The sequence below is a fragment of the Celeribacter sp. genome (assembly GCF_048270365.1).
GTDB lineage: Bacteria > Pseudomonadota > Alphaproteobacteria > Rhodobacterales > Rhodobacteraceae > Celeribacter.
In genome coordinates, this window is the sequence record NZ_JBLWTA010000004.1 from 281,151 (window position 1) to 336,005 (window position 54,855).

Consider the following 54,855-nt stretch of genomic DNA (forward strand, 5'->3'; position numbering starts at 1 on the left):
CGCCAGCCTTTTCGGCTGCGCGCACGCCCGCGGCGCGGTCCTTGGAGACCCAAACCGGGGTGAAGGCGGCGATTAGAAGTGGCTCGTCGCCGGTGTCATCGGCGCTATGCGCGCGCTCATCGACGCGCACCGGGCCTTCGAGCTTGCCGCCATAGCCGCGCGAGACGACGTGCGGGCTGTGCCCGCGTTCGATCAACCGTTGAACCAAGGCGATGGTCGTGGGCGTCTTGCCGGTCCCACCCGCGTTGATGTTGCCGACACAGATCACTGGCACGGACGCGCGATAGCCGGGCTTTTTGAGGCGCTTGGCCGTGGCCTTCGCGTAGAGCGCGGACAGTGGCGACAAGAGCCGGGCTTGCCAACCGGGGTTTTTCGCTGGATTAGACCAGAACAGAGGCTGTTTCATGGCGCGATCCTTTCCCGAAGATCGAGGAAATCCTGCACCAAATTGGCGACACGGTCCGTGACCTCGGCGCCGGTGGAGGCCACTTCCCACGCCGCGCCAGCCATCAAAGCGGCTTGATCGGGGGACATCAAACGCCCGACCTCTTCGCCCAATTCAAACCCGTCCGTCACCACGCGCACGGCATTTCCGGCGGTGAGACGCGCATAGGCGGTGGTGAAATCCGAGACGTGGCGACCATGCAGGATCGCGGAGCCCATGGCGGCAGCTGGATAGGGATCGATGCCCCCAAAGGGCCCGAGAGAGCTTCCCATAAAACTGATAGGCGCGATCCGGTGCCACAGACCTTCCTCGCCGTGATGGGGGTCCGTCAGGAGGATGACGACCTGATCCGCTTCGGAAATTGCGCCATCGGGATCAAGGAGCGTGGCGGCCAGACCGGCGGTTTCCATCTGGGCCAAGACGCTGTCTTGCGTTGAGGGATCGGACAGGGACAGCACCAACAACAGCCGGTGCGCGCGGCGCAGGGCGCGTTTGTGGGCGCGGATCACTTCGCTGATTTCCGCGCGATTCAGCCGTGCGGCAAACCATGTGGGGCGCGTGCCGATCTCCGCCATGCGACGTGTCAGCTCATCGTCATCGACGCTGGGCGCGATGCCGCCCTCTTCGAGATAGCCCAAAATCTCGATCTGCTCCGGGCCAAGCCCGGCGCGGCGCCACGGATAAGCGGCCTCGGAACTGGCGGTGATCACGTGATCGAAGCCGCCCAGAACATGTTTGCGAAGCCCCGGCACGGGGCTGGTCAGATCGAGCGTGATCGGGCTTTGCGGGGCTTCGATGGCGAGGGTGGGAATATGGCGTTCATGGGTTTCGCGCAGCAAATTTGGACGGAATTTTCCACCGATCCAAACAAGGCTGTCGGGCGACCAATGGTCCAGAAAACGCCGCACGATGGTGCTGTCGTCTTCGGGTAAAACCGCGAAATAACCAGTGTCGAGCGCGGCGCCAACCGGGGGCTGCACATCGGGGGACAGCGTGATCAACCCGAACATATCGGGCCGGTCGTCGCTGATCCGACACATGAGTTCCATCGCCGGGCGCAGCGCAAAACCGGTCGCGGCGTGGAGCCAGAGCACCTCTCCTTTCGGGCGGTCCGGGAGATTTTGCGCAAGCCGTTGATCGCGGGCACTCTGCGAAAGCGCCCCGTTTTGCACGAGGCGATCCAACCGGTCGGCATGCTGCCGCTCGCTTTTGCGGCTCAGGCCCGAATAGAGCAGATAGGGTAAGGGTCGGGCCATCTGGCCTTATCCTCAGGCCCCAAGCTCTTCGGTGGGAGAGGCGTTTTGCGCTTCGTCGCGCAGCCGGTGCAGGTGGGCGATGAAATAGCGCATATGGGCATTGTCCACGGTACGTTGCGCTTCTGCCTTCCACGCGTTGTGTGCCGTTTCGTAATCGGGGAAAATCCCAACGATATGAATGTCATCGACATTGCGGAACACGGTTTTGGAGGGGTCGATCAATTCGCCGCCGAAGACGAGGTGCAGTCTTTGTGCCATGGAAACTCTCCGAATGTTATGGGCGCACCCTAGTCCAATCGCCGGGGGGGTCAAGCGGACTGCGGCATGCGCCTAATTCTTGGGCGGCATATTGCGGTTTTTTGATCTTTTTCGCGATGAACTGTTTTCCTTATCAGGCGCCGGGGTCATCATGAGGCTATGAAGACCGAAAAGACCGCCCCCCGCCTGATCGTATTTTCCGATCTCGACGGCACGTTGCTGGACCATGACAGCTATTCATGGGCCGCGGCGAAACCGGCGTTGCAGGAGATGAAACGTCTGGGCCTTCCTCTGATTTTGGCGAGTTCGAAAACCGCCGCTGAGATTGCGGAACTGCGCTCCGAGATGGGTTTCGATGATGCGCCCGCGATTGTCGAAAACGGGGCGGGCATTTTGGCGCCGGGTACTGGCGCTTTGTCGGACCGGACAGCGCATGATGCCATCCTCAAGGCCTTGGCCGATTTGCCGAAAGAGCTGCGCGCGCCTTATACCGGCTTTTCTGATTGGACTGTCGAAGAGGTGGCGCAGAACACCGGGCTTCCTTTGGCACAAGCCAAGCTGGCCGCGCAAAGGCAGTTCTCGGAACCCGGTCTTTGGCGTGGATCGAACGAAAATCTGTTTCGCTTTGAGGCCGCATTGAAGGACAAGGGCATCCATGCCCGACAGGGCGGGCGCTATCTGACTCTCTCGTTCGGCGCAACCAAGGCGGATCGCATGGCCGACATCATCGCGGATTACACCCCGCGTCCTGTCACGATGGCTCTGGGCGACGCGCCCAATGATGTCGAAATGATTGCGGCGGCGGATCATGGCGTTGTCGTGCGGAATTCACATGGGCCGGGTATCCCGACCCTGCCTGGAGAGGCCGAGGGGCGGATCATGCGCACTGAGGCGCCCGGTCCCGAAGGTTGGAACATTGCGGTGCTCTCACGCATCGCACAAGAATATCAAAATACCGAGAAAGGCTAAGACATGGCGGATTTTCATCAGGGCGGGCATGTCGCCACATTGCACAATCTGCGCATCAATGGCGAAGAGGACCTGAGCCGCGAACTCAATGCCTTTTCTTCGACGCGCAAAATCACGCTGATCCTGCCGTCGCTGTTTTCCGAGCTGGAAGGCGATGCGCTTACGAACATCGTCGATGAGCTGAACAAGGTTGATTTCATCCATCGCATCGTCATCGGCCTCGACCGCGCCACCGAAGAGCAATATCGCTACGCGCTTCAGTTTTTCTCGCGGCTCAAGGCCGATCATGTGGTGCTTTGGAACGATGGTCCGCGCCTGTCTGCGGTGGATGCGCGTCTCAAAGAGCTGGACCTGTCGCCTTCCGAGCCGGGCAAGGGGCGCAATGTCTGGTTTTGCATGGGCTATACGATTGCCCGCGCCGACAGTGCTGTGGTCGCCGTGCATGATTGCGATGTGGTGACCTATTCCGCCGAAATGCTCGCGCGTCTTGTCTATCCGGTTGCGAACCCGACCTTTCCCTATCAGATGTCCAAAGGTTTCTACCCCCGCATCGCAGACGGCAAACTCAATGGCCGGGTGACGCGGCTTTTGGTGACGCCGATGATCCATGCGTTGGCCAAGGTGCTGGGGCCACGCGATTACCTCGATTTTCTGGCCGATTTCCGCTATCCGCTGGCCGGTGAATTTGCCATGCGCACCTCGATCCTGCCGGATATGCGGATCCCGTCGGATTGGGGGTTGGAGATCGGTTTGCTCTCCGAGGCTTGGCGCAATCTTAGCCCGCGTGCGGTCTGTCAGGTCGAGATTTCCGACCGCTACGATCACAAACATCAGGACCTGAGCGAAGAAGACGCCGCCACAGGTTTGTCGCGGATGTCCGTCGATATCTGCAAGGCGCTTTACCGCAAGCTCGCCGCCGATGGGACGGTCTTCTCCGAAGAGATTTTCCGCTCGATCAAAGCCACCTATTATCGCGGCGCGCTTGATCTTATCGAGACCTATTTCAACGACGCGCGGATGAACGGGTTGCATGTGGACCGCCATTCCGAAGAGAAAGCGGTCGAGCTTTTCGCGAACAACATCATCCTCGCGGGCAGCGTGTTCCTCGACAATCCGATGGAGACGCCTTTCATCCCCAACTGGTCGCGGGTGCATTCGGCGGACCCGGACATCATTGCCTCGATGACGCGCGCCGTGGCAGAGGATATGGAAGAGTATAAATAGGCTTTTTCAGCCGGATTAGGGTCTATTTAAGCCGTGCGAGGATGCCATCCGCCAGATTGGGGCATCCCGCCACCAGGCCGCCCAATTGCGGTCGCGGCTGGTTGAAAACCGGTGTTTGTCCCGCAAGATCGGTGACCTGTCCCCCGGCTTCGGTCAGGATCAGCGTGCCCGCCGCCACGTCCCATTCCCAAGTGTCGCGAAAGCTGAACATCGCGTCATAGCGCCCCTGCGCCACAAGCGTCAGCCGGTAGGCGAGGGAGGGGCGGTATTTGTGAATGAATTTCGGCGCGCCGCCCTGCCAATGTTCGTCGTCCAAATGCTGGCGCGGGGCCAGAACGGTCGCGCCATCGAGATCGCAGCGTTCCGTCACGATCAGAGGCTCGTCGTTGAGATAGGCACCCTGTCCTTTGACTGCATGAAATAGCCGTTCGCGCAGCGGCAAAAACACCACAGCCGCGATCACCTCGCCCTCTTCGGCGATTGCCAAAGAATGCGCCCAATTGTGGTCGCCATGGATAAAGCTGCGGGTGCCGTCAATCGGATCGACGATGAACACGCGTTTTTTGCCGAGGCGCTCGGAGGTGGTATCGACGGTTTCCTCGGAGAGCCAGCCATACTCAGGTCGCTCGGAGAGGAGGTATTCGTGCAGCATGCGGTCGACGGCGAGATCGGCCTCCGTCACCGGACCTTGTCCGCCGCCCTTGTCCCAGACCTCCGGATCGGCGCGCCAATAGGGGCGGGCGATCTCGCCAGCGTTGCGCGCGGCCTCGATGAGAAGCTCCAGATCTTCGAAGGCACTTTCAGTCGCCGGCAAGTGTCATCCCTTCGACCAAAAGCGAGGGCACGACACGGCTCAGATGCGCGCGGGCGTCATTCGCGGGCACGATGGTTTTGAGCATATCGCGCAGGTTCCCTGCGATGGTGCATTCGTTGACCGGATAGGCAATTTCGCCGTTCTCGATCCAGAACCCGCTCGCCCCACGGGAATAATCGCCGGTGGTCGGATTGATCGACGAGCCGATCATCGAGGTGATCAAAAGCCCGGTGCCCATCTCGCGCATCAACTCTTCGCGGCTCTGGTTGCCCTGCGTTAGGGTCACATTCCCGGAGGTGGGTGACGGAGGCGAAGAGGCGCCGCGCGAGGCATTGGCGGTGCTCTCAAGCTCCAGTTTGCGGGCGGTCGCGAGGTCGAGAACCCAGGAGGTCAGCCGTCCGTTTTCCACTAGTGCACGTTTCTGAGTTGCCAACCCTTCGGCGTCGAACAGACGTGAGGCGGAGGTACGCGGGCGGTGCGGGTCTTCGATCACGGACAATCCGCTGGGCAGAACATCCTCACCCATCGCATCGCGCAGCCAGCTTGCACCACGCGCAATCGCGGAGCCGTTGATCGCGGACAGAAGATGCCCGATCAGCGACGAAGAAATTCTCTCGTCGAAGAGCATCGGATAGGCGCCGGTCTTGGGCTTGCGCGCGCCGAGACGGGCGACGGTGCGTTCGGCGGCCAGAAGGCCGATCTCTTCCGGGCTGGGCAGGTCCGCGCCGAAAATTCGGCTTTCGCCGCAATAATCGCGCTCCATCCCCGTGCCTTCGCCCGCGATGGCGACTGTCGAAATCATCCGGTCGCTGCGGGCATAGCCGCCGCTGAATCCATTGGTCGCGGAGAGGTAAATCTGGCGACGGCCGTAAGCGGCGGCGGCGCTGTCGACTTGCGACACGCCTTTGTATCCGGCCGCTGCCGCCTCGGCGCGCAGGGCGTCGTCTTTGAGCATTTCGGGCGATGGCTCGTCGGAGGGATCGAAGAGTTCCAGGGAACGTGCATCGGTCTTCCCGGTGATTTGTGTCGCATCGGCAAGGCCCGCCGTCGGGTCCTCTGGCGCCAATCGGGCCATGGTGACCGCGCGTTCGGCCATGGTGGCCAGTGTTTCGGGACGGGTGTCGGAGGCGGACACGCAGGCTTGGCGTTTGCCGATCAGAACCCGCAGCCCGATGTCCACACCTTCGGAGCGCTCCGCCTGTTCCAACCCGCCTTGCCGGACATTGATTGACAGCGAGGTGCCGTCGATGGCCATCGCATCTGCGGCCTCGGCCCCGGCACTCATAGCGGCCTCAAGAAGCGCCTCGGTCAGGTCTTTGAGGTTGCGCGTCATGGCGGGGTCTCCTGTTTCGTCTGATGTGCGTGTCAGATGCACCGCCCGCCCGCGAAGTGCAAGCAGGCGGTGCGTCTTCCCGTGTTTAGAACGGCAGCGGTTGCCCGTTGGCGATGATCTGGCCGTCTTCGGTCATTTCGATCTCGGACACCAACTCGCCTGCGGTCTCACCCGGACGGGCAAAGAGGCCCAGCATCATCTGCGCCGACATGGCCTGTTCCGGCGGCAGAATGCCAGCGGAAGACAGTTTGGTGATCAGATCGGTCACACCCACCATATTGAGCGAGAGCTTGCCCGCGAACGGCGGCATGCCACCGGGAACTGCGGCTTCCTGATCGAGGAAGTGCCCCGTGCCTTCGCCCTTGATCGTGGCGCCCGCGAGGTCGAGGAAGATCTCTGGAATATTCACCGTTTCGACTTTGAACGGCATCTCTCCATCGTTCTCTTCGAGAGCGGTCATGGCGGCGACGTCGAACAGGTCCATGCCGTTTTCCAGCGTACCATCCAGCGCAATGCGCAGGCTTGCCGGATCATGCGGCAGCTGGCCGGTCGGGTCTGCGATCATCCATGCGATCTCCGGCAGGACCAATTCTTCCATCCCGAGACGAAGCTCGAAGGGCTGGAGCTCTTCAGAGGCGGACAGCGGGAAGAGCAGAGCGGTGTTGTAGCTCTTCATCGAGACGTTCACCTGACCGCCGGGGATTTGTGCGCCAGCGGCGATGACATTGAGATCGGCGACCTTGGCGTCATAGCCAATTGCACCGTCTTCGAGCGTCATGTCCAGCGTCGAGGCCCCGGTTGCGGCGTCGATTTTCATTCCGCCACCCGGCGCGTCGCTCTCGATCACGATGGAAGAGGTGCTGCCCGCAAAGGCCATGGTGATGTCCATCGCACTCTTGCCGAGCAGGGTTTGCATGAAATTGTCAGTCTCACCTTCGTGCAGCGTGAAGGACCCGGTGACTGTCATGTCATTGGCGGCAAAGCCCATATCGACCTTTTCCCCGGTCTCCGTGTCCATCGGATCGAAATCGTAACTCAGCGCGCTTGCGGTGATGTCCATGTCGGACGTCCAACCGTTTTCGACCTGCTCAAGCGTATAGGTGCCATTGATGCCGACAATCTTGGCCGTGAGACCGGGCTGGATCACCATATCCTCGACACTAACCGGCTCGTTTTTCATTTCGAGCGCATTGTCATCGAAGGTAAACACCATGTCCTCGGGCGTGCCGGAAATGATCGTCACCCCGTCGAGCGTCATGGTTGAGCGGGTTTCAATCGTGTCGGCGTCCACAGACTCCTCGAACCCCGGTCCCACCGGCGTGACCGCGATCGAATTAAGCGGCTCGACAAAGCGCAGGGCAACGGTGCCCCCGCTCTGTTCCTGAAAGCGAATCTCAGGGGCCGTGGTGGTCGAGGTGACAGAGGTTTCACCCAGATCCATCTCCAGACCGTAGACCATGTTGCGCACGACCAGCGTGTCGCCTTCGCGCGTCACCTCGGCGGTCGGCTCCATGCCCATCTGGGCCATCTGACCACGATAAGCCTCCCAAGCCTCCTCCGGCGTGATGTCGGCAAGCGCCGGGGTGCCCATCAGGCAGACGGCGGTGAGCGCCGTGGTCGTAAACAGGGAACGCATGAAAATCTCCTTTAACATTCGCGCGTACATTTTCGTGCTTTGCGCGGAGGGTCAAGACTGGAACCCCGGACTTGCAGACCTTATGGTCGCGGAGAATTAGGAGAGAGGCCACACTATGTCAGACGTCACTGGAAAAACCGTTGTCATCACCGGGGCGAGCCGTGGCATCGGCGAGGCTGCGGCCCGTCTTTTTGCCGCATCCGGTGCGAAGGTTGCGCTTTTGGCGCGCAGTGAGGAAGCCATCACCAAGATCGCTGAGGAGATCGGTGCGAACGCCTTGGCCGTCCCTTGCGATATCTCAAGCTATACGGCGATTGATGCCGCGATGAGTGCGGTTGAAAGCCAACTTGGCCCCATCGACATCCTGATCAACAACGCCGGTGTGATCGATCCGATTGGCGATCTCAAAGCCTGTGATCCTGAGGCTTGGGGTCGTCTGATCGACATCAACGTCAAAGGCGTCTTCTACGCCATGCGGCGTGTTGTGCCGGAGATGGTTTCCCGTGGTTCTGGCACGGTTTTGACCATTTCCTCGGGCGCCGCGCATAGTCCGGTCGAGGGCTGGAGCGCCTATTGCAGTTCCAAAGCCGGGGCCGCGATGTTGACCTCCATGCTCGATCTCGAAGAACGTGCCAATGGCATCCGCGCCATGGGTCTTTCGCCGGGGACGGTTGCGACCCAAATGCAGTGTGACATCAAAGCTTCCGGCATCAATGCGGTGAGCCAGCTCGACTGGTCTGATCATATCCCGCCCGAGTGGCCCGCGCAGGCCTTGCTCTGGATGTGTGGCGCCGAGGCGGACGCGCATCTGGGCGAAGAATTGTCCCTGCGGGACGAAGGTCTGCGTCGCAAGATCGGGGTGATTTCATGATCGAACTGGCGCGGGATGGCGATCTTTGGAATGTGACCCTAAACCGGCCCGAAAAGGCAAATTCCTTGACCTCCGCTATGCTGTCTCGGCTCATTGACATTGTGGATGAAGCGTCAGGGACTGCCAAGATTTTCGTCCTGACAGGCGCGGGAAAGGTGTTTTCCGCAGGCGCCGATCTCGATGAAGCGCGGGCAGGTCTTGCAACCTCGCCTTTGTGGGAGGAGCTGTCGGGAAAAATCGTGGCTTTGCCGTGCCTGACCATCGCGGCGCTGAATGGTACTCTGGCGGGCGGCGCCTTTGGTATGGCGCTGGCCTGCGACATCCGCCTGTCCGACCCTTCGGCGAAATTCTTTTACCCGGTGATGAAGCTGGGTTTCCTGCCGCAGCCCTCCGATCCGGTGCGACTTTCGACCCTAATCGGGCCTGCGAGGGCGAAAATGATCCTGATGGCGGGGCAAAAAATCACCGCTGAGGAGGCACTGTCTTGGGGGCTGGTGGACCACTTGGTTCCGGCGGCGGATCAAAAAGAGGCTGTCGCAGAGCTGTCTCAGGCGGCGCTTGAGGCCGCGCCAGAACACATCGCCGGGATCAAGGCCCTGATCCAGCCGTGAGTGAGGCGCCTGTTCAGGTTGACGTGCTGGTCGTGGGCGCCGGTCCCGCTGGTCTCATGGCGGCGGATGTGGTGTCCAAAGCGGGCCACAGCGTGCTGATCGCCGAGGCGAAACCTTCGCCCGCGCGCAAATTCCTCATGGCTGGGAAATCGGGTCTAAACCTGACGAAAAACGAACCTCTGGAGGCGTTTTTTCGTGCCTATGCCCCGCTGCCTCCGACCCTTCGCACGGCTTTGGAAAGTTTCGGTCCGCAAGAGGCCATCGCTTGGGCGGAAGCCTTGGGGCAGGAGATGTTCACGGGCTCCACGGGCCGGGTGTTTCCCAGGGTGATGAAAGCCTCACCTTTGCTGCGGGCTTGGCTTGCGCGGCTGGAGGCACAGGGGGCCGAGCTGCGTCGCAATTGGCGGATGGACGCGCTTGGCGGAACGGTTCGCTTTGCAACGCCAGAGGGACCGCGCGAGGTTGCGGCCAAACGTGTGATCTTGGCGCTCGGAGGGGCAAGTTGGGCCAGATTAGGGTCGAATGGTGCGTGGGTAGAGATCGTTTCGCCCTATGTCGACCTTGCCCCGTTTGCTCCGTCGAATGTCGGTCTTCTGATCGACTGGAGTGCCCATATGACCCGCCATTTCGGGCATCCGGTCAAAGGCGTGACTTTGCGCGCCGGGGACTATGAGAGCCGTGGAGAATTTGTCATCTCCGCGACCGGCCTTGAAGGTGGCGGGATTTATAGCGTCACGCGGGGGCTGCGCACGGGCGCGCCTTTGGTGCTTGATCTCTTGCCGGACTGGTCAGAAGACAAACTCAAACAGACCCTAATCCAGCGGAAGTCGAAGGAAAACCTGACGAAATTCTTCAAACGCGCTTTGCGGCTCACGCCGGAGAAGATCGCTCTGGTCATGGAGTTTGCAGGGCCGAAGCCCGATGATTTGATCACCGCGCTCAAGGCGCTTGAGATTAAAAGCATAAAATTCCGTCCGATGGATGAGGCCATTTCCACCGCAGGCGGTGTGACCTTTGAGAGCCTGACGGATCATCTGGAAGCCATCGCGAAACCCGGTCTGTTTTTCGCTGGTGAGATGCTCGATTGGGACGCGCCGACAGGCGGCTATCTTTTGACCGCCTGTCTCGCCACCGGACGTCTGGCCGGGCTTGGCGCGCTTAGATATCTTTCATGACCTCGGCGGCGATCTCGAAGGAGCGCAGCCGTTTCTGATGATCATGGATATTCGCCGCAAAGATGATTTCATCCGGCTGATAACGATCGATCAGCGCCGTGATTTTGTCTTTCACCATCGGCTTCGTCCCGGTTGCCGAGACCGCGAAAATCGCGTCGAGCGAGGGGATGAACTGACGCGGCACGACCGTGGAAATATCCTCGACGGGATAGGGCAATTTGCCGGGGCGCCCCATGCGCAGATTGGCGAAGGTCTGCATCATCGACGAGCGCAGATACACGGCCTCCTCGGCGCTCTCGGCGGCAAAGACGTTTGTGGCCAGCATGAAATAGGGCTTGTCGAGATAGTCTGAGGGCTGGAACAGATCGCGATAGATCTTCACCGCCTGATCCAGCGCGGCGGGCGCGAAATGCGAGGCAAAGGCGTAGGGCAGACCCAGCACAGCCGCCAGTTCCGCGCCATAGGTCGAAGAGCCCAGCATCCACACTGGCACATGGGTGCCCGTGCCGGGAAAGGCGCGCACGGCGGCGTCCTCGGGCATGTCACCGAGATAGGCCATGACCTCCTGCACATCTTGCGGGAAGGTTTCGCCGTTGGCGTGCCCCGGCGTCAGATTGCGGCGCAGCGCGCGTGCTGTCGGCATATCCGTCCCCGGCGCGCGACCAAGGCCCAGATCGATACGGTCGCCGTACAATTCGCGCAATGTGCCGAACGCCTCCGCCACCTGCAAGGGCGCGTGGTTCGGCAACATGATCCCGCCTGCGCCGATACGGATCGTTGAGGTATGTGCCCCGATATGTCCGATCACCACGGCGGTCGCGGCGGAGGCAATCCCCGGCATGTTGTGATGTTCGGCCAGCCAGAACCGGTTGTAGCCCCAGCTTTCGGCATGCTGCGCCAGATCGACAGAGTTTTTCAACGCATCGGCGGTGGAGGTGCCTTCGGGCACGGGAGAGAGATCGAGAAGGGAATAGGGGGTCATGTGCGGCTCCTTTCCCCTACATCTGGGGCGTCTCGGAGTGCGAGCAATGGTGTTTTCCGCTCAGCGCCGTTGCGCGAGCATGGCAAGCCGGATGAGCGCACGCTCTATGACGGCCATGGTCGGCGCCTTGGACGAGGAGCGCAGCGTCAGATCGGTGTCGGTCAGAATGGAAAGCGCGGTTTCCAGTTTATACATGCCCCAGCCGGAGGCCTGTTTGGTCATCCGGTCCCGACGCGGGCCAAAGATCGGCGGACGCGCGGCGGCGATACCTGCGCCTGCGCCATTCGGATGCGAGGCGGCGGCGTGGAGGCTTCGGAAATGCCGCATGGCAAAGATCGAAAGCGCGACCGGATCGCTGCCTTGGCCCGCAAGTTTGATCATCAGGGGGCCAAGCTCATTGGCGCGCCCTTCGGCCACGGCGTTCAAGACATCGTCCACCTCGGCCTCCGTGGTGGCGGGGGCGCAGTTTTGGACGTCTTCGCTTGAGACGGGCGTGGTGTCGCCCAGTTTGTAGAGCGCGAGCTTTTCGAGTGTCTGGCGAAAATCGCCGGGGTCGATTGTGCGGGCCAGCGCCTCGATGTCGGTCATGGCGTCGCGGGAGATGTCAGAGATCCCAGCCTTGGACAGCGTGGCCTCAATCTCGGCGCGCGACGGCGGATCGGCGTAGATGGCGATGGCATAGGCGCTCGGGTGACCTTCGAAGAGCTTGCGCAGCTTCGAGGTGGCTTTGAGCTGACCCGCGGTCACAACGATCTGCGCATCCCCGTCGCGCCAGTCGAACAGCGCGTCCTTGGCGAGATCGGCGATCTGGTCGGTGGCATCCTCGACAAAGGCCACGCGCGGACCGGGGAAAAAGCCCTGGGATTTCAGCGCGTCCATCAGGAGCGTTTTATCTTTGCGCAGCTCGGCCCCCGACATGCGGGTGAGGCGCATTTCCTCTTCGCCCTCTTTGCCGATCAGCCCCTCGATCACCTCTTGGCGGCGCAGCGCTATGCGCATGGCATCGGGACCATAGAGCAGCACGCCCGCTTTCCCGGGATCGGGTTTGGCGAAGTAGGAGATCGCATCCCGAGCGGAAAGCTTCATGCCGGCAGCTCGGCAGGGAGATCAACGGTGGAGATGATCTGGCTCACCATCTGATCGGCGAGAATGACCATCAGGCGCTCGTAGGCATCGCGTGAAGCGGTCAGCGTGTCGACCGACGAGCCTGTGGCGGAATAGGCGGTAAAGCTCGAGGCCTTGCGTTTCGCCAACAGACGCCCGGTCGTGATGTCGGTGAGCGTGTATTCAACCTCACCCGCCACATGATAGCGCAGGATTTCCTGATCGCGGGTGATGCCGATCTGATTGCGACTGGTCGTAATCCTATAGGCGAGGCGATAGAGCGGTGTTTGTGTTGTGCCGAATTGATCGGTGAGCCGATTGACCAGAGTGTAGCTCTCGCGATCATCGGGCGCGAGGATATCGACCTTGCCCCGCAGGGCGCCGCCACTGCTTCCCGGCCCATAGGCAGGCGTGAACCCGCAGCCAGCGAGGGCTGCGAGCGAGATTAGGAGAGTTCTGCGATCAAACGACGACATTGACGATGCGGCCCGGGACAACGATGAGTTTCTTCGGCGATCCGCCATCGAGCGCCTTTTTCACAGCATCGTTTTCCAGCACCAGCTTTTCAACCTCTTCCTTCGGCATATCTTTGGGAACAGAGATTTCGTCACGGCGTTTGCCGTTGATCTGGATCGGAAGCGTCACCGTGTCCTCGACCAGCATCGCCTCATCCGGCGTGGGCCAGGCGGCTTTTGCGATCAGTCCCTCGCCCCCCAGCATGGACCACATGTCTTCCGCGAGGTGCGGGGTCATGGGGGACATCAGCTGCGCCAGCGTTTTGAGGGCAAAGCGTTTCGCCTCGCGCCCCGCTTTGGATTTCGCGATGGTGTTGGTAAAGCCGTAAAGCTTGGCAATCGAGGCGTTGAAGCCAAAGCTCTCAATGCCCTGCGTGACCTCGAACATCGCCTTATGCGCGGCGCGCATCAACTCGTCATCGCCTTGGCCCTGTTCCGGCGCAGTCTCAAGGTCCGCGGCCAGACGCCAGACACGGCCGAGGTGTTTGTGTGAGGCTTCGGCGCCCGAGGCGGTCCATTCCACGTCCCGTTCCGGCGGACTGTCAGACAGCACAAACCAGCGCGCGGTGTCGGCGCCGAATTGTTTGATGATCTCGACCGGGTCCACCACGTTGTTTTTCGACTTGGACATCTTGGCGGAGGGCACGATTTCGACTTCTGTGCCGTCTTTCAAGTAGCCTTTGCCATCCCGCAGGTCGACCTCTTCCGGGTAGTGATACTTCGGACGGCCGTCCGCGCCCACGGTCTTGTAGATCGCGTGGGTCACCATACCTTGCGTGAACAGTGCATCGAACGGTTCGCGGGCGCTGTCGGGCAGGTGGCCGGTCTCGTTCATCGCACGGGCGAAGAAGCGGGAATAGAGAAGGTGCAGAATCGCGTGTTCGATGCCGCCGATATATTGATCGACGTTCATCCAATACTCGGCGTCTTCCTTCACGGTCGGCGTCGTGGCATGGGGCGCGGTGAAGCGCGCGTAGTACCAAGAGCTGTCGACAAAGGTGTCCATCGTGTCGGTCTCGCGCAGGGCCGCGCCGCCGCAGTTCGGACAGGTCGTGTTGCGCCAGGACGGGTGACGGTCGAGCGGGTTGCCGGGGATCGAGAAATCAATCGCTTTGCCGTCTTCATCAAAGGGCAACTCGATCGGCAGGTTCTCTTTCTTTTCCGGCACCACGCCGCAGCTTTCACAGTGCACCACCGGGATCGGACAGCCCCAATAGCGCTGACGGGACAGACCCCAATCGCGCAGGCGGAATTTGGTCACACCATGGCCGACACCGTTGGCTTCGCAGAAATCGACGGCGCTGTTCACACCCTCGTCGCCGGTCTGAACCTCTTCGCCCGCGAAACCACGGATGTATTTCACGGTTTCAGATTTCGTCGGAACAAAGGCTTCGGCCTCGTTCAGCTCGCCCTCAACCGGGGCAAACACATAGTTGATCGGGAGGCCGTATTTCGTCGCAAAATCAAAGTCGCGCTGGTCGTGCGCCGGGCAGCCGAAAATCGCGCCGGTGCCGTAATCCATCAGGATGAAGTTGGCGATATAGACCGGCAGTTCCCACGACGTGTCGAAGGGGTGGCGCACGGTCAGCCCGGTGTTGAGGCCCAGCTTCTCGGCCTTTTCAATCGCTTCTTCCGTCGTGCCACCTTTGCGGCATTCCTCACAGAAAGCGGCAATCTCCGGGTTCTCGGCGGTCAGTTCTTTGGCCAGCGGGTGATCGGCGGAGATGCCCACGAAAGACGCGCCCATCAACGTGTCGGGACGGGTGGTGTAAACTTCGATCCGGTCGTGATGCGCGGGGGCGTCGACGATAGAAAACGCAAACTGAAGACCGCGCGATTTGCCGATCCAGTTCTTCTGCATCGTTTTGACCTTGTCCGGCCAATTGTCGAGGTGGTCGATGGCTTCCAAAAGGTCTTCGGAATAGTCGGAGATCTTAAAGAACCATTGCGTCAGTTCCTTACGCTCCACCGGCGCACCAGAACGCCAGCCGCAGCCGTCGATCACCTGTTCATTCGCCAGAACCGTCATATCGACCGGGTCCCAGTTCACGGTGGCGTTCTTGCGATAGACCAGACCCTTTTCCAGCATGTCGAGGAACATCGCCTGTTGCTGGCCGTAATAGTCGGTGTCGCAGGTCGCGAACATCCGGGTCCAGTCAATCGAAAGCCCCAGGGGCTTCATCTGATCGACCATCGTGTCGATGTTGTTGTAGGTCCAGGTTTTGGGATGCCCGCCAGAGGCCATCGCGGCGTTCTCCGCCGGCATGCCGAACGCGTCAAAGCCCATCGGGTGCAACACGTTGAACCCGGTCGAGGATTTGTAGCGCGCCACCACATCGCCCATGGTGTAGTTGCGCACGTGACCGATGTGGATGCGGCCCGAGGGATAGGGGAACATCTCAAGCACGTAGTACTTCGGCTTGCTCTCGTCGCGCTTGGCGAGGAACACATCCGCCTCATTCCAGGCAGACTGCCATTTCGGTTCGATCTCGCTGGGCGCGTAGCGGCTCATGTTCACATCCTCAATCTCAGACAAACGCCGGGCAGATAGGCCCGGCGTGGTCATAAATCCTTGGCTCTCCGGGGTCCAGAGGCCTTGTGTCGCTCGCCTCAGTTTCCTGAACGAAGCTGGCGGGCGCGGGTCAGAATGGCGTCTTCCACGGCTTGCACCGTCGCCTGGCTCACCGCACCGCCGCGGGTGTAGAGCGAGACGTTCAGCGTGCGGGCATCCAGCGCCGGATCGGTCACGTTGATCACTGCGCGATAGGCGTTGCCGCCGCCCGGCGGGGTGCCGTAGCCGGTGATGATCACGCCGGTGAAGGGATCGGCCTCTTGCACGGGCAGGAAGGACAACACGTCAAGTGCTGCGTTCCAGATGTATTTGTTGACTTGCACAGAGTCGGAGACAGAGCCGCGACCGCCACCAAAAATGGTCCGGCGTTTCGGCTGTTCGATCACGATGGTTTCGCCGTTGGGAATTTCCACCACTTGCCCGGTGGAGCGCGTGTCCACTGTTGTGGTGCCTTCGGTCGTGACAACGGTCTCTTTCTTGCCGCCGGAGAAGGGCAGGGAGCCCATGCTGTCACCAAGAGAACTGACACTGTCAAACGCGCCACAGCCCGCAAGCGAAAGGGTCGCGATCAGGGCGGTGGTCAGAAAGGATGGGCGAAACATCTACGGCTCCCTTACAAGATATCGCGGCAACCGTATCGTTCAGGCGTGAAAGGGACAAGGCCCCAAAACGTGCGATTGAAAAAGGAGTGGCGCAAAAGGAAAGGGCCGCTCTTGACGAGCGGCCCTCAAGAATTTCAATTCCGTCAGGAATTAGAATTCGAAGGACAGAGCCAGCGTGGCGCCGTAGTTCAGCTCGTAGCCACCGAGGCTGGTGTCGATGTCGTCGAGGTCGCCCGACTTGTCGTAGCTGGTTGCGTCAGCATAGGAGGCCAAGAAGGATGCGCCGCCGCCAAGGTCGTATTCAGCAACGATGTAGGAAGCGAAGTCGTTGTCGGTGTCGTCGTCACCGTCGATGGTACCTGCGGTCACAACGAGGCCGTTGCCCATGTCGTAGGAGCCAGCAACGCCGAATTCTTCTTCGTTGTATGCATCTTCGTAGTAGGCATAGATAGAGATCGGGCCGTCGGAGTAAGCAACGTTGACACCGTATGCCATTTCTTCAGCATAGGCTTCAGCGTAGTTCACGTTTGCGCCGATGGTGACCGGGCCAACCGGGTAAGCAACGGCGAGACCGTAGCCAGCGTCGCCGTCCAGCGTACCAGCGTTGAAGGTCAGCTCAGCGCCGCCGAGGGAGGTCTTCGCGGAAAGCAGGATGGTTTCAAGCTGTTCGTAGTCGCTGTCCATCATGTAGTCTGCGTAGGTGGTGTCCTCTTCAGCATAGAAGAAGCCGAGATCAACCATGCCAAGTTCCGCACTTGCGAAGAACTGGATGCCGAAATCCTCGGCGGCAGGGCCAAAGTCGGAGGAGAGGAACGTCGACACGCCAACGGAGTAGGCACCGAAATCAGCTTCTGCCTTCAAAACAGAAACGTCGGCCAAAAAGTCTTCAGCTTCGTCAGCAACCGGCTCGTAGAAGTCGTTGACCAGATCGAACGAGGTGAAGACGGTTTCAACGTCGCCATAGGTCAGCGCGAAAACGTCGTTCGACAGGGTGAGCACGATGTCCGAGGTGGAGGTCGCGTCGAGGAAGGAGAGGCCGGTGCCCTGAGTGGTTTGGTACTCAGCGGAGGTGAAGTCGATGTCTGCAGTCACAGACGCGGTCCAGCCGTTGTTCAGCTCTTGAGACAGGCCAAGGGTGAGGCCCAGGTCGTAGTAGAAGCCGTCGTAGAGGCCGGGTTCGTCGTTGTAGCCGAGCTCTGCGTCACCGGACCAGGTCACTTCAGCGGAAGCGGCGCCAGCAAGCAGGGCGATCGCTGCGGAAGAAAGAAGGATGTTTTTCATTTTTTTCCCTCGTGGAATTTTATGAATATCAGGCATGCCGGCTAACCCGACACATGGCGAGAGAAATGCGCTGAAGTGGGCTTTGGGTCAAGCAAAGGCGCTTTTCTGAACAAAGCTCTCTGAAAAATGATGCAATGAGGTCACACACCTGTTGCAGCGCAGCGCGACTACATTCTAAGAAAACAAAGGAATGTAGGCCTATAGGGCCATAGGAGGCAGATATGGGGTTGGCGGAGATCAAAGCGCGGGTTGCAAGCGAGGCGGAGCGTGTCGGGCGGGCGCAGGAGAGCGTCACTTTGATTGCTGTCTCCAAGGTTCAGCCCAATGAGCGAGTCGCATCCGTGCTTGAAGAAGGTCACCGGGTGTTCGGGGAAAACAAGGTGCAGGAGGCGGCTGGCAAGTGGCCTGCGTTCAAGGAACAGTATGACGGTGTGGAGCTGCATCTCATCGGCCCGCTTCAGACCAACAAGGCGCGTCAGGCGATGGAATTGTTCGATGTGATTCACACGGTGGACCGCCCGAAGCTTGCCAATACCATCTCGCGGCTGCGTGAAGAGCTGGGGCATTGCCCGCGCTTGTTCATTCAGGTGAACACCGGCGAGGAACCTCAAAAGGCCGGTATTTTGCCCGCCGATGCGGATGGATTTATCAAAGAATGTCTCGATCTGGGGCTGAGCATCGAAGGGTTGATGTGCATTCCGCCCGCCGAGGAAGAGCCGTCTCTGCACTTCGCGCTGTTGAAAAAGATCGCCCATCGGAATGGTCTTTCGGGGCTGTCGATGGGGATGTCCGGCGACTTTGAAACCGCGATTGCGCAGGGTGCGACCCATGTCCGGGTCGGCTCCGCGATCTTTGGCGAGCGGGATTATTCCTGACGATTGTGCATCTCGGTGACGTGTCGGAGAGTCGTCTGGCACGTTTTATCTGTGGTGCGGCTCTCAACCGTTTGATAGGTGTGTTTCGCGCAAGCGGCCTATCAATAGAGGCGGCGCGAATTTAATGTGAGTGTTGATTTTGCTTGATCCGGGTCTTTTCCCTTTTTTGATCGCGACGGGATTGGTTGTCCTTCTGCTTTGCATCGAAGTGCTCCTTTTGATGTTCGGACTTTCGAGTGCTCTGCCCGAGGCGGATTTGGGGGATGTGCCCGATCTCGATGTTGATCTGCATGGAATGAGTGTGCCGGAGTTGGCGACAGAGCTCGACGTGCCCTTCGATCTGGCGACGGAAATCGAGATTGGACTGGCGGAAGCTGATCTGCCGGACGCATCCACCGATGCCGCGGTGTCTTCGACCTCCAGCGGGTCTTTTGATTTTCTCGGATTGCGCAAACAACCCCTCATCATTTGGCTCGCCATCTTTCTTGCGCTCTTCGCGGCAGCGGGATTGGTCTTGCAATCGGGTATGGCGGCGATCTTTGGGCAGATGCTGCCACGCTTTGTGGCCGTGCCTCTGGCGCTTATCCCATCGTTGGCGCTGACCCGGAAACTGTCCGCAGCTCTTGCGCGTTTGATCCCGCAGGATGAAACCTCTGCGATTTCGGAGCGCAGTCTTGGACGTAAACGCGGCGTGGTCACCGTGGGCATTTCCCGACGTGGCAGTCCGGCGCAGGTTCGGATCACGGACGGGTATGACAACACGCATTATGCGATGCTTGAGCCGCTGGCCGACAAAGATGAAATTCCCGAAGGTACGGAGGTGCTCGTCCTTCGTCTGCGCAATGGCGATCTGCGCCTTGTGCCCCTCGGCTGACTTGTTTTTTGGAATTCCTATAACGGAGAGGACCCTTTCTCATGAATCTCATTCTAGGCGTTGCGACGCCGATCTTCGTGATCTTTCTCGCGTTTCTTGTCGTGGTTCTGGCTTTTTCGCGGATGTACAAGCGTTCGACGCGTGAAGTGAGTCTTGTCAAAACCGGGACGGGCGGGCGCAAGGTGATCATTGATGGCGGTACGCTTGTCATTCCTGTGCTGCATGAGGTGACGCGGATCAACATGCGCACCACCCGTCTCGAAGTGCGCCGCGATGGCAATTCCGCGCTGATCACCAAGGACCGGATGCGGGTCGATGTCGGTGTGGAGTTTTACGTGACCGTGCAAGCCTCCGAAGAAGGCATTGCACGCGCCGCGCAAACGCTGGGCGACCGGACCTTTGACGATGATGCGCTGCGCGAGATGGTGGAAGGTAAGCTTGTCGATGGTTTGCGCGCTGTGGCGGCAAAAATGGACCTCGATGACTTGCATGAGAATCGTGCCAATTTCGTTCAGCAAGTACAGCAGGCGGTGTCCGAGGATTTGCGCAAGAACGGTCTGGAACTTGAGTCCGTGTCTTTGACCGCGCTGGATCAGACGCCGCTCGACGGTCTGGATGAGAACAACGTGTTCAACGCAGAAGGTCTGAAACATCAGGCTGAGCGTATCGCCGATAGCCGCAAACAACGTGCGGCGATTGAAGCCGAAGCAGAGGTTGCGGTGGCGCGGTCGCGTCAGGAAGCCGAAGTGAAGCGCTATGAGGTCGAACGTGAGCAAGAAGAGGCCCGCGTTGCTCAACGTGTGAAAATGGAAGAACTCTCCGCCCGTGAATCCGCAGAGAAGGCGCGCCAGCACGAAGAGGCCTCGACCAAAGCGGAGCAGGCGCGGATTGCGCGCGAAAAGGCCATTGAGATTGCGGAGCAAGAGCGCCGGAAATCCATCGAGATTGCGGAACAGGAACGCCAGATCGCCGTGGCCGAGAAATCAGAAGCCGAAAGTCAGGCGCGTGCCCGTGCCGACCTTGCGAAAGCAGATGCGATTAAAGCGACTGAATCGATTGAAACCGAGCGCCGTGTGGCCGAAGGGGAGCGCCAAAAGCGCTTGACCATTTTGGCCGCCGAGGAAGAGGCCGAGCGAAACGCGACCTCGATCCGTGTGGCCGCAAAGGCGGAACGCGAAGCGGCGGACGACCGGGCGGCGGCGATGCGCGAGCTTGCGCAGGCGGAGGCCGACAAGGTGACGATCCGCGCAGAGGCGGAAAAGGCCGAACAGCTTGCAATGGCCGATGGTATGCGCGCCCAGAAGCTGGCCGAAGCCGAAGGGACGCGTGCCCTTGCCGAGGCGGAGAACGGTTTGTCCACCTCGATCATCGACTTCCGTCTGGCCAAGGCCCGTCTTGAAGCGATGCCGAAGATTGTCGCAGAAATGGTCAAGCCGGCCGAGAAAATTGGCGGCATCACCATTCATAAAGTCGATGGGCTGACCGGTGGCGGAGCGTCCGGCGTCGAGGCCCCGAAATCCGGTGGTGACGGCTTGGTCAATCAGGCCTTTGATGAAATGCGCAAAATGGCATTCCAGCTTCCGGCACTCGATGCGATTGGCAAACAGGTCGGTCTCAATATGGACAAAGGCATGAGCCAGATGGTGCAGGATGTTTTTGAGGTCGAAAAGACCGTGACGCCCGCGCTGAAAGATGTTCCCGAGCCGAAAGAGGCACCCGCGCCGAAAGATGCGGTGATTTCCGATCAGGCGGACGCCTGATCTTCGGAGGCTGAGGTCTTCGGTTAAACACATGAGCGGCTGCGAACGGATCGGATCTGTTCGCAGCCATTTTTATGGGCGCGTTCGTTTACCGAATGACCAATCGTGTCGAGGGTGTGATGCGTTCCGCGATCCAACGCAGATGATCGGCACGAAAGGCCACGCAGCCTTCGGTCGGATGTCGTGGCTTGCGCCAACGATGCACGAAAATGGCGGAGCCTTTGCCGGGCGTGGCATTGGGCCAATTCCAATCAGTGATGATCACCAGATCGTATAGCCGGTCGGCGCGGCGCATGTTTTCGTGACTGGCTTCGAGTGGCGCGCGCACGAGGTGGTTGTAGGCGGGATGATCGCCCGCATCGCACCAGAGATCGCCAGCGCGAATTTTCTCGCCAGTTATCGCCGGAATGCGATCCGCCCTGTAATAGAGCGCGGGCATATGATGTGCGCCGCGCGGGCTGGCCCCATCGCCTTCGCGTTTGTCGTCACGGATGCCGCCCTTGCCGATGGAACAGGGAAACCGCCGCCCCAAAAAACGCGCGCCCCAGCGGGTCACAACGATGTCGGTGGCTTTGAACATGGGGGCGCTCATAGCAGATGCCCGGATTTGCGCGCTTTGGTGGCGAGGTAGGCCTCGTTATAGCGGTTTTCGCCCACTTTGAGCGGGACGCGTTCGGTCACCTTGATGCCTTGATCTTTCATACGCGCAATCTTGTTCGGATTGTTGGTCAAAAGCCGCACGGCGCCGAATCCCATCTCTTTCAGGATCGCCGCCCCAATGCGGAAATCGCGTTCGTCATCCTCAAAGCCCAGGCGGTGATTGGCCTCCACCGTATCAAAGCCCTGATCCTGCAAAGAGTAGGCGCGCATCTTGTTGGCGTGGCCGATGCCGCGGCCCTCTTGGTTCAGATACAGCAGAATGCCTTCGCCCTCTTCGCCCATCTGCGTCAAGGCGGCATTCAATTGCGGCCCGCAATCGCATTTCATCGAGCCGAAAATATCGCCGGTGAAACAGGCGGAATGCAGGCGGGCCAGCACGGGTTTCGCGCGATCTGGGCGACCGACTTCGACAACGTAATGCTCTTCGCCGCCATCCTCGGGGCGAAACACATGCACGCGGGATTTCTCGGCGGCCAGCAAAGGCACGCGGGCGTGGACCATATCGTGCAGCGGCGCGAGATCGGCCATCAGCGGCAGGGCGGTTTCGACCGGCAAGACGGTCAGGCCATGGCTGGCCGCGATCTCAAAGGCGTTGTCGACATCCACCATCACGGCAGAGGGCAAAAGACGCGCGGATTTCGCCAGCGCAATCGCCGCCTTGGCGCAAAGCGCATTGCCTCCGCGCAGGGATTGGAACGGGCCTTTCATCGGATGGGTCAGATCGTCCGCCGGATTGGCGACGGCTTCGATCCAATCGACATCGACGTCTTTCGGTAGGACAAGGCGGGCCAGATCGCTGTCATAGGCGCGCGCTGACAGCGTCACGGCGCGGCGTGCGGTGATCGCCAAATAGGCCTGACCCAGTTGGCGCAGGTCATTCAAGCGCGCGGAGGACAGGTCCTCGGCCGCAATCGCAAGTGCTGCCCCCGCCTCGGACCGCAGCATAACGGGCACGCCCATACGCATATCAGCGCGGGCGCGAGCGATGAGTTCTGAAAGGCTGGGCGCAAGGCTCATGGCGGTATCCGTCCTGTGATCAGGCCCACCATGTAGCGATTTTTGACATAAAGTGAAACATTTCCGCGCGATTTGACACGCTTGCGTGATGGGTTTGTTGCAAATCTTGTTTTGGCGCATGGTTCACCTCAGATCACGGACAAGGCACAAACAAAGGAGGCCCGCGTGATGGCCACTCTCAAGAAAATTCTCCTCGTGGATGACGATGACGATCTGCGCGAGGCACTGAGCGAGCAACTGGTGATGACCGAGGATTTCGACGTCTTCGAAGCTGACAGCGGCGCCACGGGCATGGAGAAAACCAAAGAGGGTCACTATGACCTGATCATGCTCGATGTGGGCCTGCCGGATACGGACGGGCGCGAGCTTTGCAAACGGATGCGCAAATCCGGGGTGAAAGCGCCGATCCTGATGCTCACCGGCCATGACACCGATGCCGATACGATCCTCGGCCTCGACAGCGGCGCCAATGATTACGTGACCAAACCGTTCAAATTTCCGGTGCTTCTGGCCCGCATCCGCGCCCAGCTTCGTACGCACGAACAGTCCGAAGCGGCTGTGTTCCAGTTGGGGCCGTATACGTTCAAACCGGCGCAGAAGATGCTTGTCACCGAAGACGACAAGAAAATCCGCCTGACGGAAAAAGAGACCAACATTCTCAAATTCCTCTATCGCGCCACCGAAGGCGTCGTGCCGCGCGATGTCTTGCTGCATGAAGTCTGGGGCTACAATGCCGGTGTGACGACCCACACGCTTGAGACCCACATCTATCGTCTGCGTCAAAAGATCGAACCCGATCCCTCGAACGCGCGCCTTTTGGTGACGGAGGCCGGTGGCTACCGCCTCGCCTCCTGATCCGAAAAACCTGAACTTACGCAGGAACCTTTTGGCGCCTGCGTGGGTTTCATACAGGAAGATCCCTCGCACATCGGGACAAAGATGTGCAGTCCCTCGTCCCCTCGACTTAACGCCCGGCCTCAGTGCCGGGCTTTTTTTGTGCCGGGCATTTTTTTGAAAGGTGGTTTGCGCGGCTTTCGGGTGGTGTCACCTGCGGGAGACGAGTAGGGTTCGGAGCAAATCTGATCCGAGGACCCGATATGCCCTTTACTCTTGCCACCTGGAACATCAACTCCGTGCGCCTGCGCGAGCCGATCGTGCTCAAACTGCTCGAAGAGGAAGCGCCCGATGTGCTGTGCCTTCAGGAGTGCAAATCGCCGGTCGAGAAAATCCCGATGGAGGGCTTTCGCGCGCTGGGCTACACCCACATGGTCGCGCGCGGGCAAAAGGGCTATAACGGTGTCGCGATCCTGGCCAAGATCCCGATGGTTGAGGCAGGGGCGGCCGATTACGCCTCTTTGGGTCACGCACGTCATATCGCGGGTAAGCTGGAAAACGGTGTGACGATCCACAATTTCTACGTTCCTGCGGGCGGCGATGTGCCGGATCGCGAGGTGAACGAGAAATTCGGCCAAAAGCTCGATTACCTGACCGAGATGCGCGATGCCTTCCACGCCGACGCGCCGGAGAAAGCCATTCTTGTGGGTGATCTCAATATCGCGCCGCGTGAGGACGATGTTTGGGATCACAAGAAACTCCTGAAGATCGTGTCGCATACGCCTATCGAGGTCGAACACCTCGCCCAGACCCAAGACGCCGGGAAGTGGGTCGACATCACCCGTCAGGATATTCCCGAGGGGCTGCTCTACAGCTGGTGGTCCTACCGCGCCAAGGATTGGGATGCCGCCGACAAAGGCCGTCGTCTCGATCACGTCTGGGCCACGCCGGATATCTCGAACGCTGGCCATGGATCGCGGGTGCTGCGGGCCGCGCGGGGTTGGGACAAGCCGTCGGATCACGCGCCGGTCTTTGCGACCTTCGATCTTTAAAATCCATGCCGAAAAGCGCATATAAGCGCCAAGCAACCAGATAGAGGAGAACCGATATGGATCTCGGACAAACCAGCGCCGCCGCCAATGCCGGACATGGCGCCTATGTGAAAGACGTCTCAGAAGCCGATTTCATGGCGGAGGTGATCGAAGCTTCGCAGGAAACCCCTGTGATCGTCGATTTTTGGGCGCCCTGGTGTGGCCCTTGCCGTCAACTTGGCCCGGCTCTTGAGGCTGAGGTCGAGGCCGCCGGTGGCGCCGTCAAGATGGCCAAGGTCAATGTCGACGAAAACCAAGGCATCGCCGGTCAGCTTCGCGTGCAATCCATTCCGACCGTCTACGCCTTTTTCAAAGGCCAGCCGGTCGACGGGTTCCAAGGCGCGTTGCCGCCCTCGCAGATCAAGGAATTCGTGGCCAAGGTCGTGGCGCTGAACGTGGACGAAAGCCTGAATGACGCTGTCGCAGCCGCCGACGAAATGTTCGAAGCGGGCGAGATCGACGATGCGGCCCAGACCTATGCCGCAATCCTCGAAGAAGACGACAAACTCGCTGGCGCCTACGCCGGTCTCGCCAAATGTCACCTCGCCAAAGGTGATGTGGATGAGGCCGAGGCCGTGATCAACGGCGCTCCTGCCGAGATCGCGACGGATGCGGCCATTGAGGGCGTCCATGCGCAGATCGCTCTGGCGCGTGAGGCCGAAAACGCCGGTCCGGTGGGTGAATTGGCTACCAAGGTCGAAGCCGACCCGACCGACATGCAAGCCCGTCTTGATCTCGCCGTGGCGCAACACGCCGCCGGTCAAATCGAGGAGTCTGTCGACACGCTTTTGGCCGCCTTCAAACAGGACCGCGAGTGGAACGATGGCGCTATCAAAGAACAGCTGTTCAAAATCTTCGACAGCCTGAAGCCCAACGATCCGATCGTCCTCACAGGTCGACGCAAATTGTCGTCGATGCTATTTGCCTGATCGCCCGCGCGATCTAGCTATAGGGTATGTTGACCGCAGCAAGCCTTCCTGAGACGATCCCCGTCTTCCCGCTGCCCGGCGCGCTCTTGCTGCCCCGGGCGCGGTTGCCGCTGCATATTTTCGAGCCTCGCTATTTGCAGATGATCGAAGATTGCATGAAAACCTCCGCGCGTCTTATCGGCATGGTGCAGCCGCGCAGTGGAGGCGTGAGCGGGGCAGGGGAGGGCAAGCTCAACCAGATCGGCTGTGCCGGACGTCTGACCGCCTTTTCCGAGACCGAAGACGGGCGCTACATGATCACGCTTTCGGGCGTGTCGCGCTTTCGCCTGATCTCAGAGGTGAACGGCTTTTGCCCCTATCGCAAATTCTCGGTCAACTGGTCCGATTTCTCACAGGATCTCGGCGCCGCCGATTCCGATCCGCGCCTGGACCGCGCAGGTTTCATGGCACTTCTCAAACGCTATTTCTGCGAAGAAGACCTGCAAACCGATTGGGACAGCCTTGGTCAGGCGGAGGACGAATTGCTGATCAATTCGCTCTCCATGCTCTGCCCCTTCGGTCCCGAAGACAAACAGGCCCTTTTGGAGGCGCCCTCTCTTTCCATTCGGCGTGAAACTCTGGTAACCCTCATGGAATTCGCCCTGCATGGCGGCTCTGATGAGGATATGATGTGATGAGCAGTGACACGACCCCGCAAGTGCAACAGGCCTTTGATCGCCGCATGTTGGAGGCGCTCGTCTGCCCGCAAACACATGGCGTTCTGACCTATGATGCCGAGGCGCAAGAGCTGATCTCGAAAACCGCTGGCCTCGCCTATCCGATCCGCAATGGCATTCCGATCATGCTGGTCTCAGAGGCGCGCAGCCTCGAGGATTAAGGTGCTGAGGCGCGGGTCAATGCCCGCGCCCTTTCCTTAGCGTTTTTTCTTTGCGTTAAGGTTAATGCCGGACGGAGCGGGCGTTTCCTTTGTGCCAAAAATACTCAAGTGGCCTCAGGCCTCAAAGCGGCACACCCCGCAACAGCTTCGGTACATCGCCATTGACGCCCGCCGCCTCGCGGATGGCCGCGCGGCGCAGACCCGTCACCGAATTAACAACGCCCATGCCAATGTCGCGCGCAATGCGCAGCAGAGGATTGTCGTTGGAAAACAGCTTGTTGAAGCTGTCGGTCATCAGCGCCATCGAGGCCACATCAAACCGCCGCCACTGCGCGTAGCGTTGCAAAACGTCCTCGCGCCCGATGTCTTCACCGCGGCGATGCGCCTCGACCAGAACTTCGGTCAGTGCGCCGACATCCTTGAGACCGGCATTCAGACCCTGACCCGAAATCGGGTGCATCCCATGCGCCGCATCCCCCACAAGCGCGATGCGCTGTGCGGTGAATTGGTTCGCCAGAGTGATGTTCAAAGGATAGGTAAAGCGTTTCCCGGCAAGGGAAATCTCCCCCAGAAAATCCCCGAACCGGGGCCGCAGCACCGCGAGGTAATCCTCATCGGACAGCGCCTGAATATCTGCCGCCATCTGGTCCTTTTCGGTCCAGACGATAGAGCTTTGATTGCCCGGCAGAGGCAAGATCGCCAAGGGACCGGAGGGTAGGAAATATTGATGCGCGGCGCCATTGTGCGGCAGCTCATGCGAAATCGCACAAACCAGCGCGGTCTGACCATAAGCCCAGCCGGTGCGCTTGATCCCTGCGCGCTCCGCCGTGCCGGATTTGCGCCCGTCACAGCCGACGATCAGCCTGCCATCGATCTCCGCGCCACTGTCCAAAGTGACCTTGGCGCCATGCAGATCGACCTCTTGTGCCACGACAAGCCCCTCGACCTGCGTGATCCGGGGCTGCGCGTCGAGCGCGTCCAGAATGGCCTGCCTCAGGAACCGATCCTCGACCATATACCCCATCGGGCTTTCGTCGATTTCCCCGTCGCGGAACTCGAGCATGAAGGGCGCGGGGCCTTCGCCGGGTTTGCCGTCCGTGACCTTCACGTCGAGGATCGGTTGCGCATGTGCGCTGACGCGATCCCAAAGGCCAATGGCTTTCAACAGCTTATGCGAGCCAAGCGAGAGCGCATATCCACGCCCGTCAAAGACGTCACTGGTTCGGGTGTCTTTCGGCAGGCTGTCGATCAAACTCACGCTCAATCCGGCATTCGCGGAGGCAAGTGCAAGCGCCGGACCGTTCAAACCGCCGCCGACAATGATGAGATCGCTTTTTGGGGGGATGTTTTGGGTCATGGCAGTCTCCTTGCCGCAAATATGACGCCTAAAGCGGGATTGTCCATGCGATGTTGCGCCGCTAGTTTGCATCGGCAACAAGAAAGGGCGCAAAATGGTCGAGTATACAAAGATGAGCATGAGCGATCTGGGGCGGGCCATTGGCAGCGGCGACATCGATCCGCGCGATCTGGCGGCGGCCTTTCTGGACATGGCGAAGGCGCATCCGTTCCGCGACCGCATCTATGCCCGTCTCATGGAAGATCGCGCCATGGCGGAGGCCGAAGCCGCCTATGCCCGTGCCAAAGACGGTGTGCGACGCGGTCTCTTGGATGGCGTGCCGGTGTCGTGGAAAGACCTCTTCGACACGGCAGGTGTCGCCACCGAAGCGGGCACCGCGTTGCTCAAAGATCGCATCCCGACGCGCGATGCCGAAGTTTTACGCCGCGCGTCGAGCGCGGGTCTGGTGGCGCTGGGCAAGACGCATATGTCGGAACTTGCGTTTTCCGGGCTTGGTCTCAATCCGGTGACGGCGACCACGCCCTGTGTGAACGATCATGACGCTGTGTCCGGCGGGTCGTCCTCGGGGGCGGCTGGCTCCGTTGCCTTCGGGCTGGCCCCCGGTGCGATTGGCTCGGACACCGGCGGATCGGTGCGTATCCCGTCGGCCTGGAACGATCTTGTGGGCCTGAAAACCACGGCGGGACGCATCCCTCTTGATGGCGTGGTGCCTCTGGCCGCCGCTTTCGACACCGTCGGTCCTCTGGTCAAAACCGTTGAAGATGCGGCGGAGTGTTTCGCCATTCTCGATGGCACGCCCGCGCCCGATCTCAAAGGCGCGACACTCAGGGGCAAGCGCCTGCTCATTCTCGACAATGTGGTCTTCGATGATATTCGTGATGCGCCTTTGGCCGCCTTCGAGGCTTCGGTCGAAAAACTGCGCGATGCGGGCGCCGAGATCACCCGCGCGCCGATTAAGGCCGTGACTGAGGCGATGGACCTCTCCGGTATCCTCTTCACGACGGAGGCCTATGCCGAATGGCGCGACTATATCGAGGCCAAACCGGAGCTGATGTATCCGCGCATTCTCGACCGTTTCCGGGCGGGTGGCGCCTTCAACGGGGCGGATTTCGTGGCGGGTTGGAAAAAACTCGCCCATCTGCGCAGGGACTATCTGCGCGAGACGGCGGGCTATGATGCGGTGATCCTGCCGACTGCGCCGATCCTGCCGCCCAATGCGGAGCGGTTGCTGAAGGACGCCGACTATTACGTGACGGAGAACCTTTTGGCGCTGCGGAACACCCGTGTCGGCAACCTCATGGGGCTGGCGGCTTTGACGCTTCCGACCGGGGTGCCGTCTTGTGGTCTGTTGATGCAAACGCCGCCGATGTCCGAGGCTGCGCTGTTGCGACTTGGGGCGGCTGCGGAAAGGGCGCTGGCCTAAAAGTCACAACTTCTGCGAGCATGCCGCTGTCAAGGACGTCTTTCTCTGGACCAAATCAGTCGTGCCGGTTATCTTGACCTCAAACACCCGGGCAAAAAGATCCGGAAAAACAGAGGCAGTAGCAGTTTCATGACGTTCCCTGAGCGGTTTTCCAACCTGCCGGAATACGCGTTTCCGCGTTTGCGCACCCTTCTCGACGCCCATGCGCCGGGGGGTGAAGTCATGCATATGACCATTGGCGAACCACGCCATGAGATGCCGCCTTTCGTGGCCGAAGTTCTGGCCGAACATGTTGCGGACTTTGCGAAATATCCCAGTAATTATGGCACAGATGTGCTGTTGTCGGAGATCTCAGGCTGGCTCAAGCGGCGGTTCAATGTGGCGGTCACGCCCGAAACCGACATCATGGCGGTGAACGGCACGCGCGAGGGGTTGATGAATGCCTGTCTTGCGCTCTGCCCCGAGACGAAGCGCGGCAAACAGCCGGTCGTTTTGACGCCCAACCCATTCTATCAGGTCTATGCAGTTTCCGCCGTCACCATCGGTGCCGAGCCGGTGTTTGTGCCCGCCACGCGCGACAACGGGTTTTTGCCGGATTACAGCAGCCTGTCGCCCGAAATTCTCGAACGCACGGCCATCGCCTATGTCTGTTCGCCCTCCAATCCGCAGGGCGCGATCGCGCCGCGCGCCTATCTGCGCGACTTGATTGCCTTGGCGGAAAAATACGATTTCAAAGTGTTCTCTGACGAATGCTATTCCGAGATTTACCGCGGCGAGCCGCCTGTTAGCGCGCTTCAAGTGGCGCAAGAGATGGGGGCGGACCCGGAGCGTGTGGTGATTTTCCATTCGCTGTCGAAACGCTCGAACCTTCCGGGGTTGCGCTCTGGCTTTGTGGCCTCTGGTCCCAAAAGCATGGGCTATATTCGTCAGCTGCGTGCCTATGGTGGCGCGCCTCTGCCCAATCCGATCCAAGCGGTGTCAGCGCGGGTCTGGGCCGACGAGGACCACGTCATTGCCTCGCGCAAGCTCTATGTCGAGAAATTCGAGATCGCCGATGAGGTGTTTTCCGGCATTCAAGGCGCTGAGGCCCCCGACGCCGGATTTTTCCTCTGGTTGCCGGTGAATGACAGCGAAGAGGCCGCGATGAAACTTTGGACAGAAACCGGCGTGCGGGTTCTGCCCGGCGCGTATTTGTCGCGGGACGTGAACGGGGACAACCCCGGCAAGAATTACATCCGGGTCGCACTCGTGGCCCCAAAAGAAGAGACACAGCGCGGGCTTATCCGGCTTCGCGACTGTTTGTACGGTTAAGGTAAGAGGCAGTCATGGCATCCTATCAGGCGCGCGGTCGCGACCCGCTTTTCGACAGAAACACCCAAGCACTTTTGGAGCGTCGGGGGCGAGAACTCATTGGTCTCGGGCTTTTGGCCGTTGGGTTCCTGATCGCGCTGATGCTGGGGTCTTATGTGCCTGAGGACCCGAGCTGGTTGTCCGCGACCGAAGCGCCTGTGCATAACATTCTGGGCCGTCTCGGCGCCTCCGTGGCCTCGCCCTTGATGATCATCGTCGGTGTGGCTTCCTGGGGCTTTGTGCTGGGGTTTGCGGCTTGGGGTCTGCGTTTCGTGCTGCACCGCGGGGCGGAGCGCGCCCTGTCGCGTGCCGTGTTCGTGCCGATCGCCATTGCCGTGGCCGCGATCTATGCCTCGACGCATGCCTCCACCGCACCGCAAAGCTTTGGCGGTCTGTTCGGCGACACTGTGCTGGCCGCCTTGATCCAGATTTTGCCCTTTGGCGCTGCCTTTAGCCTCAAGGTTCTGGCGTTTTTGTCCTTCTTCGGTGCGCTGGCCTTGGGTCTCTTCGCGCTTGGTGTGACCGTGGCTGAGCTGAAACTGGCTTGGCGTTTCCTGCTGGTCGGGTTGGTCTCGCTTTATGCGCTGGCGCTGCATCTTTTGGGCCGTGGCGCGCGCGGCTCTGTCGTCATGGGTCAACAGATGGCCCGCACGGCTGCGACCCGTCGCGAAGAACGCCGTGCCGAGCGTCAGATGCTGGCCGAGCAACAGGCCGCGTTCGAGGCGCAGATGGCACAGGCCGAGCCGCGTGTCGGTGGCCGTGTGATCCGTGCGGAACAGCCGGCGATCGAGACCCCGCCGATGGAAGTCGACCAAAAACCGTCGCTTCTGTCCAAGATGCCGGGTCTGTTGAAACGCACGGCGCCCGAAGATCTGGAGCCCGAGTTGATCGAACCCGATCTGGCGCCCGATGTGGACTTGGGGCCGGGGCAGGATGATCGCATCCGCTCGAAAATTTCGTCGGCCATCAGTGCGCGCGCCCGTTCCGTGCCGCGTGGATCGATGACGGGCAACAGCCGCGTCGAGCCGCCTTTGACCGCGGTGCAAAAGGCAGCGCAAAAATATCGCAAAGGTCCGGCGCCGATCGTCTTTGATCAGAACGTTGTGGCAGCCCCGGTTGCCACACCCGCCGCGCATGAGGCCGCCGCGCAGGAAGCCTATGCCGAGCCCTATGGCTATGAAGAGGTTCCCGAGGTTGCCTATCACGCAGAGTATGACGCGGGATATGCCGATGCGGGCTATGCGGATGAGGGGTATTCTGACGCGGACTATGCCGCTTCCTATGAGGACGAGGCCTTCGTCGAGGATGCCTTGGAAACGCCGGAGTATGTCGATCCGCAGCCCGCGCGGTATGAGCCTGCCGCGCCTTCCGTGCCGGACCCAAAACGTGTGGTGCAGCACCCGGTGCGCAAACCGGTCGCACCCTCGAAACAGGCACAGGCGGAGGCGCAGCCTTCGTTGAAATTCGATCCCAGAGAGGCCGAATACGAAACCCCGCCGCTGTCTCTTTTGGAAAACCCGACCAACATTGTGCGTCACACGCTGTCCGATGAGGCCTTGGAAGAAAACGCGCGGATGCTGGAAAGCGTGCTGGATGATTATGGCGTCAAGGGCGAGATCGTTTCCGTGCGTCCGGGGCCTGTCGTGACCATGTACGAGTTGGAACCCGCGCCGGGTCTCAAGGCTTCGCGGGTGATCGGCCTGGCCGATGACATCGCGCGGTCGATGTCGGCTCTGTCCGCGCGTGTCTCGACTGTGCCGGGGCGCTCCGTGATCGGGATCGAATTGCCGAATGACCACCGCGAAATGGTGTCCTTCCGCGAGATCCTTTCGACCCGTGATTATGGTGACGGCAAGCTGTCGCTGCCACTGGCGCTGGGCAAGGACATCGGTGGCGATCCGGTCGTGACCAACCTTGCGAAGATGCCGCACTTGTTGATCGCGGGGACCACCGGTTCCGGTAAATCCGTGGCGATCAACACGATGATCCTGTCGCTCCTTTACCGTCTGACTCCGGAAGATTGCCGCCTGATCATGATCGACCCGAAGATGCTGGAACTTTCCGTCTATGACGGCATTCCGCATCTGTTGAGCCCGGTTGTGACCGACCCGAAAAAGGCCGTTGTGGCGCTGAAATGGGTCGTGGCCGAGATGGAAGATCGGTATCGCAAAATGTCCAAAATGGGCGTGCGCAACATCGACGGCTACAACGGTCGCGTCAAAGAGGCGCTGTCCAAGGGCGAGATGTTCTCCCGCACCGTGCAGACCGGGTTTGACGACGAGACCGGCGATCCGATTTTCGAGACCGAAGAATTCCAGCCGGAAAAACTGCCCTTCATCGTGGTGATCGTCGACGAGATGGCCGACCTGATGATGGTGGCCGGCAAGGAGATCGAGGCCTGTATCCAGCGTCTGGCGCAGATGGCGCGGGCCTCGGGCATTCACCTGATCATGGCGACGCAGCGGCCCTCCGTGGACGTCATCACCGGCACGATCAAGGCCAACTTCCCGACCCGGATTTCCTTCCAGGTGACCTCGAAAATCGACAGCCGCACCATTCTGGGTGAACAGGGCGCCGAACAGCTCCTGGGCATGGGTGACATGCTCTACATGGCGGGCGGTGGGAAAATCCAACGCTGCCACGCGCCTTTCGTGTCCGATGAAGAGGTCGAGAAAATCGTGTCTTATCTCAAGGCCTACGGTCCGCCCGATTATGTCGGCGGCGTGGTCGAAGGGCCGGAATCCGACAAGGAAGCGGATATCGACGCGGTTCTGGGCCTGGCGACCGGTGGCAACACCAATGGCGAAGATGCGCTCTACGATCAGGCCGTGGCCATCGTGATCAAGGATCGCAAATGTTCGACCTCCTACATCCAGCGCAAACTGGCGATCGGCTATAACAAGGCCGCGCGTCTGGTGGAGCAGATGGAGGACGAGGGTGTCGTGTCCGCCGCGAACCACGTTGGCAAACGCGAAATTCTGGTGCCGGAACAGTAAGTTCGGCAGCTGCGATGGGCGTTCACACGCCTGTCGCTCTCTTGTGAGCAGAAGACATGTGGCAGCCCGCGAAATCTGGCATATATCTACGCCATGAAACGATTTCTCACCGCGCTTGCGCCCGCCGCCCTGATTGCTTTGTCGACCGTCGCTCCTGCGGCGGCTGAAAAGCTGTCCCTCTCCACACTCTCCAATTATCTGAACAGCCTCGGCACGGTTCAGGCGGATTTTGTCCAGACCAATGACGATGGTTCACGTTCCAATGGCCAGGTGACGATCAAACGCCCCGGCCGGATGCGTCTCGACTACGGCTCCGGGAATGATGCGCTTGTGCTGGTGTCTGGCGGGCAGGTCGGGGTGTTCGATCCGGGTTCGAATGAGCCGCCGCAGCGGTTCCCGCTGTCGCAGACCCCGCTGTCGGTGATTCTCAAGCGCAATGTCGATTTGAATGCCGCCAAAATGGTGGTGTCGCATCGCGAGGAAAACGGTGACACGATCGTGCGGGCGCAGGACCCGGATCATCCGGATTACGGCTATATCGACCTGATTTTTAGCGCCACGCCTGTGCTCAAGGCCTGGGTCATTCACGATGAGGCCGGTGGGTCGACCACGGTTCAACTGACCAAGATGTCGTTGGGTGGCTCGGTGTCGGATCGTGAATTCAACATCCGTAGCGAAGCCGACCGGCGCGGGACGCCGCTCGACTAAAGCGTTTTTCAGAGTTTGCCGCAGGCCAAAAGCTGACCCCGATAGGTGTCAGAGCGTGCGGCAACCTGAGAGGAGACGCGCAACAGCCACGGTTTGGCATTATAGGAGCCGCGCGCATAGCCCGTGCGTCCCTCGTGATAGGCGAGGTATTGCGCGCGGGCGTCGGCCTTGGAGATGCCCAAAGATTCGGTGGTTTTATCCATATACCAGCCCATGAAATCGGTGGCGTCCTCGATCCGGTCACGTTTCGCGCCACGCCGTCCTTCTTCGTCGCGGTATTCGTCCCACGTGGCGTCGAGCGCCTGGGCGTAGCCGTAAGCCGAGCTTTGGCGACCCATCGGGATCACATCCAAAACAAAGCGGTAAGGCGTGCGCGCGTCACCGATGAATTTGCTTTCCTGATAGAATGTCGCCATCTGAACATAGACCGGCACGCCCCATTTGCGTTCGGTTTGCTTCATGGCCCGATGATATCTCGGGCGTTCGGATACGATTGCGCATGCATTGTCGAGGTCGCGTGGCGCGGAATAATTACCGCCACAGGCCGCGACCAAAAGACAAAACCCCAATGCGCGAAGACTTCTGCTCATACCTGCCTCTCGCTCTTTACTTTTGCGAGATCATAACGAATTTCACCGGGCTGTGAAATGGCATTCCTGTGAACAGCTTGGGGGTCAGATCACCATGGCCAAGATCAGCGGCAGATAGAGGACGGACAAAAGCGTCGAGGAGACCACAAGGGCGGCGACGGAGTCTGAATCCGCGCCATATTTTTCCGCCAGCATGTAGGAGGTGACGGCCACAGGCGTGGCGATTTGCACCACGAGTACGGCGAAGGGCACGGGGGCGAGGTTGAAATACATCCCGGCCAGCGCGGCGATGCCTGCGCAGAGCACGACTTTTCCCAGTGAAATCAACGTTGCGCGACCGAGACCACGCGGATGCAGGCGCGCCACCGCGACGCCCAATGTGATGAGCATGAGCGGAATGGCGATCTGGCCCAACATCTCAAGCGTGTTCATCGCAACGCGGGGCAGGGTCCAGCCCTGCCACAGGAACAGGGCGCCGAGAGCCGTGGCCCAGACCAGAGGTTCCTTGAAGGCCTTGCCAAGCGAGCCGCGCCCGGCCGTGACATAGATGCCGAAGGTGAAGGACCAAAGCGCCATGGCCGCAAACACGACGACCGCATAGCTCAACCCCGCTTCGCCGAAGGCAAAGAGCGCAAGCGGCAGGCCGAGGTTGCCGGTGTTGCCGAAAATCAGCGGTGCCAGATAGGTACGCGTGTCGAGTTTCAAAGATTTGACGGTGATCCACGCCGCGATGGTGACGCCGCCATAGGCCGCGACGGAGGCCATCGACAGGGCGGTCAGGGCGGCCGGATCTATGTCGGCCTTGATCAGGGCCGTGAAGATCAGCGCGGGCACGGAGAGCGTCATGGTCAGTTTGGTGACGAACTCCAAACGGTACTCGTGGCCGGTCTTGACCCAGGTGAATCCGATGAGCGCCAAAAGGAAAACCGGGGTGACGATTTCCAAGACTGTTAAAATGAGGTTCACAGACTGTTTCCCATTTCTTTGGCCGTCCCCCGTGGACAGGCGCCGTTTTTAGGGTCTACTAACCAAGTATAGGGGTTGCAATGTTATGATGAAATCACGGGCGAAATATCATCTGGGGCAAGTCGTGCGCCACAGAAAGCACAGCTTTCGCGGTGTTGTCTTCGATGTGGATGCGATTTTTTCCAACACAGACGAATGGTACGCCGCCATTCCCGAGGATGTGCGCCCCGACAAGGATCAGCCATTTTATCATCTGCTCGCGGAAAATGACCAAAGCTACTACGTGGCTTATGTGTCAGAGCAAAATCTCGTCGCAGATTACTCAGGCGTGCCGGTGGATCACCCCGATCTATCGGATTTGTTCGGTCCGTTTTGCGATGGATCTTACCCGCTGCACTTTCAGCTCAACTAAGCCGTTGGCCCAGAGTTTGCCCCGAAAGGGCAGAGCGGCTTTCATGCTGCGTAGTCATTAAAGTCCGGGCCGCAACCTCGCGTCAGGTGCCTAGCGTTTCTGGCCGATGGCCATCCGAAAGCTCAGTTTGTTTTCCCCGTCGATATGGGCGTATTGCAACTCATGCGCCAATTCGCGGATCAGGAACCAGCCAAATCCCCCCTCAGGCAGATCGGCGATGTCGCAATTCAGGTTGGCCTGCAACCCAAGCGGGGGCTCGCCGCCGGGCATCATATTGCCTTTGTCTGAGATCAGGCAATGCAATCCATCGTCGGCTTGCGAGAGACGTATGTCGATCAGACCCTCGGGATCGTCGGCATAGGCATGTTCGACAATGTTGTTGAGGATTTCGGCCAAGACAATTTCAAGGCTCGCAGCCTCGTCGGCGGCCAGACCGTTCGGTTCAAGCCCGTGCTTGATGGTTTGAAGTCCGCGTCGAACCGCGGCATCCGTCGCTGGCAGGATGAGTCTCAATTCATGTTCTTTCGGTTGGGGGCAAACCTCCCAGGAGTTCTGGTAGGCGAGATTTCCCTCAGGACGCATTCGCAATCCCCTCGACAGCTGTTGCCACGCTGGTGTGGATGGTGAACACGGTATCCATGCGGGTCAGATGAAAGACGCGTTGGACGGTGGGATGCAGCGCGGCGAGTTCCAGACGCTGACCATGCCGCACGGCTTTCAATGCCGCGACGACAGCGCCAAGTCCGGAACTGTCGAGAAATTCCACATTTTGCAGATCGAGAAGAATGCGCGCAGGACCGCTGTCGCTCAGCGCGCGCATTTCGTCTTTGAACTGGATGGCACAGGCGGCGTCAATTCGGTTTTCACCGACGCAAACCACGCGCACGTCATCAAAGTCCTGATGTGTCAGTTTCATATGCCGTACCTTTTTCCTGCGAAACGCCTGTACCTGAACCTTCGACGGACTCTCCGGAAAGCAGAAAAGACGCTGTATTGGGCTTGATCCTAGGGGGGAAATCTTACCAATGGGTTTGCGCCAACAGGAAAATGGAGAAAAATATGACCGACTATGCGGGGTTGTCTGCGCGCCTTGAGGCGCTTTGTGCGGGAGAAGCCGATGAGGTGGCGTTAATGGCAACCGTGGCCTGCGAGGTGCACCAGTTTGATGATCGGTTCCATTGGACGGGTTTTTATCGTGTTGTCGAAGAAAACCTCTTGAAAATAGGGCCTTACCAAGGTGGCCATGGCTGTCTCGTGATCCCGTTCTCACGCGGTGTTTGCGGCGCCTGTGCGCGGACGCGCGCGGTGCAACTGGTGCCGGATGTTGAGGCCTTTGAGGGGCATATCGCCTGTGCCTCCTCGACGCGGTCGGAATTGGTCCTGCCTGTGCAAAATGCGAATGGTGTGCTGTTGGGGGTTTTTGACCTCGACAGCGATCTCCCGGCGGCCTTCACCCAGGAAGATGCCGAGCAATTGACCCTTATTCTCAATCGGGTTTTTGCCAAGGTGAGCCGGGCATGATAGGCGCCTGTCATGAGTGACGATTACAATCCCCCGCAAGACCCTCTGGATGTGCTCCATATGGATCATGAGATCCTTGTGGTGAACAAACCCTCGGGGCTTTTGTCTGTGCCGGGCAAGGGCGAGCATCTGGCCGATTGCCTGATGTCGCGCATTCAGGCGGCTTTCCCGGAGGCTTTGCTGATTCACAGGCTGGATCGGGATACCTCTGGCGTGATGGTCTTTGCTCTGACGCCCCATGCACAGCGCCACATCGGGCTTCAGTTCGAAAAACGGCAGACCAAGAAAACCTATGTCGCCTGGGTTCATGGGCATATTGCGGAAAAGACCGGCACGGTGGACCTGCCGCTGATCGTCGATTGGCCGAACCGTCCGAAACAGATGGTCTGTCACGAGACCGGCAAACCCGCCGTCACCGATTGGCGGGTGGTGCGCTATCAGGACAATCAAACGCGGGTGCGGTTGATGCCAAAGACAGGCCGTTCGCATCAGCTTCGCGTGCATATGCTGGCGCTTGGGCATCCGATCATGGGCGATCCGTTTTATGCGACGGGGGAGGCGCGGGACGCTCCGCGCTTGATGTTGCACGCAGAACAGCTACGGTTCCGTCACCCGGATGGCGGCGCGGGGCTGTCTTTCACAGCGAAATGTCCGTTTTGACTAATCCCGAGTAAATGTGTCGCGGTTTCCATATCCGGGGTGGAAATTACAAATTTAGAACGTATCTGATTTTGTAAACCACGCACCTATAGAGGAGATGACCATGGGTCTTCGTATCAACGACATCGTTCCGAATTTTACCGCCATGACCGATCAGGGTGAGATCACCTTTCACGACTGGATTGGCGACAGCTGGGCGATCTTGTTCTCCCACCCGAAAGATTTCACGCCGGTCTGCACCACCGAATTCGGTGCTGTTGCGCAACTGGCCGATGAATGGGAAAAGCGCGGCACGAAGGTGATCGGCGTCTCTGTGGATGGCGTCGAAGAGCACAAGAGCTGGAAAGGCGATATCGAGAGCTTTGCCGGCACCTCTGCGGGGTTTCCGATCATTGCCGATACGGATCTCGCGGTGTCCAAAGCCTTTGACATGTTGCCGTCAGAGGCCTACCTGCCCGATGGTCGCACGCCCGCTCACACCGCGACGGTGCGGTCGGTGTTTATCATTTCCCCGGACAAAAAACTGCAACTCACGATGACCTACCCGATGTCGGTGGGCCGGAACTTTGCCGAGGTGCTGCGCGCGCTTGATGGTCTGCAAAAAACCTACGGCGTGCCGCTCGCGACACCTGCGAACTGGACCGTTGGCCAGGATGTGATCGCAGCTCTGTCTCTGACGGATGAACAGGCCGCCGAGAAATTCGGTGGTGTGGACATCAAGCTGCCGTACCTGCGTTTCGTGAAAGCGTAAACGTTTCGGTCAAAAGCCGTTGAAATCGCCCCTGTTCGCCTGTGCCGATCTTTCCTATGGTACTCGCGAACAGGGGTTTTTTATGTTTTCAGCACTGCGCCGCACCAAATCCATCTCTCGAATTGCGCTTGATCCGCCAAAGGCTTTGCCCGACCGCGAAGGTCTCGCGATTGTCCTGATCGTGCGCGATGAAGAGGCCCATATCGGTGAATGGGCGCGCTTTCACCAAAAGGCCGGGGTGCGCCATTTCTACGTTTACGACAACGGGTCGGTGGATGGCACGCTGGTGCAGATCGTGGCCGCCGTTGGGGTCCAAAACGTGACCGTGATCCCATGGACCCAAAAGCTGTGCGACGGGAATTCGGGTGCGGAAATCCACAATCAAGTGCTGGCCTACGCCCATGCAGTGGCGAATTTCGGCGATCAGGTCCGCTGGATGGCCTTTATCGACGTCGATGAATTTCTGGTGCCGAAATCGGGTGAGACGTTGATGGATTGTCTGGCGCATCTGGAGGGCGAGGTGAACATTTCACTGCCTTGGCATATGTTCGGACGCAACGGGTTCGAGGACGCGCCGGAGGGCGGCATCGTCGCCAATTACACCCGCCGTCACCCGGACCCGATGAGTCCTTTGAAGGGGATGTGCAATTTCAAGATGATCGTCGATCCCTGCCATGTCACCGCGATGAAAGTGCATTCCATCGAGACGGATGGGTCTGCAGTGAGCGTGAACGACCGAGGCGACAAAGCCTCTGCCTCGGATCGCAAAAAGCCGGGTTTCTATTCCGCCGATCACATCCAGCTCAACCACTATTACACCCGCTCGAACGCGGAGTTGATGGCTAAGATCACCCGTGGGTCCAACATGACCCAAGATGCAAACGACCACCTCCGCCGCGTGATGCGCAAGGTCGATCAGATCGAAGCGGAAAGCGTCGAGGATCCGGCGGCGAAACGGTGGTTTGGAGCGAACTATCCCTCACAAGCTTAGTGCCCAGTGGTCTTAGCGTAATGCTTGTACCGCACTCCGACGGCTGAATTCAGTTTTCCCCAAAAGCCGCCCGCCATCCGCGCAAATCGCAACGGCGCGGTTTTATGCGCGAAGGGGATGCTGAGGAAAAGAAAGACAAGCTGAATCAGTTTGCCGGGAATCCGCAGGAATATCGTGTAACGGCGGCTCGGTTTCTTCGACATGTTGCGATGAAAGCTGGTGTTGGCTTGGTCGCGCGCGCGGCGGAATTGGTAGCTCAGGCTAAGGCGATCTGCTGGAATGGTCTCATAGACATAGGCGTCTTTGACCCAGCCGACCGTAAAGCCGCGATCCATGACATCGACGAGAAACTGTGTGTCCTCTCCGCCGGAAAACCGCAGTGCTTCGTCGAACCAAATGTTCTCTTCACGGAACAATCTGGTTTGCGCGACCCAATTGTTGGTGGCGATGACGCTTCGGCCCCGACTGTTCAGCGTCGCGGTCTCCGCTGCGCTAAGGTCCCTTCTGTGATAGACTTCCACCATGTTTTTCAGGGCCACTGATTGCAGATATGTCAGCGGCTCGTTTTGCGGCGCAACCAAAACAGGTGCCCCCAAAAGTACAGCCTCGCTTTGACGGTAGCCATCAATCAGCTTCACAAGCCAGTCTGGCGCAACGGTTTCGTCGTCATCGACAAAAATCAAAAGATCAGCATCTTGATCTAGCGCTTCTTTCGCCGCGCGGTTCCGGGCGCAGGAAATGCCCGCCTCGGTTTCCAGTGCATAGTCTAACGGTATGCCATTTGGCAAAACGGACTGAGACGTCACCAGCGGCTGCGTGTTCGGTTGCTCATCGTTTTCCACGATCAGACAGCGGATGTCACACAGGGCAGGCAGATCCATCTGGCCCCAGGATGCAATCAAGGCCCGCACCATATGAGGGCGTCGGCGTGTGAGCGCAGCGACGGTGAGGCGAAGATGTTGAGTTCGGCGATTGTGAGGCATCGGTGTCTTTTAAAACTCGGTAGGGGCTTAGATGCTCTAGCCTGTTTTTCGCCGGAGACAAAAGCGACCTCACGTCAACAGGGGCTCTTTCGGCGGGTTTCCCCCGTTTCCTTTGCTGCCACAAATACTCAAAAAGCCCCGCCAATGGCGGGGCTTTTCCATGTTTCGAAAAGAGGAGGCGATTACTCGGCCTCTTCCTCTTTCTTGACCTCTTCGCCGGTCTCCTGATCGACCATTTTCATGCCAAGGCGCACCTTGCCACGGTCGTCGAAGCCCAGAAGTTTGACGTAAACTTCCTGACCTTCTTTCAGAACATCCGACGGGTGATTCAGGCGACGGTTCTCGATCTGAGACACGTGCACGAGGCCATCACGCTTGCCAAAGAAGTTCACGAAAGCGCCGAAATCGACCAGTTTCACGACCTTGCCCTTGTAGACCATGCCTTCTTCCGGCTCGGCCACGATGGAGTGGATCATGTCATAGGCTTTCTGGATCGCTTCACCATTGGCGGAGGCGATTTTGATGATGCCTTCGTCGTTGATGTCGACTTTCGCGCCGGAGGTCTCGACGATCTCGCGGATCACTTTACCGCCGGAGCCGATCACTTCACGGATCTTGTCGGTCGGGATCTGCATGGTCTCGATGCGCGGAGCATGGGCGGAGAATTCGCCAGCGCCGGAGAGCGCTTTGTTCATCTCGCCGAGGATGTGCATGCGGCCCTCTTTGGCCTGAGCCAGAGCTTGCTTCATGATCTCGGGCGTGATGCCTGCGACCTTGATGTCCATTTGCAGGGACGTGATGCCGTTCTCGGTGCCTGCGACTTTAAAGTCCATGTCGCCGAGGTGATCCTCGTCGCCAAGAATGTCGGTCAGGATCGCGAATTCGCCATCGTCTTCGAGCACCAGACCCATGGCCACACCCGCAACAGCGGATTTGAGCGGCACACCGGCGTCCATCATCGACAGGGAGCCACCGCAAACGGAAGCCATCGAGGAGGAGCCGTTCGATTCGGTGATCTCGGAGACCACGCGGATCGTGTAGGGGAAATCGGTGGCGGCGGGCAGAACGGCCTGAAGGGCGCGCCATGCCAGTTTGCCGTGACCGATTTCACGACGACCCGGGGAGCCGACACGACCGACTTCACCGACCGAGTACGGCGGGAAGTTGTAGTGCAGCAGGAAGTTGGAGCGGAAGTTGCCATGCAGCGCGTCGATGATCTGCTCATCGTCGCCGGTGCCGAGCGTGGTCACGACGAGGCCCTGCGTTTCACCACGGGTGAACAGAGCGGAGCCGTGGGTCCGCGGCAGAAGACCGGTTTCGCACACAATCGGACGCACCTGATCGAGGGCACGGCCGTCGATGCGCTTGCCTTCTTTCACGACGGTCGAGCGCAGCACGTTGGATTCGAGTTTCTTGAGGGCGGACCCGAGGTTCTCGTCTTCAAGCTGCTCTTCGGTGAGACCGGCTTTGATCGCGTCCTTGGCGGCAGCAACGGCGGCCACGCGCTCTTGCTTGTCGAGGATCGAATAGGCCTCTTTCATCGAGGCTTCGCCAGCGGCTTTCACCACGTTGTAGAGCTCGGAGTAATCCGGCGCGGAGAAGTCGAAGGGCTCTTTTGCGGACTCTTCGGCCAGATCGATGATCAGGTCGATGACCGGCTGGATTTGCTCATGAGCAAAGGTCACAGCGCCGAGCATTTCGTCCTCGGAGAGCTCGTAAGCCTCGGATTCCACCATCATAACGGCGTCTTTGGTGCCGGCGACAACGAGGTCCAGACGCTGGTCCGGGTTGTTGCGCAGCTGGTCCATGTCGTCCACGGTCGGGTTCAGGATGTATTCGCCATCCTCGAAACCCACGCGGGCGCCAGCGATCGGACCCATGAAGGGCGCGCCGGAAATGGTCAGAGCGGCAGAAGCCGCGATCATCGCGACGATGTCCGGGTCGTTGACCAGATCGTGCGACAGAACAGTACACATCACCAGAACTTCGTTTTTGAAGCCAGGGACGAAGAGCGGGCGGATCGGACGGTCGATCAGACGCGCGGTGAGCGTCTCTTTTTCCGTCGGACGAGCCTCGCGTTTGAAGAAGCCACCCGGGATTTTACCGGCGGCGTAGTATTTCTCTTGGTAGTGCACGGTCAGCGGAAAGAAATCCTGCCCCGGCTTTTGTTGCTTGGCGAAGGTGACGTTGGCCATCACGGAGGTTTCACCAAGGGTGGCGATGACGGTGCCATCGGCCTGACGGGCAACCTTGCCCGTTTCCAGAGTGAGGGTTTCTTCGCCCCACTGGATCGATTTTTTCACTTCGTTGAACATTCAGCGTATCCTGTTTGGGAGCCCTCGCGAGCCCTCTCGCGTCTCCCGTTTTGCGTGGCGGCCCCATTGCCGCCGACCCCATATCTTACTTTCACAACGCCGGGGTCTTTTGCGTTACGTCTCAGATGGGGCCCGCATACAGGAAAATGCGCTCTGCGCCAAGTCGCGAGTTTTGGGGGGATGGAAATGAAACGGGCGACCCGAAGGCCGCCCGCATGGTGTGTTCTCGGTGTGCCGGGATCACTCCGCAGGCGTTTCGATCGCCCGGAATTCGCCTTTGTCTTTCGTCAGGAGGCTGACGACGACAATCGCGATGGCGGAGGCGACAAAACCGGGGATGATCTCATAGAGACCTTGGCCCATGAAGCTTTTGTTCAGCCCTGTGGAAATCCACAGCGCCACGGTGCCAGCCCCCACAACGAGACCCGCCACGGCGCCTGCGCCGGTCATGCGTTTCCACGTCAGGGAAAAGATCATCAAAGGCCCAAAGGCGGCGCCGAACCCGGCCCAGGCGTTGGACACGAGGCCAAGCACGGAGCTGTCTTGATTGGAGGCGATGAGGATCGCGACGATGCCGACGAGTGCCACGCTGATCCGGCCCACATTGACCAGTTCCTGATCCGAAGCTTCGCGACGGAAGAAGACCTTGTAGAAGTCTTCGGTCAGCGAGGACGACGACACCAGAAGCTGCGAGGACACGGTGGACATGATCGCGGCCAGAAGGGCGGCGAAGAGGAAGCCGGTGACCAGCGGGTGGAACAGCAATTCGGAGAGCACGATGAAGATCGTTTCCGGGTCTTCAAGCGTCAGACCATTGCGCTCCATATAGGTGCGACCGAAGACGCCGACGCCGATGGCGCCCACCAGCGAGATCGCCATCCAGAGCATCGCGATATTGCGGGCCACGGGCACTTCTTTGACCGAGCGCACGGCCATAAACCGCACGATGATATGTGGCTGGCCGAAATAGCCCAGACCCCAGGCGACCGTAGACAGGAAGGTCAATAGCGTCAGCCCGTGGGTCATCGACAGGTAGTTCGGATCCACCTCGGTCGCGAGACGTTCGGCGGCCTGTTCGACGCCGTTGCCCTGACCCGTGGTGAGGATCACGATCGGCATGATGATCAAAGCGAACATCATGATGCAGCCCTGCACGAAGTCGGTGAGCGACACGGCCAAAAAGCCGCCAAACACCGTGTAGACCAGAACCACCCCCAGAGTGAGGATCACGCCGGTCATGTAGGCACCATCAAAGGCCGAAGCGAAAAGCTTGCCGCCGCCGACGAGGCCCGAAGCGGTGTAGACCGCGAAGAAAAGCACGATGATCACAGCCGAAACGACACGCAGCGTGGTGGCGGCGGTCGGAAAGCGGTTCGAGAGGAATTCCGGGATGGTCAGACTGTTGTCATAGCGTTTGGTCTGTTCACGCAGACGCGGGGCGACGATGATCCAGTTGATAAATGCCCCGACAAACAGGCCGATGCCGATCCAGGCCTCGATCAGGCCGGAAGCATAAAGCGCGCCGGGCAGGCCGAGCAAAAGCCAACCGCTCATGTCGGAGGCGCCGGCGGACAGGGCCGCGACGGCCGGATGAAGATTGCGCCCGCCGAGGACATAGCCTTCGGCCGTATCTGTGGACTTGCGCCATGCGTAAAAGCCGATGGCAAGCATCAGCACGAAATAGAGGATCAGACTGATCCAAACTCCCAATTCCATAACTCTTCCCCTTGTTGGAATTCTCAGGGGAAACATGCAGATGTCTAATGTCGAAACAAGAAAAGACTAGCAATTCAAAGAAATAAGGACGTTCGATCATTTTTTGGTCATTTTTATGCGCGATGATCGCATACGAAGGAAGAACATTGGGACATTTGATCATGCCGCATTCGGTTATGTTTTCGGTTTTCATCTTGCGGAGGCTTGTGGCAGAGTGCCGGGACGTCTGGGTGGGCCGACGAATCTTTGTGATGCCAAGGGCAGAATGCGCCATCCATGTTCTATGACCGACTGAGACGTTCCCCGACCGTAAATCCGATCCTTGCCTTTGTGGCGTGCCTTGTTCTGCTGATCTCAGTGGGCCTGTCTGCTGATGCCGCTGGCAATGAAATTGCCGCCAGAGCCGCGCCGCAAAGCCAACCGGCGCCACTGCGCAGCGCGCGGATTTTGGCGCTTGGGGATTCGATGATCGCCTGGCATTCCGTGTCTCAGAACTCCATTGCCGATACGCTCTCCGAAAGCCTTGGCGAACCGGTCGAAAACCGCGCCATTGGCGGCGCGCGTGTCATCTATGGTCTGCCGGTCACCGGCGCGATGGGGATGAAAATCTCCAAACAATATCGCGGCGACGATGTGGATTGGGTGGTGATCAACGGTGGTGGCAACGATCTCTGGCTGGGCTGTGGCTGTGGCGCCTGTGACCGCAAGATGGCGCGGATGATTTCGCTGGGCGGCAAAACGGGGGAAATCCCCAAGCTGGTGCAAAGCATTCGCAAAACTGGCGCGCGGATTATCTATCTCGGCTATTTGCGCTCGCCGGGGGTGGACTCTGTGATTGACGCCTGTAGTGCGCTGGGCGATGAATTCGAAATGCGGTTGTCACGCATGGCGACGGAGTTCGAGGGGGTGTATTTCCTCGATGTCTCGGATCTCGTGCCCTCTGGGGATCGGTCGTTTCACGGGGTGGATATGATCCACCCCTCGCGCAAGGCTTCCCGGATCATCGGGCAAAAATTGGCACATATCATTCAGGCTTACGACTGATCTTTTGGGATTTGGTTCAGAAACAGCTTGAGCGCGCCGATCTCTTGCGGCCAGCTCAGCGTTTCAAAGGGCGGCATGGCCTGGGTCGGGCTTGCGCCCCAGATCACGATGCGTGCGCCGCGTTGTTCGAGCCTGTGTCCCAATGAACCTGCGTTGACCTCTGTGGCGGGCAGGGCAAGGAATGCGGCTGTCACCTCGGCCAGCTTGGTGATCTCCTTGAGCGCCTCGCCGGGCGTTGTCGCCCAGAGGATCAGGGCCTCAGGCATGACGCTCAGGAGCGCCAGCCGCAAGCTTTCCCCCAGGTTCCATTCGTCGCAAAGGATCAAAAAAACCGCACTGGGCGGCGAGGGAGGGGCATTTTTGCCGAACATGTCAGAAAGGTCCGTATCAGGAAATTATTCCCCAGAATGAACCAAATGGCGTCTTCGCGAATTAAACTATGACATAGTGGAGTGCGAAGAATGACGACGAGTTGTAAAAATTGCCCGCTGCGCAAGAAGGAGTGTTTTATGCCTTTCTCGGCGCAGGAATTGTCCTTCATGGAAACGTTCAAAAGCGGTGAGTTGAGTGTCGATGCAAAAACGACGATTCAGATCGAAGGGGCAAAGACACCACATCTTTACACGGTCTTGAGCGGTATGGGCCTGCGTTACAAGACACTCGAAAACGGCCGTCGGCAGGTGATCAATTTCCTCATGCCCGGGGATTTCATCGGTCTTCAGGCGGGCGTCATGGGCGAGGCCGGGCATTCGGTCGAGACCGCGACGCCGATGGTGCTCTGTACCTTTCAGCGCCAGGATCTGTGGCGTTTGTTCCAATCTCATCCGTCGCGCGCCTATGACCTTGTGTGGCTGGCGGCCTCCGAGGAGGCGTTTCTGGGGCAAAGCCTTGCCACCGTCGGCCAGCGCACCGGGGTCGAACGCGTGGCTTGGGCGCTATTGAAACTCTATGAGCGTTTGAATCACCGTGGTTTGACGAAAGGCAACAGTGTCGCCTTGCCCTTCCGCCAACAGGACCTCGCGGATGCTCTGGGACTGTCTCTGGTGCATACCAACAAAACGCTGAGCCAGCTGCGGTCGCGCGGGGTGGCGGATTGGTCCAACGGGGCGCTCACCATTCTCGATCGCGAGAAATTGCAAAACAGCGCTATGATGGATGTCGAAGAGATGGAACAGAGGCCGCTGATATAAAAAAAGACCCTCCGAAGAGGGCCTTTTCCTGTTCCGATCCGTTTCCCCGCCGCAACAGTCGCCGCGGCCGGGGCTTCGGAGGTACTTTCGTCTTAGCGACGGATACCGAGACGCTTGATCAGGTCGAGGTAACGGGCTTCGTCTTTACCTTTGAGGTAGTCGAGAAGCTTACGACGCTGAGCCACCATCATCAAAAGGCCACGGCGACCGTGGTTGTCTTTTTTGTGGGTTTTGAAGTGCTCGGTGAGCGTGGAAATGCGCGAGGTCAGAATTGCGACCTGAACTTCGGGGGAACCGGTGTCACCTTCTTTGGTGGCGAATTCCTTGATCAGGCGGCTTTTCTCTTCAGCAGTGATCGACATCGGGGTCTCCTTTCGAAAACAAAGGGTTATGGCACAAGCCGGGATGTCGTCCAGCAGGGCCCTTGGAGAAAATCCCGGTTTCTTTCATCCGAGAATGCGCGCGTTTAGCCGGATTCTCTGTGAAAAGAAAGCATTTTCGTCGTACAAACCTGCCCCGTTCCACTTATTGCCCCGTCTCCACGCGCTGGGTTTCGCTCATGATCTCTCCGGCCAATTGTTTCGCCCAGTCCCCGATGATCGGCACGACCTCCATCTGGTTGAGCATAAAGCCGACAATCGACACGACAATCGACGCGCCCACGACCGAACCGAAGCCAAAAGCCAGCCCTCTGAGGAACTGAAACCACATCATGCGCAAATTGGAATTGTGAATGCGAATAAAGCGGTGATTGTTCAGCCGCTCCAGCTCAACTCTCAGCTCTTTGATATCCTGAGATAAAATCTCTTTTTCGTCTGACATGTCCTGGCCTTTATTACGATCGCTTTGCCTAGGTTTACCCGAAATCTTCGCAAAATGAAAATTAACCTTTGTTAACAGCTGTTTAGATTAACTTTTTTGTTTATTTTTCTTTCATTTGCAAAGCAAAGGTCTATGCTTTGTGCGGGGTTTGTTCTGTGTAGGGGTGTGAGCAAATGTTATGGGCTTTGGCTTTGCTGGGATTGGTTCCGGCTGCGTTCGCAATAACGGATTTGGAAGAAGAAGGCACGCAAGGAAGTGCCGAAGACACTGACGCGGGTGTGGATGAGACCGGCGCAGAAGATACGCCGTCCGGCGAAGGTGATCTTTTGGACTTCACCGACCCTCTGCCTGAGGGCGATCCTGTTGAGGGAAATCCCGTCGATGAAGATCCGATTGCCGAAGAGGATGCCGCCGCGACTGACGAAAGCGATGACGGCCTCGGCGATGATTATGCCGTGGCGCTGGGCTCTGGTGAGACGCTTTTTGCGGATTTCGTCGCCGAAGAAGATCATGTGACTCTGACGCTCGATGATGGCGACACAGGTGAGTTCGTCGTTGAACCGCTGCTTGATGAGAATGGCGATGAGATCGGCACAAGCCTGTCCTATGTGACGGATGAGGATGAGACGATTCTGTCTTTCCTCGGCTACGATTCCTTGCCCGTTGGCGATATTTCCGTTGAAATCGTTGACCCTGAAAGCGGAGAGACAACGCTCTACGCTCTGGATGAATTGGGTGATTTCGGTGCGATTGATCCGAATGATCCGGACATTCCGGATGAGGCGGGCCCTGACGGCAGCGCGGATGATGATGTGCTTAGCGTGAACGATCCGGACATTCCCGATGAGCCCGGCCCAGACGGCAACGCAGATGACACTGTGTTGAGTCCGGAAGAGGAGGACGTCGCGTCGACCGGTGCGCTGACCGGGGAGACCGTGGAATATACCCTGTCTGACGAGGGCGAGACCTTTGTCCTGCCGGACGATCCGATGCAGGGCGGTACGGATACGGTGCTCACGCTGGATGAAAACGGTCAGCTGACAATTGAGACCGAAGGCACGCTGAATATTGTCACAGGCGGTGCGGGTGATGATACGATTGCCACGGGCGACGATGCTGCGATTGTCAATGCGGGCGCTGGCGACGACACGATTTACGGTGGCGATGGCACTGCGATCCTGTCGGGCGGCGAGGGCAATGATACGATCTATGCGGGCAATGACACCGGTTCTTCCTACGTGCTGTCTGGCGATGCGGGGGCCGATACGCTCTATGGTGGCGATGGTGACGACTCGCTTCTGATGGATGCCGAAGACACGGCTTCGGGCGGTGCGGGCGCGGATGAATTCTGGCTCTATTACGACGCCAATGCCGATGTTGGCCATGCGGAGATCACCGACTTTGCCGAGGGCGAGGACATGCTGCGCGTGACCCTCGATCCGAACGACAGCTTTGACGGCACACTTGATGTCGATGTGAGCCAGACCGCCGATGGTCTGTCCAGCCAGGTGATCGTCAATGGAGATATTGTGGCGGTGCTCTACGGATCGCCGGATGTCACGCTGGATGACATCTTGGTCGAGGTCAGCCCCACCGCACTGTCTGGCTGATCACGTTTCGGCGGATCAGGTCCACAGCTCCGGCTGCTGGGTATAGGCGATGTAAAGCGGGTGCTTGGGATGCCCTGCCTTTGACAGGCCAAGGTGATACAGGTCCCGCCCCGTGGCTCGCAAAAGCCGCTCGACCTCTGCGCCGCGATCCAGATGCGCGCCATGGGTCCCCCAGGCACAGATGATTTGATCCGCCCATTGGGCCCAGTCGCGAATGGCTTGGTCGTTTTCCGGCCCGACCGGATCGGCGGCTGCCCGCATTTTCTTCGGGTCTGTGTCGCGCCAGGCGAAAATATTCGTCACGCAAAACGACCCGAATCCAAGCGCGCGGGCGCGCCGCTCACAGCGTTCCACAGTGGGATCGTTCTGCACTTCGGTGGCGGTCGAGGGGTTCAGCATCACGAAAAACGCCTTGCGCCCTTCCGGGTCCCAAGTCCGCACCAGAGAATAACGGTAGCGTTCGCAATCGGAGTAGACCGCGGTCGAGGGCGCGTCGCCCTTGGTGTGGGTGCGTGTGATCATGCGGAGTGAATGGCGGCTCGCGGCGCGCAAGGCAAGGGGTTAGAGATTGAACACCCGAGAAGGGTGCAATTCGCCGCCTTTATATTGGCCCACAGCCACAGGTTTGCCCTCGAACGACGCCCAAACCTCATCGCCATATTCGACGCCATCCGCCGGATAGACCATGCCGGGATTGCCGTTTCTGAGACGCGTCGCGCCTTCTGGGGTACAGGTGACCTCATCGAGATCGGCCAGCCCCTCTTCGACAGGGCGCAGGAATTGGTCGATCTCTTCGCTCTTGGCGAATTCTTCGATCTTGGCGAGCGATACGCCCTCTTCGACATCCCACGGCCCGGACCATTCACGGCGCAGCCACTCGACATGGCCATAACACCCAAGCGCCGCGCCCAGATCGCGCGCGATGGCGCGCACGTAACCGCCCTTGCCACAGACCATTTCCAAAATCGCGTGATCCTCATCAACCCGCTCATGGAATTTCAATTCATCCACATAAAGCGGACGTGCGGCGATCTCGAACTCTTCGTCGTCGCGCGCCAATTTATAGGCGCGTTGCCCGTCGATTTTCACGGCGGAGAATTTCGGCGGCACCTGCATGATGTCGCCTTCGAACTGGGCCAGCGCATCAAGGATTTGCGCATCCGTCGGGCGGGCATCACTTTCGGCGATCACTTCGCCCTCGGCATCATCGGTGTTCGTCGCCTGCCCGAAGCGCACGGAGAAACGGTAACATTTCAAGGCTTCGGTGATGAAAGGCACGGTCTTTGTCGCCTCGCCCAAAGCTACGGCCAAAACGCCTGTCGCATCGGGATCAAGCGTACCGGCATGGCCGGCCTTTTGTGCGTCAAACGCCCAGCGTACCTTGTTGACGACAGAGGTCGAAGTCATGCCAGCGGGCTTGTCCACAACCAACCAGCCGTGAACTGCGCGCCCCTTCTTGCGTCGGGCCATTACTCTTCCTCGTCGCTGTCTGTGTCGTCTTTGTGCAGATCGCGTTGCACGCGCTCGTCGGCAAACAAGCGCCGCGTCGCGTCCATCCGGTCAAAAGTGTCATCCAGCGCGAACCGCATTTCAGGCGTGTGCTTGATGCCAAGCGCCTTGCCCATCTGATGACGGATCTCGCCCTTGTTGCGTCGGAGCGCCTCAAGCGCCTCCTCGGCGCCCTTGCCGCCCAGCGGCAGGATGAATGCCGTCGCCACCCGCAAATCCGGGCTCACGCGCACCTCGCCCACGGTGATCGACATCGCAGTCAGATCGGGGTCGTGAATTTCGCCACGGGTGAGAATCTCCGACAGACGACGCCGAATGGCCTCGCCGACGCGAAGGGTGCGATGGGACCCGCCGGGGCCGCTGGAATGAGAACGTTTTGCCATAAAGGCCAGATAAGCCCGAACCGCGCGCCATGCAAGCGGGCTTTGCCAAAACCCCTGCGACACGCTAAAGCTCGCGCGAGAAAATTTCAGGAGATGAAAACCATGAGCGAGCTTCCCGGCATTGTCATCACCGGCGCCTCTGGCCGGATGGGCCAGATGTTGATCAAAACCGTTGTGGCCTCCGACAAGTGCAAACTCGTGGGCGCCGTCGAGCGTACAGGCAGCGAATGGATCGGCCGCGATGTGGGCGAGGCCATGGGGGGCACGGCTCTGGGCATCACGGTCACGGATGACGCGCTTGAGGCTTTCTCACATGCGCAAGCGGTGGTCGATTTTACCGCTCCCGAAGCGACTGTCGAATTCGCCGCGCTGGCCGCACAGGCCCGCTGCGTCCATGTCATCGGCACCACCGGCATGTGCCCCGAGGAGCTTAAAAAGATCGAAGCGGCCTCCCGCCACGCCACGATCATTCGCGCGGGCAACATGTCCCTTGGCGTCAACCTTTTGACCAAGCTTACGAAAATGGTCGCTGCCGCTTTGGATGCCGATTACGACATCGAGATCATCGAGGCGCATCACAACCGCAAGGTCGACGCGCCTTCGGGCACTGCGCTCATGTTGGGCGAAGCCGCCGCCGAGGGCCGTGGTGTCAAACTCGATGAGGTCCGCGATTCGGGCCGCGATGGCATCACCGGCGCGCGCAACAAAGGCGACATCGGCTTTACCGCCATTCGGGGCGGCGACATCATCGGCGAGCATGACGTGATGTTCGCGGGTGAAGGAGAGCGCATCATCCTGCGTCACGTGGCTTCGGATCGCTCACTGTTTGCGAAAGGTGCCGTGAAAGCTGCGCTTTGGGGGCAGGGCCAGAAACCGGGCGAATACGATATGCTCGATGTGCTGGGTCTCTAAACGCCTCTGATTTTTTCTTGGCAAAAATACTCAAAACAAAACCCGCAGGTGACTGCGGGTTTTTCTTTTAGAAATCGATGGCGAGGCCTTTTTTCTCCCAGTCGCCATAACGCACGGGTTCCGGTCCATCGCGTCCGCCCAATTCGGTGGGCATGGCTTTGACCGCCTCTTCACGGGCTTTGCGGCGTTCTTCCGCCTCGGCCAGCGCGCGCTGGGCGGCGGGGGGAAGGTGCGACATATCGTGTTGTTCGGGTTGCTCACTCATGAGGAGCTCCTTTCGGATGATCTTGTCCGGCTTGCCCTTGTGATATACGGGGTTGGACCATGAAAACAAGATCAACAGATGTCGCCGGGCTCGCTGCCCGCCGGGCCGCTCTGGCCCTTCTGGATGCCGTGCTCGTTGAGAAGCGGCTCCTCTCTGAGGTGCTGTTGCAGCGCACCAAGGACCTCACGCCCGAAGATCGCGCCCGCGCGCAGCGTCTGGTGACCGAGGCGTTGCGGGTCACAGATCGCTGCGACCGGATGCTTGGGCCGCATCTCTCCAAACGCCCCGCGCCGCATGTGATGAACGCGCTGCGCCTTGGGGTGTTCGAGATTTGCGCGATGAATGAGGCCGCGCATGGCGTGGTGAACGCCTATGTGACACTGATGCAGGAACGCCCAAAGTCGAGCCATTTCAAAGGGCTGGTCAATGCGGTGCTGCGCAAGATCGACAGCGAGAAGGCAAAATGGGACACACTGCCCGCGCCGATGCTGCCGAAATGGCTGCGCAAGCCGCTGATTGCGGATTTTGGCAAAGCCACGGTCAGCGCGATGGAAGCAGCACAGGCCAAGGGCGCGCCGCTCGATCTGACGGTGAAGGGGGACGCTTCGGGGTGGGCCGAACAGCTTGGCGGTGAAGTGCTTCCGACCGGTTCCGTGCGCTTGGATGGCTCCGTGCAGGTCACGAAACTTGAAGGGTTCAAAGAGGGCGAGTGGTGGGTGCAAGACGGCGCCGCGAGCCTGCCCGCCCGCATTCTGGCCCCCGAAAAAGGCGCCCGCGTGCTCGACATGTGTGCCGCGCCCGGTGGTAAAACGATGCAGCTCGCCGCGATGGGTGTCGAGGTCACCGCGCTCGATATTTCCGAATCGCGCATGGCCCGCGTGCAGGAAAACCTCGCGCGCTGCGGTCTTTCGGCGGAAATTTGCGTCGGCGATGCGTTGGAATATGAGGGCGGGCCGTTCGATGCGATCCTTTTGGATGCGCCCTGTACCGCCACTGGCACGATCCGTCGACACCCTGACCTGCCGCATGTCAAAGACGGGTCGGATTTTCCGGGTCTCTTCGAGTTGCAGGAACATCTGATCGACCGGGCTTTGGGCATGCTCAAACCCGGCGGAAAGCTGGTCTATTGCACCTGTTCCTTGTTGATCGACGAAGGCGAGGAACAGGTGCGCGATGCCATCGCCCGGCACCCGGATCTGCGTGTCGATCTGGACGCGCTGAACATCCCCGGCATCGAGCCCGACTGGATCGGAGAGGAAGGTCTGCGCACACGTCCTGACTATTGGGTAGAGCGCGGTGGGATGGATGGTTTCTTTATCACGGTCTTGCGACGGGGATAACGGATCGGCATTTCCCGATGACATCCGGGGGCGCGCCCGCTATCTTCGGCGCAATTGAGAATGACCCGGTTAACAGGGTGGGGCAGGCCCGAAATGTCGCAAAGCGAGGATTGGCGCGCGAAGAACGTCCGCCGCATGAACAAGTATCATGCGTGGCGCGCTGCGCGTGCGACGCCCGCTTTGGGATTCGTGTCGCAGCCTGAGCCCAAATCCATCGGGTCTTTTGCACGTGGCCGCCAGTTGATCGGTGGAAATTTCCTCTTTGCGGGCTTTCTGGTCGAGGCGCCGAATGCCTCGATCTGGGATATCGAGGCCCCCGCGTCAGGATTTGTCGAAGAAATTCATGGCTTTGCCTGGCTCGATGATTTGGCTGCCGTGGGCGATTACAACGCGCGCCACCGGGCGCAGGACTGGATCAAGGATTGGGTTGAACGTTTTTCAGGTGGTAAAGGACCGGGCTGGACGCCGGATCTCAC

Annotated in this window: 57 protein-coding genes (2 of these 57 running past the window's edge); 28 read left to right on the top strand and 29 right to left on the bottom strand. The window is 59.6% G+C overall.

From position 1 onward, the window contains the following. The 3 genes in view from lpxK to ACN0X0_RS07925 are tightly spaced (at most 12 nt apart) and all read right to left on the bottom strand, a layout consistent with a single transcriptional unit that may run on beyond the window. A protein-coding gene (gene lpxK / locus ACN0X0_RS07915; protein ID WP_417278699.1) for a tetraacyldisaccharide 4'-kinase crosses the window boundary here: on the bottom strand, window positions 1-406 show its start. The gene continues 587 nt to the left of window position 1, outside the view; 406 of the gene's 993 nt are visible here — the first part of the coding sequence; the start codon lies at window positions 404-406; its stop codon lies off the left edge, out of view. Further along, window positions 403-1,701 (bottom strand): 3-deoxy-D-manno-octulosonic acid transferase, encoded by a 1,299-nt coding sequence (locus ACN0X0_RS07920; RefSeq protein WP_417278700.1) that lies wholly within the window; start codon window positions 1,699-1,701, stop codon window positions 403-405. The genes lpxK and ACN0X0_RS07920 overlap by 4 nt, the downstream gene beginning before the upstream one ends. A 12-nt stretch (window positions 1,702-1,713) precedes the next feature. Continuing rightward, window positions 1,714-1,959, bottom strand: a complete 246-nt coding sequence (locus ACN0X0_RS07925; RefSeq protein ID WP_167601300.1) for a DUF4170 domain-containing protein — start codon at window positions 1,957-1,959, stop codon at window positions 1,714-1,716. Window positions 1,960-2,118: 159 nt separating this feature from the next. On the opposite strand from ACN0X0_RS07925, the gene ACN0X0_RS07930 reads away from it, so the two are divergent. Beyond that, on the top strand, window positions 2,119-2,928 hold the full coding sequence (locus ACN0X0_RS07930) for an HAD-IIB family hydrolase (RefSeq protein WP_417278701.1): 810 nt from the start codon (window positions 2,119-2,121) through the stop codon (window positions 2,926-2,928). Window positions 2,929-2,931: 3 nt separating this feature from the next. After that, window positions 2,932-4,152, top strand: a complete 1,221-nt coding sequence (locus ACN0X0_RS07935; RefSeq protein ID WP_321367176.1) for a glycosyl transferase — start codon at window positions 2,932-2,934, stop codon at window positions 4,150-4,152. A gap of 22 nt (window positions 4,153-4,174) precedes the next feature. Here ACN0X0_RS07935 and ACN0X0_RS07940 read toward each other — a convergent pair whose 3' ends face one another. The 3 genes from ACN0X0_RS07940 to ACN0X0_RS07950 all read right to left on the bottom strand — a co-directional run bounded on the left by ACN0X0_RS07940 (window position 4,175) and on the right by ACN0X0_RS07950 (window position 7,935). Next, window positions 4,175-4,966 (bottom strand): 3'(2'),5'-bisphosphate nucleotidase CysQ, encoded by a 792-nt coding sequence (locus tag ACN0X0_RS07940; RefSeq protein WP_417262308.1) that lies wholly within the window; start codon window positions 4,964-4,966, stop codon window positions 4,175-4,177. Continuing rightward, window positions 4,953-6,299 carry a TldD/PmbA family protein gene (locus ACN0X0_RS07945; RefSeq protein WP_417278702.1) on the bottom strand — a complete coding sequence of 449 codons (1,347 nt, stop codon included), beginning with the start codon at window positions 6,297-6,299 and terminating at the stop codon, window positions 4,953-4,955. Before ACN0X0_RS07945 ends, ACN0X0_RS07940 begins: the two co-directional genes overlap by 14 nt. An 85-nt stretch (window positions 6,300-6,384) precedes the next feature. Further along, window positions 6,385-7,935, bottom strand: a complete 1,551-nt coding sequence (locus tag ACN0X0_RS07950) for a hypothetical protein (protein ID WP_417278703.1) — start codon at window positions 7,933-7,935, stop codon at window positions 6,385-6,387. A gap of 115 nt (window positions 7,936-8,050) precedes the next feature. Between ACN0X0_RS07950 and ACN0X0_RS07955 the strand changes: the two genes are divergently transcribed. Genes ACN0X0_RS07955 through ACN0X0_RS07965 form a run of 3 tightly spaced genes read left to right on the top strand, consistent with a single transcriptional unit; the run spans window position 8,051 to window position 10,592 of the window. Continuing rightward, the gene (locus ACN0X0_RS07955; RefSeq protein WP_417278704.1) at window positions 8,051-8,806 is read left to right on the top strand and encodes an SDR family oxidoreductase; all 756 of its coding nucleotides are present in this window, start codon (window positions 8,051-8,053) and stop codon (window positions 8,804-8,806) included. Then, the gene (locus ACN0X0_RS07960) at window positions 8,803-9,417 is read left to right on the top strand and encodes an enoyl-CoA hydratase/isomerase family protein (RefSeq protein WP_417278705.1); all 615 of its coding nucleotides are present in this window, start codon (window positions 8,803-8,805) and stop codon (window positions 9,415-9,417) included. Before ACN0X0_RS07955 ends, ACN0X0_RS07960 begins: the two co-directional genes overlap by 4 nt. Beyond that, window positions 9,414-10,592, top strand: a complete 1,179-nt coding sequence (locus tag ACN0X0_RS07965) for a TIGR03862 family flavoprotein (protein WP_417278706.1) — start codon at window positions 9,414-9,416, stop codon at window positions 10,590-10,592. Before ACN0X0_RS07960 ends, ACN0X0_RS07965 begins: the two co-directional genes overlap by 4 nt. On the opposite strand, the gene ACN0X0_RS07970 is transcribed toward ACN0X0_RS07965, so the two are convergent. The 6 genes from ACN0X0_RS07970 to ACN0X0_RS07995 form a co-directional block, all read right to left on the bottom strand. Next, window positions 10,576-11,574, bottom strand: coding sequence for an LLM class flavin-dependent oxidoreductase (locus ACN0X0_RS07970; RefSeq protein ID WP_417278707.1), 999 nt, complete (start codon window positions 11,572-11,574; stop codon window positions 10,576-10,578). The genes ACN0X0_RS07965 and ACN0X0_RS07970 overlap by 17 nt on opposite strands. Before the next feature lie 60 nt (window positions 11,575-11,634). Next, window positions 11,635-12,660 (bottom strand): DNA polymerase III subunit delta, encoded by a 1,026-nt coding sequence (holA, locus tag ACN0X0_RS07975; protein ID WP_417278708.1) that lies wholly within the window; start codon window positions 12,658-12,660, stop codon window positions 11,635-11,637. Continuing rightward, the gene (lptE, locus tag ACN0X0_RS07980) at window positions 12,657-13,154 is read right to left on the bottom strand and encodes an LPS assembly lipoprotein LptE (RefSeq protein WP_417278709.1); all 498 of its coding nucleotides are present in this window, start codon (window positions 13,152-13,154) and stop codon (window positions 12,657-12,659) included. The genes holA and lptE overlap by 4 nt, the downstream gene beginning before the upstream one ends. Next, entirely contained in the window at window positions 13,141-15,705 is a 2,565-nt protein-coding gene (gene leuS, locus ACN0X0_RS07985) for a leucine--tRNA ligase (protein WP_417278710.1), read from the bottom strand. The genes lptE and leuS overlap by 14 nt, the downstream gene beginning before the upstream one ends. A gap of 98 nt (window positions 15,706-15,803) precedes the next feature. Continuing rightward, window positions 15,804-16,367 (bottom strand): DUF3576 domain-containing protein, encoded by a 564-nt coding sequence (locus tag ACN0X0_RS07990; RefSeq protein ID WP_417278711.1) that lies wholly within the window; start codon window positions 16,365-16,367, stop codon window positions 15,804-15,806. 150 nt (window positions 16,368-16,517) lie between these two features. Then, window positions 16,518-17,684 (bottom strand): porin, encoded by a 1,167-nt coding sequence (locus ACN0X0_RS07995; RefSeq protein ID WP_417278712.1) that lies wholly within the window; start codon window positions 17,682-17,684, stop codon window positions 16,518-16,520. Window positions 17,685-17,869: 185 nt separating this feature from the next. Here ACN0X0_RS07995 and ACN0X0_RS08000 point away from each other — a divergent pair, with 185 nt between their 5' ends. The 3 genes from ACN0X0_RS08000 (at window position 17,870) to ACN0X0_RS08010 (ending at window position 21,157) form a co-directional block, all read left to right on the top strand. Continuing rightward, entirely contained in the window at window positions 17,870-18,523 is a 654-nt protein-coding gene (locus ACN0X0_RS08000; RefSeq protein ID WP_417278713.1) for a YggS family pyridoxal phosphate-dependent enzyme, read from the top strand. Window positions 18,524-18,653: 130 nt separating this feature from the next. Further along, window positions 18,654-19,397 carry an OB-fold-containig protein gene (locus ACN0X0_RS08005; RefSeq protein ID WP_417278714.1) on the top strand — a complete coding sequence of 248 codons (744 nt, stop codon included), beginning with the start codon at window positions 18,654-18,656 and terminating at the stop codon, window positions 19,395-19,397. Between the two features lie 41 nt (window positions 19,398-19,438). Further along, window positions 19,439-21,157, top strand: a complete 1,719-nt coding sequence (locus ACN0X0_RS08010) for a flotillin family protein (protein WP_417278715.1) — start codon at window positions 19,439-19,441, stop codon at window positions 21,155-21,157. Window positions 21,158-21,245: 88 nt separating this feature from the next. Here the strand turns inward: ACN0X0_RS08010 and ACN0X0_RS08015 are convergent, their stop codons facing one another. After that, window positions 21,246-21,737 carry a L,D-transpeptidase family protein gene (locus tag ACN0X0_RS08015; protein ID WP_417278716.1) on the bottom strand — a complete coding sequence of 164 codons (492 nt, stop codon included), beginning with the start codon at window positions 21,735-21,737 and terminating at the stop codon, window positions 21,246-21,248. Between the two features lie 8 nt (window positions 21,738-21,745). Continuing rightward, a complete protein-coding gene (ribA, locus tag ACN0X0_RS08020; RefSeq protein WP_417278717.1) occupies window positions 21,746-22,834 on the bottom strand; it encodes a GTP cyclohydrolase II in 1,089 nt (362 codons plus the stop codon). Window positions 22,835-23,002: 168 nt separating this feature from the next. On the opposite strand from ribA, the gene ACN0X0_RS08025 reads away from it, so the two are divergent. From ACN0X0_RS08025 to ACN0X0_RS08045, 5 genes are all read left to right on the top strand, one after another. Next, window positions 23,003-23,689 (top strand): response regulator transcription factor, encoded by a 687-nt coding sequence (locus ACN0X0_RS08025; RefSeq protein ID WP_219783216.1) that lies wholly within the window; start codon window positions 23,003-23,005, stop codon window positions 23,687-23,689. Between the two features lie 242 nt (window positions 23,690-23,931). Beyond that, on the top strand, window positions 23,932-24,720 hold the full coding sequence (locus ACN0X0_RS08030) for an exodeoxyribonuclease III (RefSeq protein WP_417278718.1): 789 nt from the start codon (window positions 23,932-23,934) through the stop codon (window positions 24,718-24,720). Window positions 24,721-24,776: 56 nt separating this feature from the next. Continuing rightward, window positions 24,777-25,688 carry a tetratricopeptide repeat protein gene (locus ACN0X0_RS08035; RefSeq protein WP_417278719.1) on the top strand — a complete coding sequence of 304 codons (912 nt, stop codon included), beginning with the start codon at window positions 24,777-24,779 and terminating at the stop codon, window positions 25,686-25,688. 26 nt (window positions 25,689-25,714) lie between these two features. Then, on the top strand, window positions 25,715-26,362 hold the full coding sequence (locus tag ACN0X0_RS08040; RefSeq protein WP_417262289.1) for an LON peptidase substrate-binding domain-containing protein: 648 nt from the start codon (window positions 25,715-25,717) through the stop codon (window positions 26,360-26,362). Then, complete coding sequence (locus tag ACN0X0_RS08045) at window positions 26,362-26,565, top strand: Trm112 family protein (protein WP_167601322.1); 204 nt, start codon at window positions 26,362-26,364, stop codon at window positions 26,563-26,565. The genes ACN0X0_RS08040 and ACN0X0_RS08045 overlap by 1 nt, the downstream gene beginning before the upstream one ends. 121 nt (window positions 26,566-26,686) lie before the next feature. On the opposite strand, the gene ACN0X0_RS08050 is transcribed toward ACN0X0_RS08045, so the two are convergent. Beyond that, the gene (locus tag ACN0X0_RS08050) at window positions 26,687-27,922 is read right to left on the bottom strand and encodes an FAD-dependent monooxygenase (protein ID WP_417278720.1); all 1,236 of its coding nucleotides are present in this window, start codon (window positions 27,920-27,922) and stop codon (window positions 26,687-26,689) included. Window positions 27,923-28,016: 94 nt separating this feature from the next. Here ACN0X0_RS08050 and ACN0X0_RS08055 point away from each other — a divergent pair, with 94 nt between their 5' ends. The 4 genes from ACN0X0_RS08055 (at window position 28,017) to ACN0X0_RS08070 (ending at window position 34,399) form a co-directional block, all read left to right on the top strand. Then, window positions 28,017-29,345: an amidase gene (locus tag ACN0X0_RS08055; protein ID WP_417278721.1), complete on the top strand. Its 1,329-nt coding sequence runs from the start codon at window positions 28,017-28,019 to the stop codon at window positions 29,343-29,345. Between the two features lie 129 nt (window positions 29,346-29,474). Next, complete coding sequence (locus tag ACN0X0_RS08060) at window positions 29,475-30,656, top strand: aminotransferase class I/II-fold pyridoxal phosphate-dependent enzyme (protein WP_417278722.1); 1,182 nt, start codon at window positions 29,475-29,477, stop codon at window positions 30,654-30,656. Between the two features lie 14 nt (window positions 30,657-30,670). Then, window positions 30,671-33,691, top strand: coding sequence for a DNA translocase FtsK (locus ACN0X0_RS08065; protein WP_417278723.1), 3,021 nt, complete (start codon window positions 30,671-30,673; stop codon window positions 33,689-33,691). Between the two features lie 93 nt (window positions 33,692-33,784). Then, a complete protein-coding gene (locus ACN0X0_RS08070) occupies window positions 33,785-34,399 on the top strand; it encodes a LolA family protein (protein WP_226552099.1) in 615 nt (204 codons plus the stop codon). An 8-nt stretch (window positions 34,400-34,407) separates the two neighbouring features. Here the strand turns inward: ACN0X0_RS08070 and ACN0X0_RS08075 are convergent, their stop codons facing one another. Beyond that, a complete protein-coding gene (locus ACN0X0_RS08075) occupies window positions 34,408-34,989 on the bottom strand; it encodes a lytic transglycosylase (protein ID WP_417262283.1) in 582 nt (193 codons plus the stop codon). Between the two features lie 84 nt (window positions 34,990-35,073). Further along, window positions 35,074-35,955 carry an AEC family transporter gene (locus ACN0X0_RS08080; RefSeq protein WP_417278724.1) on the bottom strand — a complete coding sequence of 294 codons (882 nt, stop codon included), beginning with the start codon at window positions 35,953-35,955 and terminating at the stop codon, window positions 35,074-35,076. 85 nt (window positions 35,956-36,040) lie between these two features. Here ACN0X0_RS08080 and hspQ point away from each other — a divergent pair, with 85 nt between their 5' ends. Then, window positions 36,041-36,367, top strand: a complete 327-nt coding sequence (gene hspQ, locus ACN0X0_RS08085) for a heat shock protein HspQ (protein ID WP_226552105.1) — start codon at window positions 36,041-36,043, stop codon at window positions 36,365-36,367. Between the two features lie 90 nt (window positions 36,368-36,457). On the opposite strand, the gene ACN0X0_RS08090 is transcribed toward hspQ, so the two are convergent. Then, on the bottom strand, window positions 36,458-36,880 hold the full coding sequence (locus tag ACN0X0_RS08090) for an ATP-binding protein (protein WP_417278725.1): 423 nt from the start codon (window positions 36,878-36,880) through the stop codon (window positions 36,458-36,460). A 58-nt stretch (window positions 36,881-36,938) separates the two neighbouring features. Beyond that, window positions 36,939-37,283 (bottom strand): STAS domain-containing protein, encoded by a 345-nt coding sequence (locus tag ACN0X0_RS08095; protein WP_167601331.1) that lies wholly within the window; start codon window positions 37,281-37,283, stop codon window positions 36,939-36,941. A 143-nt stretch (window positions 37,284-37,426) separates the two neighbouring features. On the opposite strand from ACN0X0_RS08095, the gene ACN0X0_RS08100 reads away from it, so the two are divergent. The 4 genes from ACN0X0_RS08100 to ACN0X0_RS08115 all read left to right on the top strand — a co-directional run bounded on the left by ACN0X0_RS08100 (window position 37,427) and on the right by ACN0X0_RS08115 (window position 40,290). Next, a complete protein-coding gene (locus tag ACN0X0_RS08100) occupies window positions 37,427-37,888 on the top strand; it encodes a GAF domain-containing protein (RefSeq protein WP_417278726.1) in 462 nt (153 codons plus the stop codon). 12 nt (window positions 37,889-37,900) lie between these two features. Beyond that, a complete protein-coding gene (locus tag ACN0X0_RS08105; RefSeq protein ID WP_417278727.1) occupies window positions 37,901-38,548 on the top strand; it encodes an RluA family pseudouridine synthase in 648 nt (215 codons plus the stop codon). A gap of 103 nt (window positions 38,549-38,651) precedes the next feature. Then, window positions 38,652-39,299, top strand: coding sequence for a peroxiredoxin (locus tag ACN0X0_RS08110; protein ID WP_417278728.1), 648 nt, complete (start codon window positions 38,652-38,654; stop codon window positions 39,297-39,299). Between the two features lie 82 nt (window positions 39,300-39,381). Continuing rightward, complete coding sequence (locus tag ACN0X0_RS08115) at window positions 39,382-40,290, top strand: glycosyltransferase family 92 protein (protein WP_417278729.1); 909 nt, start codon at window positions 39,382-39,384, stop codon at window positions 40,288-40,290. Here ACN0X0_RS08115 and ACN0X0_RS08120 read toward each other — a convergent pair. From ACN0X0_RS08120 to putP, 3 genes are all read right to left on the bottom strand, one after another. Then, a complete protein-coding gene (locus ACN0X0_RS08120) occupies window positions 40,287-41,192 on the bottom strand; it encodes a glycosyltransferase (RefSeq protein ID WP_417278730.1) in 906 nt (301 codons plus the stop codon). The genes ACN0X0_RS08115 and ACN0X0_RS08120 overlap by 4 nt on opposite strands. Before the next feature lie 263 nt (window positions 41,193-41,455). Beyond that, window positions 41,456-43,588: a polyribonucleotide nucleotidyltransferase gene (gene pnp / locus ACN0X0_RS08125; RefSeq protein WP_417278731.1), complete on the bottom strand. Its 2,133-nt coding sequence runs from the start codon at window positions 43,586-43,588 to the stop codon at window positions 41,456-41,458. A gap of 240 nt (window positions 43,589-43,828) precedes the next feature. Beyond that, complete coding sequence (gene putP, locus ACN0X0_RS08130; protein WP_417278732.1) at window positions 43,829-45,304, bottom strand: sodium/proline symporter PutP; 1,476 nt, start codon at window positions 45,302-45,304, stop codon at window positions 43,829-43,831. 276 nt (window positions 45,305-45,580) lie between these two features. Between putP and ACN0X0_RS08135 the strand changes: the two genes are divergently transcribed. Next, a complete protein-coding gene (locus tag ACN0X0_RS08135) occupies window positions 45,581-46,348 on the top strand; it encodes an SGNH/GDSL hydrolase family protein (protein WP_417278733.1) in 768 nt (255 codons plus the stop codon). On the opposite strand, the gene ACN0X0_RS08140 is transcribed toward ACN0X0_RS08135, so the two are convergent. After that, window positions 46,339-46,719 carry a hypothetical protein gene (locus ACN0X0_RS08140; RefSeq protein ID WP_417262272.1) on the bottom strand — a complete coding sequence of 127 codons (381 nt, stop codon included), beginning with the start codon at window positions 46,717-46,719 and terminating at the stop codon, window positions 46,339-46,341. The genes ACN0X0_RS08135 and ACN0X0_RS08140 overlap by 10 nt on opposite strands. Before the next feature lie 138 nt (window positions 46,720-46,857). Between ACN0X0_RS08140 and ACN0X0_RS08145 the strand changes: the two genes are divergently transcribed. Further along, a complete protein-coding gene (locus tag ACN0X0_RS08145; RefSeq protein ID WP_417278734.1) occupies window positions 46,858-47,538 on the top strand; it encodes a Crp/Fnr family transcriptional regulator in 681 nt (226 codons plus the stop codon). A gap of 92 nt (window positions 47,539-47,630) precedes the next feature. Here the strand turns inward: ACN0X0_RS08145 and rpsO are convergent, their stop codons facing one another. Together rpsO and ACN0X0_RS08155 are read right to left on the bottom strand one after the other, a co-directional pair. Beyond that, window positions 47,631-47,900, bottom strand: coding sequence for a 30S ribosomal protein S15 (gene rpsO, locus ACN0X0_RS08150; protein ID WP_167601341.1), 270 nt, complete (start codon window positions 47,898-47,900; stop codon window positions 47,631-47,633). A 163-nt stretch (window positions 47,901-48,063) separates the two neighbouring features. Continuing rightward, a complete protein-coding gene (locus ACN0X0_RS08155; protein ID WP_417262270.1) occupies window positions 48,064-48,360 on the bottom strand; it encodes a DUF5665 domain-containing protein in 297 nt (98 codons plus the stop codon). Window positions 48,361-48,533: 173 nt separating this feature from the next. Here ACN0X0_RS08155 and ACN0X0_RS08160 point away from each other — a divergent pair, with 173 nt between their 5' ends. After that, window positions 48,534-49,970 carry a calcium-binding protein gene (locus ACN0X0_RS08160; protein WP_417278735.1) on the top strand — a complete coding sequence of 479 codons (1,437 nt, stop codon included), beginning with the start codon at window positions 48,534-48,536 and terminating at the stop codon, window positions 49,968-49,970. Window positions 49,971-49,985: 15 nt separating this feature from the next. Here ACN0X0_RS08160 and ACN0X0_RS08165 read toward each other — a convergent pair whose 3' ends face one another. From ACN0X0_RS08165 to rbfA, 3 genes are read right to left on the bottom strand one after another with little or no spacing between them, the layout of a single operon-like run. Further along, the gene (locus ACN0X0_RS08165; RefSeq protein WP_417278736.1) at window positions 49,986-50,492 is read right to left on the bottom strand and encodes a DUF1643 domain-containing protein; all 507 of its coding nucleotides are present in this window, start codon (window positions 50,490-50,492) and stop codon (window positions 49,986-49,988) included. Between the two features lie 39 nt (window positions 50,493-50,531). Continuing rightward, window positions 50,532-51,440, bottom strand: coding sequence for a tRNA pseudouridine(55) synthase TruB (gene truB / locus ACN0X0_RS08170; protein WP_417278737.1), 909 nt, complete (start codon window positions 51,438-51,440; stop codon window positions 50,532-50,534). Then, a complete protein-coding gene (gene rbfA, locus ACN0X0_RS08175) occupies window positions 51,440-51,862 on the bottom strand; it encodes a 30S ribosome-binding factor RbfA (RefSeq protein ID WP_417262266.1) in 423 nt (140 codons plus the stop codon). Before rbfA ends, truB begins: the two co-directional genes overlap by 1 nt. A gap of 102 nt (window positions 51,863-51,964) precedes the next feature. Here rbfA and dapB point away from each other — a divergent pair, with 102 nt between their 5' ends. Beyond that, window positions 51,965-52,774 (top strand): 4-hydroxy-tetrahydrodipicolinate reductase, encoded by an 810-nt coding sequence (dapB, locus tag ACN0X0_RS08180; RefSeq protein ID WP_417278738.1) that lies wholly within the window; start codon window positions 51,965-51,967, stop codon window positions 52,772-52,774. Between the two features lie 67 nt (window positions 52,775-52,841). Here the strand turns inward: dapB and ACN0X0_RS08185 are convergent, their stop codons facing one another. Then, complete coding sequence (locus ACN0X0_RS08185; RefSeq protein WP_417262264.1) at window positions 52,842-53,039, bottom strand: DUF1674 domain-containing protein; 198 nt, start codon at window positions 53,037-53,039, stop codon at window positions 52,842-52,844. Between the two features lie 59 nt (window positions 53,040-53,098). On the opposite strand from ACN0X0_RS08185, the gene ACN0X0_RS08190 reads away from it, so the two are divergent. Then, entirely contained in the window at window positions 53,099-54,379 is a 1,281-nt protein-coding gene (locus tag ACN0X0_RS08190; RefSeq protein WP_417278739.1) for an RsmB/NOP family class I SAM-dependent RNA methyltransferase, read from the top strand. A 135-nt stretch (window positions 54,380-54,514) separates the two neighbouring features. Beyond that, on the top strand, window positions 54,515-54,855 hold the 5' portion of the coding sequence (locus tag ACN0X0_RS08195) for a heparinase II/III family protein (RefSeq protein ID WP_417278740.1). Its footprint extends 1,363 nt past the window's final position; 341 of the gene's 1,704 nt are visible here — the first part of the coding sequence; it begins with the start codon at window positions 54,515-54,517; the stop codon falls past the right edge of the window.

Excerpts from the sequence above, each read along its gene's own strand:
- ACN0X0_RS07920 (WP_417278700.1), bottom strand. The coding sequence starts at position 1,701 with ATGGCCCGACCCTTACCCTATCTGCTCTATTCGGGCCTGAGCCGCAAA.
- ACN0X0_RS07925 (WP_167601300.1), bottom strand. The coding sequence starts at position 1,959 with ATGGCACAAAGACTGCACCTCGTCTTCGGCGGCGAATTGATCGACCCC.
- ACN0X0_RS07930 (WP_417278701.1), top strand. The coding sequence starts at position 2,119 with ATGAAGACCGAAAAGACCGCCCCCCGCCTGATCGTATTTTCCGATCTC.
- ACN0X0_RS07935 (WP_321367176.1), top strand. The coding sequence starts at position 2,932 with ATGGCGGATTTTCATCAGGGCGGGCATGTCGCCACATTGCACAATCTG.
- ACN0X0_RS07945 (WP_417278702.1), bottom strand. The coding sequence starts at position 6,299 with ATGACGCGCAACCTCAAAGACCTGACCGAGGCGCTTCTTGAGGCCGCT.
- ACN0X0_RS07950 (WP_417278703.1), bottom strand. The coding sequence starts at position 7,935 with ATGCGTTCCCTGTTTACGACCACGGCGCTCACCGCCGTCTGCCTGATG.
- ACN0X0_RS07955 (WP_417278704.1), top strand. The coding sequence starts at position 8,051 with ATGTCAGACGTCACTGGAAAAACCGTTGTCATCACCGGGGCGAGCCGT.
- ACN0X0_RS07960 (WP_417278705.1), top strand. The coding sequence starts at position 8,803 with ATGATCGAACTGGCGCGGGATGGCGATCTTTGGAATGTGACCCTAAAC.
- ACN0X0_RS07970 (WP_417278707.1), bottom strand. The coding sequence starts at position 11,574 with ATGACCCCCTATTCCCTTCTCGATCTCTCTCCCGTGCCCGAAGGCACC.
- holA (WP_417278708.1), bottom strand. The coding sequence starts at position 12,660 with ATGAAGCTTTCCGCTCGGGATGCGATCTCCTACTTCGCCAAACCCGAT.
- lptE (WP_417278709.1), bottom strand. The coding sequence starts at position 13,154 with ATGTCGTCGTTTGATCGCAGAACTCTCCTAATCTCGCTCGCAGCCCTC.
- leuS (WP_417278710.1), bottom strand. The coding sequence starts at position 15,705 with ATGAGCCGCTACGCGCCCAGCGAGATCGAACCGAAATGGCAGTCTGCC.
- ACN0X0_RS07990 (WP_417278711.1), bottom strand. The coding sequence starts at position 16,367 with ATGTTTCGCCCATCCTTTCTGACCACCGCCCTGATCGCGACCCTTTCG.
- ACN0X0_RS07995 (WP_417278712.1), bottom strand. The coding sequence starts at position 17,684 with ATGCCTGATATTCATAAAATTCCACGAGGGAAAAAAATGAAAAACATC.
- ACN0X0_RS08000 (WP_417278713.1), top strand. The coding sequence starts at position 17,870 with ATGGGGTTGGCGGAGATCAAAGCGCGGGTTGCAAGCGAGGCGGAGCGT.
- ACN0X0_RS08010 (WP_417278715.1), top strand. The coding sequence starts at position 19,439 with ATGAATCTCATTCTAGGCGTTGCGACGCCGATCTTCGTGATCTTTCTC.
- ACN0X0_RS08015 (WP_417278716.1), bottom strand. The coding sequence starts at position 21,737 with ATGTTCAAAGCCACCGACATCGTTGTGACCCGCTGGGGCGCGCGTTTT.
- ribA (WP_417278717.1), bottom strand. The coding sequence starts at position 22,834 with ATGAGCCTTGCGCCCAGCCTTTCAGAACTCATCGCTCGCGCCCGCGCT.
- ACN0X0_RS08025 (WP_219783216.1), top strand. The coding sequence starts at position 23,003 with ATGGCCACTCTCAAGAAAATTCTCCTCGTGGATGACGATGACGATCTG.
- ACN0X0_RS08030 (WP_417278718.1), top strand. The coding sequence starts at position 23,932 with ATGCCCTTTACTCTTGCCACCTGGAACATCAACTCCGTGCGCCTGCGC.
- ACN0X0_RS08035 (WP_417278719.1), top strand. The coding sequence starts at position 24,777 with ATGGATCTCGGACAAACCAGCGCCGCCGCCAATGCCGGACATGGCGCC.
- ACN0X0_RS08040 (WP_417262289.1), top strand. The coding sequence starts at position 25,715 with ATGTTGACCGCAGCAAGCCTTCCTGAGACGATCCCCGTCTTCCCGCTG.
- ACN0X0_RS08045 (WP_167601322.1), top strand. The coding sequence starts at position 26,362 with ATGAGCAGTGACACGACCCCGCAAGTGCAACAGGCCTTTGATCGCCGC.
- ACN0X0_RS08050 (WP_417278720.1), bottom strand. The coding sequence starts at position 27,922 with ATGACCCAAAACATCCCCCCAAAAAGCGATCTCATCATTGTCGGCGGC.
- ACN0X0_RS08055 (WP_417278721.1), top strand. The coding sequence starts at position 28,017 with ATGGTCGAGTATACAAAGATGAGCATGAGCGATCTGGGGCGGGCCATT.
- ACN0X0_RS08060 (WP_417278722.1), top strand. The coding sequence starts at position 29,475 with ATGACGTTCCCTGAGCGGTTTTCCAACCTGCCGGAATACGCGTTTCCG.
- ACN0X0_RS08065 (WP_417278723.1), top strand. The coding sequence starts at position 30,671 with ATGGCATCCTATCAGGCGCGCGGTCGCGACCCGCTTTTCGACAGAAAC.
- ACN0X0_RS08070 (WP_226552099.1), top strand. The coding sequence starts at position 33,785 with ATGAAACGATTTCTCACCGCGCTTGCGCCCGCCGCCCTGATTGCTTTG.
- ACN0X0_RS08075 (WP_417262283.1), bottom strand. The coding sequence starts at position 34,989 with ATGAGCAGAAGTCTTCGCGCATTGGGGTTTTGTCTTTTGGTCGCGGCC.
- hspQ (WP_226552105.1), top strand. The coding sequence starts at position 36,041 with ATGATGAAATCACGGGCGAAATATCATCTGGGGCAAGTCGTGCGCCAC.
- ACN0X0_RS08095 (WP_167601331.1), bottom strand. The coding sequence starts at position 37,283 with ATGAAACTGACACATCAGGACTTTGATGACGTGCGCGTGGTTTGCGTC.
- ACN0X0_RS08100 (WP_417278726.1), top strand. The coding sequence starts at position 37,427 with ATGACCGACTATGCGGGGTTGTCTGCGCGCCTTGAGGCGCTTTGTGCG.
- ACN0X0_RS08105 (WP_417278727.1), top strand. The coding sequence starts at position 37,901 with ATGAGTGACGATTACAATCCCCCGCAAGACCCTCTGGATGTGCTCCAT.
- ACN0X0_RS08110 (WP_417278728.1), top strand. The coding sequence starts at position 38,652 with ATGGGTCTTCGTATCAACGACATCGTTCCGAATTTTACCGCCATGACC.
- ACN0X0_RS08115 (WP_417278729.1), top strand. The coding sequence starts at position 39,382 with ATGTTTTCAGCACTGCGCCGCACCAAATCCATCTCTCGAATTGCGCTT.
- pnp (WP_417278731.1), bottom strand. The coding sequence starts at position 43,588 with ATGTTCAACGAAGTGAAAAAATCGATCCAGTGGGGCGAAGAAACCCTC.
- putP (WP_417278732.1), bottom strand. The coding sequence starts at position 45,304 with ATGGAATTGGGAGTTTGGATCAGTCTGATCCTCTATTTCGTGCTGATG.
- ACN0X0_RS08135 (WP_417278733.1), top strand. The coding sequence starts at position 45,581 with ATGTTCTATGACCGACTGAGACGTTCCCCGACCGTAAATCCGATCCTT.
- ACN0X0_RS08140 (WP_417262272.1), bottom strand. The coding sequence starts at position 46,719 with ATGTTCGGCAAAAATGCCCCTCCCTCGCCGCCCAGTGCGGTTTTTTTG.
- ACN0X0_RS08145 (WP_417278734.1), top strand. The coding sequence starts at position 46,858 with ATGCCTTTCTCGGCGCAGGAATTGTCCTTCATGGAAACGTTCAAAAGC.
- rpsO (WP_167601341.1), bottom strand. The coding sequence starts at position 47,900 with ATGTCGATCACTGCTGAAGAGAAAAGCCGCCTGATCAAGGAATTCGCC.
- ACN0X0_RS08155 (WP_417262270.1), bottom strand. The coding sequence starts at position 48,360 with ATGTCAGACGAAAAAGAGATTTTATCTCAGGATATCAAAGAGCTGAGA.
- ACN0X0_RS08160 (WP_417278735.1), top strand. The coding sequence starts at position 48,534 with ATGTTATGGGCTTTGGCTTTGCTGGGATTGGTTCCGGCTGCGTTCGCA.
- ACN0X0_RS08165 (WP_417278736.1), bottom strand. The coding sequence starts at position 50,492 with ATGATCACACGCACCCACACCAAGGGCGACGCGCCCTCGACCGCGGTC.
- truB (WP_417278737.1), bottom strand. The coding sequence starts at position 51,440 with ATGGCCCGACGCAAGAAGGGGCGCGCAGTTCACGGCTGGTTGGTTGTG.
- rbfA (WP_417262266.1), bottom strand. The coding sequence starts at position 51,862 with ATGGCAAAACGTTCTCATTCCAGCGGCCCCGGCGGGTCCCATCGCACC.
- dapB (WP_417278738.1), top strand. The coding sequence starts at position 51,965 with ATGAGCGAGCTTCCCGGCATTGTCATCACCGGCGCCTCTGGCCGGATG.
- ACN0X0_RS08185 (WP_417262264.1), bottom strand. The coding sequence starts at position 53,039 with ATGAGTGAGCAACCCGAACAACACGATATGTCGCACCTTCCCCCCGCC.
- ACN0X0_RS08190 (WP_417278739.1), top strand. The coding sequence starts at position 53,099 with ATGAAAACAAGATCAACAGATGTCGCCGGGCTCGCTGCCCGCCGGGCC.